Below are 56694 nucleotides of genomic sequence, written 5' to 3'. Positions count from 1 at the left end.
GTTTCGCACACGCCACAGGTGTAGAGCTGCATATTCAGACGACTGATATAGTCCACACGGCCGGTGTAGAGGCCAATATCTTCGCCGCAGTGCTGAGCGGCAAGCTCATACAAGCGATGCATCGCCGACACAGGGTGTCGAGCCTCGGCGTCACTAAGGGCTTCCGGCAGGATACCGACCGATCTCAGCAGCGCTTCACTGTCGCCACCCAGTGCGGCAATCGCCTGGGCAATACTGCGAATACTGGTGCTGTTAACGGTCCAATTGGGGTCGATCGTATTCATCGCCACGTCTTCAAATACATGCTCGCAAAGTGTACGTGAATGCCGACGATGACGGTACCGGCCAGACTCACGGCGGGGCGGCTGCGAGGTCGCGCTTCAGGTGGCGGCTGCTCAGATAAAAGTGCAACGCCGATAAACTCACCATCAATGGCACCAGTGCCAGCATGGCATAGCGCAGCGACTCATCGCCAAATTGCGGTGCCAATAGGTCACTGAGCAGGCCGACAGACCAGGGCCCGGCACCCAAGCCCACCAAATTGAAGATAAAAAACAGGATGGCCGAGGCCATCGCCCGCATACGCAAGCCTACAAGTGAATGACTAACCGCCAGCGTATTTCCTAAAAACACATTGGACTGTATGGCGGGAATAATCATTAACAACAGCGAGGCATAGACATTGTCGACCAAGTAAACCCCGGCGGCAAAAGGCAGTGAAATCACACCGGCCAATGCCGGCAACAACACGTACCAACGCGTGTCTTTAGAGGCGAGTTTATCGGCCAGCAAACCGCCACCGAACACCCCGACCGCACCACCAATACCAATAATGAGCGCCAGCCACGTACCCAGCTCCCCGGTGCTCATGCCGTAACTACGAATAATAAAAGACGCCGACCAATTGGCGACCGAATAACCGGCAAAGGCGCTCAGGGCACCAGCCCAGGCCATATGCCGAAAACTGCGCCGCGACCACAGCAGCGCCACCACTTCTTTAACGGCAACGGGTTCGGGGTTGTCATCGCGATTCTCGGACAAACCGCGACGCGGTTCGCGCAGGGTATAGCGCACCACTACTGCCAGCAGAACACCCGGCACACCCACGACAAAAAACGCTACCCGCCAACCAAAAAATTCATTCAGCCAGCCGCCCATTAAAAAACCGAACAAGATGCCAATGCTGACGCCCGTGGAATAGAAACCCAGCGCCGAAGCGCGGCGCTCCGCCGGGAACATATCAGAAATCATCGAATGCGATGGTGGGCTGCCACCGGCCTCGCCAACGCCAACACCAATTCGCGCCATTAACAATTGCAGGTAATTCTGGACTAAGCCACTGATGGCCGTCATAAAGCTCCAGATAAACACCGCCAGGGCGACAATATTTCTGCGGTTTCCCGCATCGGCCCAGCGGGCAATGGGAATCCCTGCCGTGACATAGAACAGCGCAAAGGCAAAGCCTGTTAACAGCCCCAGCTGGGTATCGCTCAGCAGTAATTCAGCCTTGATCGACTCCTGCAAAATCGCCAGCAGCTGGCGATCAATAAAGTTGAAGCTATAAACAATGGTTAAAATAAATAGGGCGTAATAGGCGCGCCCATCGCTGCGATAGTGCTGAGAGTTCATGCCGCCATCCTTGTTATTTTTTGAGGCTGGTATGAGTGTTTATTTGTCTTCTGTACAGGCAATAAGACGCGAATCGATAAGCGCTGCTGTGCGGTGCTCGGTGATTGCCTGATAGTCCGGGTTGCGCAGCATCGTTACGAAGTGCCCTATGCTGGGGTAACGCACTAGCATTACCTTGTGCCAGTCCTCACCGGGTGGCGCTATGAGCGGCGCATGGGCCGTCGCCAACCACTGGGCTTGTCCGTCGACGGCACTGAGAAAGGGCACAATTAATTCGCTGTAGCGTTGATAAGCCTCCCGGCCGGTAAGTCCTCGGTCGCCATCGGCATACTGCGCGCGATCGTGAAAACGCAGTAAATTAAGCATAACAATCGGCTCGTCACTGGGGATTCGCGCCAGCAGCTCAGCTAATTCAGCCGCCCGTGGATCAATACTGTAACGATTATCTGACACTGGCCTGTCCCCACTGCGTCTCAAATATCTGGAAAGCTTGGTTGCCGCGCTGCTGCGCCTGCAGGTATTCCTCGGCTAAGCGATCGACAAGTTCGGCAACACCGGGGCAATTATCAATGCTGCCCGCCCCTTGCCCGGCGGACCAAATGGCCTTCCACGCTCCGCTGGCTTTTTCTGCACGCTGCTGGTCGCCATCCACCGTCAACTCAGCCCCGAAGTCGATGCCTTTTTTTGGAGCCAAATTATCGGGGTCCAGGCCAGCGGCAACGATACTGGGGCGCATAAAATTCGCGTTCACACCGGAAATATTCGGCGTATACACAATATCTTCTGCACGGCAGTCCATCACCATTTGCTTGTAATCACTGTCGACCTGACACTCCTGTGTGCAAATAAAACGGGTGCCCATATAAGCGAGATCGGCGCCCATCATCTGAGCCGCCGCGATATCCGAGCCCGACGACATGGCGCCCGCAAGCAGTAGCGTCTTATCGAAGAACTGGCGGATTTCAGCCACCAGCGCAAACGGACTCGTACTGCCCGCGTGGCCGCCGGCTCCTGCCGCAACGGCGATCAAGCCGTCGACACCAGCTGCCGCCGCTTTTCGAGCATGACGAGCGTTAATCACATCGTGAAACACCAGACCACCATAGCTGTGAACCGCGTCAATCACTTGCGCGGCAGCCCCCAGTGATGTGATGACAATCGGCACCTGGTACTGCACGCAAAGTGCCAAATCAGCCTCCAGCCGCGGATTACTGGCGTGCACAATTAAGTTCACTGCATAGGGCGCCGCCTCGCGCCCCGAACTGCGCTCGAAATCGGCAAGAGCTGACTGAATTTCTTTAAGCCAAGCCTCTAAGCCCTCGCTGCTGCGTTGGTTCAACGCTGGGAAGGAGCCAACAACCCCGGCCTTGCAGGTTTCGATTACCAGTTCTGGGCCCGAAGCGAGAAACATCGGCGCCGCCACAACGGGCAAGCGCAGGCGGGATACCAAAGAGTCAGGCAGAGACATATCAACCTCGTTTGTTATTGCTTTTAGCAGAGTCAATCAAGCTAGCGCAGCGGGCGCAGGAATACCAGCAGGAACGAAGCCGGAAAAGTCAGGGAGCAAGGCAATGGCGACAAGACAGTGGCGAAGAGGTAGTGACGGGGGATAAAAACGCTTAAGAAGTAACAGCGGGGCATTGCCAGTCGAGCTGGCACACCCCGAATTTAAGCAAAACGCTTACACGCCAATGCTGGCGAGCTTAACCATAATATCTTTTAGTAAGCCTGAGATCGTTGGGTGGTCAACCTCAAAGCTCGACACCATTTCATCAAGGCGCTCTTGCAAGCCAGTGTCTTCCAGCACTAACTCAGGGCCGCTGCCCAGCTCGCGGTCGATATCTTCAACCAGCGCGTGCAATTTAGCCCGTTCGCCGCTCTCTACCGGTAAATCATCAATCTCACTTTGCAGGCGGTTAAGCTGCTCGTGAACATGTTTTGGGTCCATGACCGTACTCCTGTATTTCAGGCTTACAGCATAGCAAGAGCCGAACGTCACGCCTAGCTAGTGGTAACAGCTGCGCAGTAGCCGACGACTCTCCCGCTGACAGTGAGCCAACTCATCCATACGCCCCCCTTCACGGTAAAAGCGTTCAAGCATTTGTAGAGAGATCTCAACATTTTTGTACAGCGGCAGGCGCCGCCCTAAACCGTTGCGCAAGGCTTGCAGCAGACGATGATGGACCGCAAGTAAACAGTGTTGCTGCAGCGAGGGATCGCCACAGCGAGCAAAACACTCCGACAGGTAATGGCCCGACAGCATATGCCGATCGACGTCCTCAAGCGCCAACTCGCGCTCGCCCGACAACATCAATTCACTCAGCTCAAAACAGCACCCCAAATACCGTAGCGCCGGTACCCAGTCTCGCTGCGCGTAGGCCTCTCTGCCGGCTTCCATCCACTCTTCCCAACGCTGGCTGGCCACCGCCTCGCTGCGCTGCAACTGCTGGCGGTGGCTCTCACATAGAAATCGTATGCTCATCATTATCTCCTGGACTAAAGCAAATCTGGCAATACCTACAAACGATAATGATTATCATTTGTAAATTCAAGTCCAAAAATACAAACCGCGGCCTGCCGCGTTTTGCCAGCGCATTGCCCATCAACCGAAGAACAGTAATGCTGTGCATAAATTTCGCCGCTAAGGCCAACAATAATAGGAACTTCAGATGTCTCTCGACGCACTATTTTCTCTTTCAGGACAAGTGGCCATTGTGACTGGCGCAGGCCGGGGTATTGGCCGCGGCATTGCCGAACACTTTGCACAGGCCGGGGCGACCGTTATTTGCGCTGCGCGCACACTGGAGGATTTGGAAAAGACCGTGGCAAGCTGCAAAGCCGCTGGCGGCAACGCCCTTGCTCAGGTATGCGATGTTGCGCAGGAAGAGCAATTACAAGCGCTTGTAAACACCGCCGTTAATGAATTTGGCCGCCTGGATATAGTTGTGAACAATGCCGGCGGCGCCTGGCCGAACGACCCGCTGAAAACCGACGCCAAAACCTTTAATCGTGATTTCGACTTCAACGTCACCAGTGCATTTAACCTCTGCCGGCTCGCCCAGCCCGCGCTTGAAACAAGCCGCGGCAATATCATCAATATCACGTCGGCATCGGCACGCTACGCCCAAAAGGGCTTTAGCAGCTACGGGACAGCAAAAGCGGCATTGACGCAACTCACGCGCTTATTGGCTGCCGATTTCGCGCCGAAAATCAGGGTAAACGGCATTTCCCCCGGCACCATAATGACCGACGCGCTGAAACAATTTCTCGACGAGAATACCCGCGAAAAAATGTCGGCGCTAACGCCAATGCAGTGCCTGGGCGAGCCTCGGGATATTGCTGCCGCTGCCGTTTACCTGGCGTCGCCAGCGGCACGCTGGGTAACAGGAAAGATCATTGAAGTTGACGGTGGCGCGGAATCGACCACCTGGCCTTTTTAGCAGCCACTGATCCAATATTCACTAGAATACGTAGGGGCTTCCCCCACTTGATGGCGGGGAGCACATCGTGTCTATAATCAGCGTTTAATTCTATTCACAACGAGGTTTTCATGGATCCACAAGCATTATTGGAACAGTACGGCCCCGAGGCAATCGATGTGGGCATTCGCGCGGCGGGCGCGCTGGCGATTGTATTGGTCGGCTACTGGATGGCGAAACTGTTCTCTGGCTTCACACGATCCGGATTAGAGAAGCGCAATTTCGACCCAACCTTGAATGCCTTCATCAGCAAATTAGTATTTTTTATCATCTTTGCTGTCGCCCTGATTCCCGCTCTGGCGCACGCTGGCATACAAACCGCATCGGTGATCGCCGCTCTGGGTGCCGCCGGCTTGGCCGTTGGCTTAGCCCTACAGGGCTCGCTGGCAAACTTTGCCGCGGGGGTGTTATTAATCGCTTTCCGCCCCTGCCGGGTGGGAGACTGGGTAGACGCCGGTGGCTGTTCTGGCACTGTGGAAGACATAAGCTTGTTTTCGACGATTTTGGTGACCGGTGATAACAAGCGCATCGTGATCCCCAACTCTCAGGTCATGTCCGGTGCAATCACCAACTACAGTGTGAAGCCCCGTCGCCGTGTCGATCTGCTGGTGGGTATTTCCTATGATGCCGACATTAAGCTCGCTAAGGAAACGCTCGAACGACTGGTCAACGCCGATGAGCGCATACTGAAAGACCCCGCTCCGCGCATCGCAGTTGCTGCCCTTGGGGCGTCGTCCGTTGACCTGATCTGTCGCCCCTGGGTAAAAACCGAGGACTACTGGCCAACATACTGGGACCTCACCGAAAAAATTAAACTCGCTTTCGACGAAGCCGGTATCGGTATTCCCTACCCGCAAATGGATGTTCACTTTCACAAGGAAGACTGAGGCAAACGGTAGGAATACCAGAGAAAGGGCAGCATTAGCTGCCCTTTTTAGTTGACCTGAACGCAGGTCTGATTACCATGCACACGCTAAATTCCCGCACGATAGACACAAGGAAAATCGATGAGAGTTCCCGTAAGCATAGTATTGAGCCTTCTCTGCGCAAATGCTGCCCAGGCAGATGAAACGCCAACATGGGAAGGGGATGTTGAGTTTGGTTACTATCAAACCGATGGCAACAGCAACGAGACCAGCCTGCTGGCCAAAGGCACAGCCAGCCGCAAAAGCGGCCTGTGGACCAATGTGGTGAAAGCCAACGCCCAAAACAGCGAAGTAGAAGGTGTACGTTCGGAAGAGCAGTACTTTATCTCCGACCGCCTGTCTTACGATATCAGTGACTTCAATTACAGCTTCGGCTACGTGTCGGTCGACAAAGATCGCTTTAGCGGCTACGTGTATCAAGCCACTGTCGCCGGTGGCTACGGTCGCCGTCTGTTGAAAAATGACCGCGTGGTATGGGACGCTGAAGTCGGCCCGGGTTTCCGTATTAGCGAATTCGACACCGGCAGTGCCGAAGGCGACGGTAAAACGGAAGAAGCCATTTTGCGCCTGTCTACCGACCTGAAAGCCAAAGTGTCCGAAACCGCGACATTCGAGCAAAGCCTGTCAGTAGAAAGCGGCGACAAAAACACGGTAAGCAAATCCGTTACCGCGCTGAAGACCAAGATTATCGGCGGCTTCGGTTTAAAAATCAGCTACACCATGGAATACAACGAAGTCGTGCCCAACAGCAACGTGCACATGGACAAGCAAACGGCAGTGACCCTGGTCTACAGCTTCTAAAAATCTCTGCGGGGCAATTATTGCCCCGCGCTCTCCGCCTGCGCCTCAGCGCGCAGGCCCTCGCGATCAAGCACTCGCAACTTACCGTAAGACAGGGCAATCAATCCGGCCTTCTCCAGGCGCTTCAATTCCCGGCTCACCGCCTGACGAGACACCGCCAGCATTTTCGCTAAGTCTTCCTGAGGAAGGTGCATATTGATATCGTCCCCCTCCTCGCTGCCGTAGTACTGCTGCAGGTCCAACAGTCGCTGCGCCAACCGGGACGACAGAGAGTACAGCGCCGCAGACTCGACATAGGACAGAGCAAGGCGCAATTTTCGGCACAGCATAAGAAGAAAATAACGGTACAACCTCGGCTGGGCATCCAGCAGCGTATCGAGCTGATGCCTGGCTACCACCAGCACCTGCGTATCGCCCAGGGCATAGGCATCCTGGCTGCGCGGCTCGCCATCAAATAACGATACTTCGCCAATCCAATCGCCGCGTTCCGCCAACATCACCAGCAATTCTCGGCCATCGGGGCTGCTATTACTCAGGCGGATTCGCCCTTCCAGAACGCCGTACATCGCCTCGCCGGCTTCGCCCTGCTCGTACAGAAACTCGCCATCCTTCAGCCGCCGGATCTTGCACTGCGACAGCAGGATTTCCACCAACTCCGCAGGCAAACCGACCATTATCGGGTTACCCCGCAGAATATCGCGCTTGTCGACCACCCTTCCTCCGCTACACTCAGGCTAATGAGAATAATTGGCCAATTGTCAATTTCGTGACAGTTGCCATGCCACCTCGTCGGGCAAACTGAGACTGAATCATAATAGTAAACAGGAGCTCAACCATGACAGCAGAGATTAAATCACAGGTGTCCGCCGAAGAGTGGCAATTGCGTGTCGACCTTGCCGCCGCCTACCGTCTGGTCGCATTATTCGGTTGGGACGACCTGGTTTTCACCCATATTTCCGCCCGCGTGCCCGGTGCCGACAACCACTTTTTGATCAACCCCTACGGCATGATGTTCGAGGAGGTCACCGCGTCCTCGTTGGTGAAAGTCGACCAGAATGGCGAGAAAGTCATGGAGTCGCCCTATCCCGTCAATCCCGCTGGTTTCACCATTCACAGCGCCGTTCACGCCGCCCGCGACGATGCCCACTGCGTGATGCATACCCACTCCATCAACGGCGTCGCCGTCTCTGCCCAAGCTGAAGGTGTGCTGCCCATTTCCCAGCAAGCAACCCTGGTACTGGCATCATTGGGCTACCACGACTACGAGGGTATCGCCTTAAACGAAGAAGAAAAGCCGCGCCTTGTCGCTGACCTCTCCGACAACACCTTTTTAATGCTGCGCAATCACGGGCTACTCACCGTGGGCATGACACCCGCCGATGCGTTTTTAGCCATGTACATCTTCGAAGCAACTTGTATGATCCAGGTACGCGCCTTGGCTGGCAGCCGCGAGCTAACGCCGGTGCAGCCAGAGATTGTCGATGGCGTTAAAGAAGCCGCGCGCATCGTTACCAAAGGCCTGTTCGGCGACCTGGCTTGGCCGGGATTGCTGCGCCGCTTGAATCGCCAAAACCCCGGCTATGACGCCTGAGGAGGACCGCATGGAAAACACCAGTGAAAAACGCCATTTCAGCAGCTTTGCAGAGTTCTATCCCTACTACTTGGCGGAGCATGAGAATCGCACTTGCCGACGCCTGCACTTGATCGGCAGCCTGTTAGTACTGGCACTGCTGGCATTTAGCGTGAGCACCGCGCAATATGCCTTGCTGTGGCTGCTGCCTGTTGTCGGCTACGGCTTTGCCTGGGTGGGGCATTTCTTCTTTGAAAAAAACAAACCGGCCACCTTTCAGCACCCGCTGTATAGCTTTATTGGCGACTGGGTCATGGCAAAAGACCTGTTAACCGGCAAGCTGGCGCTTTAAGCAAGGGAGGCCGCCATGACGCTACTTCAGTTAGAAGCCATCCTCTACTACTGTTGCTTGATCAATGGCGGCCTACTACTGATTAGCAGTGCCGTGGCACTGCAATGTCCCACCGCGATTTTGCGCCTGCAAAGTCGCGTATTGAACATCCCTGCTGCGCGCTTGCAACTGCTGTACGCACAAGGGTTAATGCTATTTAAAGTGTTCTATATCTTTTTTAATCTAAGCCCCTGGCTCGCCCTTATGCTAATGCGTTAGCGCTTCCACACTCGACATTCCTTCACACATTTCTGCTACAGTGCGGCGTTAAATTTTCCAGCGCCTGGTGCGCTGAACATTGAGTAACGCGCAATGAGCAGAATTATTATCCTTGCATCCCCGGGCAGCGGCCACGGGAAAACCCTTGTCACCGCAGGGCTAGCCAAAGCACTTGGCGGCGGTAACCGGCGTATCCGCGTCTATAAAATGGGGCCAGACTACCTGGACCCGCAATTTATCGAGGCCGCCACCGGACTTGAAGTGCGCCAGCTGGACTACTGGATGCTCGGCGAAAGAGAGATTGCCGCAGAACTTTGCCGCGCTCAAAATGAAGTGGACGACATAATTATCGAAGGCGTAATGGGGCTGTTTGATGGTGAACACAGCGTCGCACGCTTGGCGCGGGATTACCGAATTCCGGTGTGTATCGTCGCCGATGCCAGCGCCATGGCGCAGACCTTTGGCGCCCTGATGTATGGTCTGGCAAATTACGATCCTGATGTAAACGTTGCGGCGGTAATCGCCAACAAAGTAGGCAGCGACCGCCACGCCTCACTTCTGGCAGAAAGCGTACGCCCGCCGCTGACTATGCTCGGCAGTATCAAACGCGACAAAGCGCTGGCCGTCCACGAGCGCCATCTGGGCATCGGCGCAGAAGATCGCAGCGCTGCACAACATGCCGCCACAGCAATGGCCGAGCAGTTGACGGAGATCGCGCAATCGCTGCCCTGGGGAAAACTGCGCATTGAAGAAGACAGCCTGACTCAACCGGATGTTCAGCACGAGGGCCCGCGACTGCAAGGTATGCGCATCGCGGTGGCCAAAGATGCGGTATTTAGCTTTATCTACCACGCCAACATGGACTTTTTGCAGCGCGAGGGCGCCACTGTTCACTATTTTTCGCCCCTCTCAGATACCCAGTTACCGGACTGCGACGCCCTCTACCTGCCCGGCGGCTACCCCGAGCTACACCTGGAGACCCTAGCCAACAACCACGCAATGATCAGCGCCATTCGCCAGCACATTGAGGCCGACAAACCCTGTATGGCCGAGTGCGGCGGCATGCTCTATTTGCTCGAAAGTCTCAGCCACGACGAGCGATGCGCGCCACTGTGCGGGATATTTCCACTGCGCGCCAAGGTGAATGAACGGCTGGCTGGTTTAGGCTATCAGTCTCTGCCCGGCACCCGTTTGCGCGGCCACAGCTTTCATTACGCCAGTATTATCGACGAGCCCAGCAATGCTGACGAGCTGCCGCGCAGCGCCTATTCAGACGGTCGCAAAGGCGAATTGATCTTGCGTGAAAAACGCACTATCGCCAGTTTTGTACACTGGTATTTTTCCTCTGAGCCACAAAAAATTTGTGACTGGTTGTCCGGTAAGCCCGAGCTCTGATCGCACATCACTCTGATCGCACAACACATTGCCGCCCCAAAATGGGACTCGGCTTTGTGGCGCAAATGCTATAAAGTGTGCTATGCGAATTGCCCCGACGTTTAATAATTATTAGGGGGACAAATGAAACGGACAATTCCCGCAGTGCTTACCCACCTTGGACTGCTGAGCCTGTTGCTCTCGCCGCTGTGTGCGTCGGCGAGCACGGAGGGCTTTCGGAAGCGCTATAGTTCAGACGTCGACGGACAAACCTGGATGCTCCACATCGATTCGGGGCGTAGCTTCCCGTCAATGATCAGCGCCAAGTTGCAGATGGGCGATGCCCTCAACCGCTATATCCTGTTGGGCAGCGTAAACGGCACGGTCATTACCGGTAGCTATAAACCGCTGCGCGCCAGCGCGATGGCAGAAGAAAAACCCTTCAGCCTAACCCGCATCGGCCAGGACAGTGTGGCACTCACACTGGACGGCGAGCGCTATACCCTGTCGGCCAATGACCAACTGGCCGCCGTGGACGACGCGCTTATTGGTACCTGGAGCAGTGACACGAAGCTCGGCGGCAGCATCGACAACCCCTACATGGGCGAGCAGTGGAGCATTCACTTTCGCGCCGACGGCACCGCCTGTGAGGCGACGAGAATGATAGATAGCCGACGCGCCTCCAGCTACCAAGACCCTTGCAGCCACGCCGAGAGTCACCGCTGGAAGGCGGAAAATGGCAAGATTCTATTTGCCGATGACCGCGGCGAATGGCGAGAGCAGTTTACCTACCGCATTATGGGTGGGCGCATGGTAGTGAGCTACCCCGGCGGTCAACGCCGCGTAACGTCACCGGTCGAACCAACTCGAATCAGCGCGCAGTAGTGGTGGGCCGACAACTTAATCGCTGAGTAAAGCCCACAATTCCTCACCACTGTAGTCTCGGCGCCCCCCCTGCTCTGCTTTTTTTACCAAGTCGAGTACCCGGCTATTGGCCGACGCCTGCGTGCCCTGCTGCGCAGCCAGTCTCACAACCTCACCGTTGAGCCAATCAATTTCTGTGCGCCGCCCGCGCTCCAAATCTTCCCACATCGACGAGCGAGCCAGCGGGTCCATCGCCAGCATCGGCTGGGCAATTTTGGTAAACAGCCAATCGGGGGTATCCAAAACGCGTGGCAGCCAGCGCGGCGGCACCGCCGTCAGGCGTTGCATAGGAATATCTGCCTGGCGAATTGCGGCCAGCGCCTCGCGCTGCAAGCGCGCCAAACAGCGCCGGTAATGCCGCTGAGACAACTCTTCTTTTAGTGGCAAGCCCGACAGCGCATTAATCGGGTTATTGAGGTTCAGCAACAGCTTTGACCACTGCACCGAGCGCATATCGCTATGCCACTCAAAGGGGGTGGCACTGGCGGCAAACAGCGTATCGATAGGGCCAATACGCGCGCTGCGCTCAACCATAATTGCGCCATCGGTTCCCGCGTGAAAGACTCCCTGCCCGCGCTGCAGCACATTAAACGCGATCATGCCGGGCAATACCCAGCACTGGGGCAGAGCAGCTGACAAGCGCGGCGCATTATCGATGCCATTTTGCAGGCTAATCACCACCGTATCGGCGCCCACGTGGGGTGCCAGCTGCGCGGCCACGGTATCGGTATCCGCCGACTTCACCGTCACAATCAAACAGTCCAATCCCGCCATCGCCGCCACATCGGTATGCACATGCAAGCTCTGTGGGGGGCAGTGATGATGCAGGCCTCTGAAGTCGCTAATCGTTAATCCGTGCTCCTTCAGCTCATCCACCATGCGCGGGCGCGCTAACAGGTGAACCTCTGCGCCGCCCATCTGCAGCGCACCACCGACGTAACAACCGATACTGCCCGCTCCAACAATCCCGACTGTAACTGTCACAACCTCTCCCTTCGCGCCTGCATTATCCACAGTATTCATTGAGTAAAGCCCGTATTGGCACTCAACCAGGCTCTCGCCAGACTATAGCCTAGAATGACCCAATGTCATCTGTTTGTAACTGTCATTGCTTCCTGGCATTGGGTACACTGATCCGCTGAAAAAAACGCCCGTGCCATTTTGTCTTTACTTTCGTTTAACGGTGACCGCATGCCTGAAGAAATCTCCCAGACACAGCAGAACGATAGCAAACCGCCCCTGCTCTGGCTGCAAACCATTTTATTCAGCGTGACATTCCTGATCGCTGCGATCGGCGTGCCCTGGTACGGCCTGACTCACGGCTTCACGGCAGCGGGCTGGATCGGCTTTGTATTGGTATTGGGCGCGAACGGCATGTCTATTACTGCTGGCTATCACCGTCTGTGGGCGCACAACGCTTACAAAGCCCACTGGAGCCTGAAGCTGTTCTTCGCACTATTTGGCGCTGCCGCCACACAAAACAGCATTCTTATTTGGGCGAGCGGCCACCGCCGCCACCACCGCCATGTTGACGATGTAGAGCACGACCCCTACTCGGCCAAGCGCGGCCTGTGGTTCTCGCATATCGGCTGGATGCTGCGCGACTACCCCGCCAGCGCAGAAGATTTTTCCAATGCCCGCGATTTGCAGCGCGACAAAATTGTCATGTGGCAGCACCGTAACTATCTGGCGCTGGTGATCATTATGAACTTCCTGCCAGCACTGGCGCTGGGCGTTATCACAGGCAATATGCTCGAGCACATCCTGCTGGCCGGCGTGCTGCGTTTGGTGGTTAGCCATCACACTACCTTCTTCATCAACTCCCTGGCCCACTACTGGGGCCGACGCCCCTACACCGATGAAAACACCGCCCGCGACAATGACCTGCTGGCGCTCTTTACCTACGGCGAGGGCTACCACAACTACCACCACATTTTTCAGAACGACTACCGCAATGGCATTCGCTGGTGGCAGTACGACCCCACAAAGTGGCTGATCAAGTCGGCGTCGTGGGTGGGCCTGACCTGGGACCTGAGAAAAGTACCCGACTTTAAAATTCAGCGCGCCGTGCTGACTATGCAGTTCAAGCGCACCGAGCAGGCCCTGCTTAACCGCACTGCCGATGCCCCCCACCTGCGCGAATTTCTCGAGCAGGAGTATCAGCAATTCCGCAAGACACTGGCCGATTGGAATACCGTTAGCCAGCAGTGGATGGATGCCAAGCGCGCTTCACTTGCCGCGCAAAAATCAGCGCTGCAGCAAAACCTTACTGAGCACAAGGAACAGCTTCAGCACAATCTGGCGGAGGCCTGGGAGCACGCAACATTGCGCAGCCGATTTAAAGAGTTGGAATACACATTGAAAATGCAGCGCAAGCGCCTGCAAATGCTCAACACACAGATGGCATAATCGCCTCACTACTGTTGATGTAAAAAAAGCGCCTTAGGGCGCTTTTTTTATTCCTGCCCGGAGCCAGATGAGCGCGGCAAGTTAAACGGCTGCGACCAAAGCTGCGCCTGCCCGACGTCAGCATCGCTATGCCGCGCTTGGTATACCAGGCGCAGACTCGGCAGCGGCCTCTGGTGCCAGAGCGGCCGTGCCACTCCGTCATTCCCCAACACGGTCCAGCGCTCAGCCGACAAATCAATGCGCAGCAGAGCCTCTTGTCCCGCCGCAATTGCCTGTCGCGACGACACTTCCAAGGCGTCGCAAAGTGAAGGGGCAAACGCTAATGACTGCGGCTGGGGGTCGCTATACACAATATCAAAAGCACAGTGCTGAGCGTCACTGGAGAGATACGCGGTGTCGTCTGCATAGTTGCGAATACGTACCTCTAGCACTGGCGTATCGCCATTAACCACCGTAACGGCCACGCCCAAGTCGGCCCAGCGATACCCGCGAATTAGTGCTCGGCCGCGGTCGTCGACAGCTAGTTCAATATCAAGACTGCGAGGCACACCCTCCTCGCCGCCTTGCATTAGCTCCATCTCCAGAGCGCGGCCTTGCTGACGATAAAGCTGCCCCAGGCCATAGGCTATACCGAGTCTTTCACCCTGCGGCGACCACGTCAGACGTCCCTTGATGAACAGGCCTGACGACGGCGGCGCGCTATTTACCGATGTTACCGCCGCCACGCCGCCCACCGATTCCAAGGCCGTGTAAACACTGTCGCCGCGCTTCAGGCTAGACAAGGGCGCAGGCCCGCGATACAGATGACTGGGTAGATTATTCGCGGCGTAATTCAAGCGCAGATAATCGCCGCGCATCGGGTCGCGCGGGTCGACCGGCATGCTGCGAAGAAAGACGCCCTTGCCGTTTTGCAAAAGGTTTTCCCAGCCATAGGTCTGCCACGCCAACAGCGCGAATTGCGCGAGAATCGCAATGCCTAACCAACTAGCGCGCATGGCTCACCCCCAACTTCTGACGCTCTTGCTGGCGGGAGAATCGTAGCCCAGCCAAAATAAGCAGGGTGCCGAGCAGTAAAAAGAGCGAAGCCCTGGCGAGCAAGCTGTGAAACAAGTCGTTGAAACGCAGCAGCAGTAATAGCGTTAACAGCCCGCCACCTGCCGACAGGCTGCCTTTCATCAGGTATTCGCTGCCGCGATAGATAAACAATAGGGCATATGCCAGCAAGGCGATATTGGCCGAGAACTGCACCGCCACAGGCATTGGGTAAACATTATAGCTCGCGCACAGCACCAGCAGCGGCAACGCCAGGCACGCCAACTCAAGCCATTGTGGCCCGCTGCGCGGGCGCAGCGACGAACGGCCAAAGCAAAGCCCCGCAAAGACCACAATCACCAGTAGCATGCTGGCGCTGATCAACTGCGCCGGGGCGAGCCCCAACAGCGCATCGCCGCTGCGATGGCCGACCGAAAAGGCCCAGCTAACGTCTTGAATGCTCAGCAATAACAGGCAAGCCCACCACAACAACAGGCCTGTCTGATGCAGCGCGGGAACGCTCTCTCGCCATTGAAGTACCGGGGCCAAACGCTCTGCCCATAAGTAGATCGCGGCAATGAATACTGCGTGTAACAGGACGATATCGCTGTCGAAAATCCAACTATTGAACAACAGGCTAACGGGTAGCAAAACCAACACCACACGCAACAGCAATGTAGAGCGCTGCCACCAAGCCAGCGGCAACAGCCCCAGCAACAGGGCTGCCGTGCCCGGCAGGTGTGGCCGCTCAAAGGCAAACACTTGCATCGCCGTCCAGCCACAAATCAATAGGCAGGCAAGTATTCCGTGCGCCGTAGAGGGCAATACCCAAGCCATTGCCACCGCGGCAGCAGACCACAGCATAAAGCCCTCAGGGTAGTTTACGTCGACGTGGTAAATCTGAGCGATCAGCCACAATGCGCCGCCAAACAGCATGGTGCCCAACAAATGAAACACCTCTGCCAGACGAGGGTCTTGGCGCCACCACCATGCCAGCAGATGACTGATGGCAAAGCCGCCGGCCACCGCAGACAGTTTGGTATGGCGGTGCATGGCCTCCCAGTTATAGGCAAACAGCAAAATCACGCCCAAGCCAAACACCACCGCGCCAATTGCTGCAAAGATCAGCTTACCCCACGCCCGCGGCGCCTGCTGAGGCGCTAGCGGATAGCGAGCGTATAGCTGCGCTGCCTGTTGGTCGTCGATGAGGCCATCGCGCAACCACTGCGCAATTTCAGCACGCAACCAAGGTTTGTGACTGTCCATCCGTTGAAATTCGCTCCCTGCTCACTCGCCGCCGCGTGTTAGCGCGTGGCAATCTCTAACTCTTCCAATACCCGCTCGGCAAAGCCATAACCCGCCTCGGCATACAAATTGAAGCTAATGCAGCCCATCGCTTGCAGCTCCCGCTGCTGATCCGGGAAGCGAGAAATCGCCGCAATTCTCCCGGTATAGCCAAGGCTTTGCAGCATTTTCACAACCTGAACGTTTTCACTGTGGTTGCTCAAACACACTAAAATTACCTGGCGGCGCGCCAATGCGGATCGCTCCAAAAAGTCGCGATCGCTGGCATCTCCCGCGACACAGCGCAGGCCCTCACCACGCATTTGCTGGGCTTTGTCGGCACTTTCTTCCACACCCACGATCCGCCCCGGATAGTGGCGTCCCAGATAATCGTAGGCGCCGCTGCCGATACGCCCCATGCCCAGAATCAATATATCGGCGTCGCCCAAGTCAGCCGGACGCTCAGACGGCAACAAGCAGCGGCGCTCATAACGTTGCAACAATTCGCCAAAGCGGCTGTATAGGTCACCGGCGCGACGGTTTAACGACGAGGCAATAAAGAGAGACAGCGCCATCGCCATTGCCAAAATCGTCAACCACTGCGGCTCCAGCATATTCTCCTGTACCGCCAAGGCAGCAACAATCAGGCCAAACTCGCTATAGCTACTCAGCGACAGGCCGGCCAACAAGCCCGTGCGGGCTCTAAGCCGAAACAACAGTAGCAAGCCGAAATAGAGAAAGGGGCGGATCAACACCAGCGCCGCCAGCAGCATCGCGATCAGTGCCATGTCCCAAGACGGTAGCCCGTAATAGCCGATGCTGAGGAAAAACGCCGTGAGGAAAATGTCTTTAAGACTTACCAGGCTCTTATACAGCTCAACACTCTTGTCGCTATTCGCCAGCAGTATGCCAAACAGCAGCGCGCCCAAACCGGCCTTTAAATGCAGCGTCTCAAACAACCACGCCCCTGCCAGTGCCATCGACAAACCGTAGAGCACCAGCAGCTCACCGTGCCCCGCCCAGTTCAACAAACTCAGCAGAGGCCGGCGCAACAGCGGCAATGCCAGCAGCGCAAGCGCCCAAATACTGGGCGGATGGTCGGCAGAAAATAACAGGAACGCCACCGCCATCAGATCCTGAACGATCAGGATGCCCACTGCGATCTGCGCATGCAGGGCCGCGCCCTCACCGCGCTGTTCAAAAATCTTTACTGCAAAGACCGTGCTCGAAAACGACAGTGCGAAAGCAAGAATCCATGCCGTTTGACTCGGCAGTGCTGAATAATGGGGCAGCAAGTAATGCAGGCTGAGCAGCACCACAGTGGTTAACGGAACCACTAGCAGAGCGTGCAAACTGGCGCTCGCCCATATTTGCGGGGCCAATAGTTCGCGCAATTTCAGTTTCAGGCCAATGGTGAACAGCAGCAGCACCACCCCGATATCGGCCATCAGCTTTACGACATCCGGGTCTCCCAGCTCCAATGCCCCGGCGAGAAAGCCCGCAACCAGAAAGCCCAGCAACGGCGGCATATCCATCCGGCGAAAAACCAAACCAGCCAAAAATGCCAGCGCCAGTAGTAGGGGCTCAATCATTCCATCGTTCCATTGTTTACAACTCGGTGGTGCGACCCGTGCGCGGCAGCGATACGTCGCAAGACACTATCATACCGTGGTAAATCACTCCGCTCCTACCGTCCATTCTATGTCGGCTGACGTATACTCAATATGAAAGTGTGGCAATTTCGCCTCACGAGGACGACAGGAAGCGCAATATGTCCGACAAACACCGCCTGCACGATGCCAATTTTCCTTCAGCACGGGAAGAGCTTGATTACAGCGAAACGGACCATCCGCCGGCCTATAAGCTCGCGTTCACCGACCAGGATTTTCTACTCAGTGAAGAGCTGCGCGGCGTGCGCTTTCATCTCGAACTGCAAAAACCGGAAATGATTCTGCGCCAACACGGCATCGAATCCACCATTGCGGTATTTGGCAGTGCGCGCTTCCCTTCACCCGAAGACGCCAAGCAAAACCTTGCAGCCGCCGAAGCCAGTGGCGACCCCGCAGCCATTCGCGCCGCCAAGCGCAACCAACGCAACAGCCGCTATTACGAACAGGCGCAGCGCTTTGCCAAACTGGTTACCGAACATTCGCTGAATTGCCCGAGCGCGGAACAGCTGCATATCGTCACCGGTGGCGGCCCCGGCATTATGGAAGCCAGTAATCGCGGCGCCAGTGACGCTGGCGGTCGATCGCTAGGGCTGAATATCGTCCTTCCCCACGAACAGCATCCCAACGCCTACATCAGCCCCGAGTTTTGTTTCCGCTTCCACTACTTCGGCATACGCAAAATGCACTTTATGATGCGCGCCAAAGCCGTGGTGGTATTTCCCGGTGGCTTCGGTACCCTCGACGAGCTGTTCGAAGCGCTGACATTAATACAAACCGGCAAGTCCAGAGATGTACCCATTATTCTGGTGGGACACGAGTTTTGGCAGCACGCGATTAATCTGGAGTTTCTCCGCGACGAGGGGGTGATCAGCCCCGACGACGTCAATATGATCAGCGTTGTCGACAACGCCGACCAAGCCTGGCAAACCATTATTGATTTTTACGACCTCAGCCCCGGAAAATGCCCGAGCTGCTAGCGCCTTGCCGGACAGCGACTATGGTATAGTCGCTGTCCGCTGTCTGTAGTCTGAAAGTCGCTTGCTGCCCATGTCTGACAACCTTGTTTGCCTCAACAACGTCCGCTTTGCTCACCAACTCGAGCCAGTTCTGGATGACTTCAACTGGTGCTGGCCCAAGGGAAAACACCTCGCCATTCTCGGCAGCAATGGCTCTGGCAAAACCACCCTCGCGCAGCTTATTACCGATACGCTGCGCCCCAACCGCGGCCAATGCAGCTACGGCGAGCATATAGGGCCAGGGGATATTGCACATATCTCCTTCGACCAACACCGCCAGCTGATGGAGCACGACCGCCGCTTTGACGATAGTGAAACCCGCGCAGATGCCTTTGATGTTGGCACCCGCGTGCGCGACGCCATTTTGCAGGGCGGGGTTGCCGACGAGAACTTTGATCAGCTGTGCCAACGCCTGCGCATCGAGCACATCCTCGACCGGGGAATACGTTTTATTTCCACCGGCGAGAGCAGAAAAACCTTACTTGCCCGCGCCTTGCTGGCAAAGCCCGCCGCGCTGATTATCGACAACCCGCTAGAAGGGCTGGACGCTCAGGCGCAGGCGGATATTCGCCAGTTACTTGACGAGCTGGTCGCCTCACCGACCCCGGTACTGCTGCTCACCAAAAGCGCCACAGACATTCCCGACGGCATCGACGAGGTACAGACCATGTCTCAGGGCAGCATTACCGGCCACTGCTCACCCGCTGAGGCGAGAAGCAGGTTTGCACCGCGCCAACATTTCAGCCGCGCGCTGCCACTGGCAGAGATTGCGCCCTGGCCCGAAGATGAAGCGCTTTTCGAGCTGCAACATGTCGATGTGAATTTTCGCGGTACGCCGGTGCTAAGCGACATCAACTGGCGCTTTATGCCACACCACCATTGCTGGATAAGCGGCCCCAACGGCGCGGGAAAGTCGACCCTACTCGGGTTGCTCTGCGGTGAAAACGACAAGGCCTATGGCCAGAATATTCGCCTGTTTGGCAAGACCCGCGGCAGCGGCGAAAGCCTATGGGATATTAAGGCGCAATTTGGCCTGCTCAATACCAGCATGCAATTGAACTCCCTCAAACGGGTAAAGGCCAGCGATGTTATCGCTTCCGGCTTCTTCGACTCTGTCGGTCTTTACGACCAACCCAGTCCCTCGCAGCAGCAATGCTTGCGCGAGTGGCTCGCCGCACTAGAACTCAGCGACTTTGCCGAGCAGCGCTTTGAACGCCTTTCCTTTGGCCAGCAGCGCATGATTCTTTTGGCCCGGGCAATGGTTAAATCGCCCCGCATCTTGATTTTGGACGAACCCTGCATCGGCTTAGACGAAGAACAAAAAGCCCGCCTGCTTGGCGCCGTCGATTACATCGCCGAGCACAGCCAGACTCGCATCTTGTTTGTCAGCCACCGGGAAGAGGAGATTCCGGCCTGCATCAATCAACACTTGATGTTGCAAGCCGCCGAGGTGGGTGGCTACACCGCGGTTATTCGCGAACGCTGAATATCAATCAAAGATACCCTTAAACCAATTCCACATCTTCTCGCCGTCGGGTGCGCAGCCGCCACTTTGCCGTGGCTCACTGCCTTTGATGAACGGCACATAGCGGGCGTTCTCGCACCACGATTGCGTGCGCAGGCCCGACTCGGCATCCACCCATAGGTACTCCATATTGCTACGCTGAGCGAAGGGCATTTGCTCCGTGCTGGCCTCGGCCATAAATTGCCGCCACACACGCAGGGCGCCACTGGCGCCGGTCAGCCCGGTTGACGCATTGTTATCCAGCCCCATCCACACAACCGCCAGATAGTCACCGGCAAATCCGGCAAACCAGCTGTCGCGCGTGTCGTTACTCGTGCCGGTTTTGCCGGCCACGCGGTAGTCTTTGGGAAGAACCCGGTAAACCGACTTACCAGTTCCCTCTCGCACCGTTTCCAGCATGGCGTATTGCAGCAAGTGCACCGGCGCGGCGTCGATCACCTGTTGGGGCTGCTGAGGGTAGCGCGCCAGCGGTTTGCCCTTGGCATCGGACACGGCGTAGATCGTACGTAACGGCGTATAGCGTCCATCGGCGGCAATGGTTTGATACATCGCGGCCACCTCAATCGGAGCCAACTCAGCCGCGCCCAGCAGCATGGACGGCACCTCCAGCAGTGGCCGGTGTACACCCAGGCGCTGAAACATATCCATAACATCACTCAAACCCAGGTCCAGGCCCAAGTTTGCTGTTGCCAGATTGTAAGAGTGCGACAAGGCCTTGTGTAAGGGCACCATGCCGTGCGCTTTGCGACCGTAATTCGACGGTCGCCACAGCGTGCCATCGGCATTGGGAACACTCAGTGGCTCGTCGCGTAACTTGGTTAACAAGGTATATTTATCAGGCTGGTTTAACGCGGTTAAGTAGACCGCCGGCTTCGCTAGCGAGCCTATCGGTCGCAGTGCATCAAGAGCGCGATTAAACCCGGCATAGCGAGGTTGTCGGCCGCCGATCACTGCCACCACATCACCACTATCAACAGCGGTCACCACCATCGCGACTTGCAGATCTTTCTTGCGTTCAGCCAATTGCGAGAGCGCCTTGGCGGTTGCCGCTTCAGCGCGGCGCTGCAACAGCGGGTCGAAGGGCGTAAAGATCCGCAGGCCATTTTTCTGTAAATCCTGACGCGCGTAGTCACGGCTCAGCTGACGCCGAACCAAGTCGACATAGGCGGGGTACACACCGGCCAGCGCTGAACTTTTAGAGAGACTCAGCGGTTCTTTTTTCCACGCTTCAAGTTGCTCGGCGTTCAGCCAACCCTCTTCGGCCAGCTCGGCCAATACGGTGTTACGGCGCGACGTGGCGCGCTGCGGATGACGCCAGGGGTCGTAATAGGAAGGGCCTTTCACCAGCCCTACCAGCATCGAGACCTGGGCGAGATCCAGCTCTTGCAGGGGGCGGTTAAAATAATGCCTGGCCGCGAGGCCAAAACCATGAATCGCGCGATTGCCCTCTTGCCCGAGATAGACCTCATTGATGTAGGCTTCAAGAATGCGGTCCTTGCTGTAGTGCAGCTCGGTGAGCAATGACATCGCCGCTTCTTTGAATTTACGCCACAGGCTTCGCTCATTGGTGAGCAGGGTGTTTTTCACCAGCTGCTGCGTCAGGGTGCTGCCGCCCTGTACCGTGCGCCCGGCTTTAATATTCACAACCAGGGCGCGGGCAATACTGCGCGGCGACAAGCCAAAGTGGGAATAGAAATGCCGGTCTTCCACCTGTAACAGGGTTTCCACCAACATCTCCGGCACCTCGTCCAGAGACAGCATCAGGCGGTCTTCGTGACGCCCGGGATAGACGCCACCGATAACCGTTGGGTCCAGCTGTTCTTCAGCAATACGCTCGCCCAGCGCGTTGCGCACGACGCGTACCGTAGTCGCCGCCATTTCCACGGTGATTTTTTTCGCTTTGCGATGACCATCGGCAAAATCGAAAGGCCGCAGGTAAATCGTAAACATGTCGCCTTGACGCAAATAGCTGCCGGGCTCATTCACCAGGCGCAGCTGGCGGTAGCCTAAATTTCGCAGCTCTTCTTCCAGCTCGTAACTGGTAAGCACCGCGCCGGATGCCAACACCAGGGGCCGGGCATATACCTTTGCCGGCTGGTCATAGCGCTGAGGGTCGAAGGCGCCGCGCACCTTGGCGTCGCAATAGGCAAAGAAGACAAGCAGCGGAACCAGTCCGGCGATTGCCAGTTTGACAAACAGCCCTCGCCAGCTGGTGGGGCGAGGTAGCCGAAAGCGGCGCCGATGGTTATTTTTCTTGGGCATGAAAACTCTCGTTGAATTGCAAATCCCACGTGGGCGCGGATAATAGCTCGCACTTTACTGCAAGTTATTGGCAAATAAGATGAAAAAATATCACGTTTACGGCATCGGCGCGGCATTGGTCGACACGGAAATTCAAGTCCAAGACAGTGAACTCACTGAAATGGGCGTTGAAAAAGGCTTGATGACACTGGTCGATGAGGCCCGCCAACAGGAATTGTTGGACAAGCTTGAAGGCCACCTGGTTCACTCTCGCCAGGCCAGCGGTGGCTCGGGCTGCAACTCGGTTGTTGCCGCTGCCTACTTTGGTGCCAAGGGCTACTATTCCTGCAAGGTCGCCGCCGACAGTCACGGCGACTTCTTCCTAAACGATATACGCGACGCCGGCGTTGATTCAGGTTTCGACGCCGAGCGCGATGGCGGTATTACCGGAAAATGCCTGGTATTGATCAGCCCGGATGCCGAGCGCAGCATGAATACCCACTTGGGCATTAGCGCTGAGCTCTCGGTCAAAGAGCTCAACGAAGCCGCCCTTGCCGACTCTGCCTACTACTACATGGAAGGCTACCTGGTTACCTCTGACTCAGGGCGCGCGGCGGCAATTCGCGGCCGTCAGGTTGCAGAACAAAACGGCGTTAAAACGGCGCTGAGTTTCTCTGACCCGGGCATGGTGGAGTTTTTCCGCGACGGCCTCAGCGACATGCTCGGCGACGGCGTCGACCTGCTTTTCTGTAACGAAGCCGAGGCCTTGCAGTGGGCCGGTAGCGAATCACTGGATGACGCGGTCAGCGCAATCAAGCAGGTTGCCAAACAATTTGCCATCACCCTGGGTGCCAAGGGTGCATTGGTTTTTGATGGCGAGCAGCTGCACTCCATCGCGCCCTGCAAGGTCAACGCGGTAGATACCAACGGCGCCGGTGATATGTTCGCAGGCGCCTTCCTCTACGCTATCAGCCACGGCCACAGCGCTGAAGCGGCCGGTAAACTTGCCAGTCGCGCCGCAGCGGAGGTGGTGTCTGACTACGGCCCTCGCCTGCCTGGCCCCAAGCACGTTGAGCTGCGCCAAGAAGTACTTGGCCAGTAACAAAAAAGGCGCCTCGCGGCGCCTTTTTTTATTGTTTCCCGGCAATCATTTGCCAAGCAGAAAACTCTGCAACTGCGGGTCGGCAAGCATGCTTTCCAGCACATCAACCACCAGGCTGTTCACCAGTTCTTCATTGTGGGGCTCGCTGGGAGCATTGAAAAACTTCTCCTTGCGTTTTACCCGGTAACGCCCCTCGTAACGGCTGTCACTGCGCGTTGCCTCGGCCTTTACCACCGCCAACATATCCATGTCGTGCCCAACCCCTTCCTGCTCTGGGTGGTTGTAAACCAGCGACTCAAACACAATATGCAGGTCGACGGTGTCGGCACTCAGGCTATCGACTTCAAAACCCAGCGCCTTCATTCGCGCCTTTAACACCGGCTGCACAGCCAGCGACAGGCTGTTTTCCAGGGTGATCAACGCCGTCTCCCGGTAGGCACCGCCGCGGCTGCCAAGAACCTTATTGCTGCGTCCATCGCTCACGCGTACATGTACTGGCTGGCCCTGGGCAAGCTGCTGCTCCGGCGCCTGCTCAAAGCTGGGCGCAACGGTAATTTTTTGCGGACTTTGCGCACACGCGGCCAATACCAAAACGGCGAGCACCGTCGATGCGTTTACTACTGCACGAGAAAGAACCATGACTTATCCTTGAGCTAACAGATCGCGTAAATCAATAATGGCAGCGTTGGCGCGAGAAATGTACGACGCCATTACCAAAGAGTGATTCGCCAATAGGCCGAAACCACTGCCATTCAACACCATTGGGCTGAACAACAATTGTTGAGTTCCCTCCAGCTCACGAATAATTTGTCGCAAGCTGACGGTCGCATTTTTATTTTCCAGCACATCGGCAAAGTCTTGTTCGGCCGCTTTCAAAAAATGAATCAGCGCCCATGCACTGCCCCGCGACTCAAAGAACACATTGTCGATCTGCAGCCACGGCGTTTTCACCCGCTGCTCAGAGGCCGACGGCGTAGACTGGCGCGCGCTGGGATCATTTGCCAGGTCGGTGTTAACCCGCGGACGCCCGACGCTGGCGCTGAGTCGCTGTGAGAGGCTGCCCAAGCGCGACTCAACCACGGCAAGCCAGTAACGCAGGTTATCGGCGCGCGCATAGAATTGTGCCTGGGGCTGGTCGACATCACTGAGGCGGCTGCGGTAGGCCTTGAGGTAGCGAATGCCCTGGCGGTACTCCGATTCGGAAGCCGGTACCGCCCAACTGTTCGAGGAAAAATTAAAACGCGGCTCCGCCTTCGCAAGATCGGGGTCTTCCTGAGACTGGGACTGCGAACGGCTGTAACTTTCTCGCATGGCTCGACTCAGGTCGCGCACCTGCATCAACACGCCGTATTCCCATGCGGGCATATTGTCCATCAGCACGCCCGGGGGAGTAATGTCGTTGCTGAGGAAACCGCCGGGCTTGTCGAGCAATATTTCAGCAACGTCAATCAGCGCAGAGGTGGTCGCGGTGCCAACCACCGCGCGACTGCCATTGTCACGGTCGTATTGCAGGGGCGGATGATCCGGCGTCAGGCTCCAATACATACCGAAACCGGTTACCAAAAGAACATAAACGAGGCCGACAATACCGGCCAAACGCGCGACATTGCGGTTGCCAAGCCAGTCCTGCAGCGCCTCCTTGGCAGCAAAATAACCGTCGCTTAAACGCTGTTTTAACATTAGTGCGCTCCTCCATGATGATGGTGATGCCCCGATGCAGGCTCGTTCAGTACGCTGCGCACCGGCGCTTCCACCTGCACGACATCGCCATCAATCAGTAAACTGAAATGCACCCGCTCGCCATGGCGCAGCGGCTGCTTCAAATTAATCAACATTAAATGGTAACCACCGGGCACAAAGTCCAGTGTTTGCCCCGGCGCAATCGCCACACTGTCTTCTTTGCGCATCGCCATCATACCGTTACGCTGCGAGTTGCTGTGAATTTCCACGCGGCCGGCAACGTCACTGGTTCCGGCCCGCAGCGTCACTGTTTGCGACGACGGATTGGTAACCGAAAAAAACGCCGCGGTGTTTTTTTGCCCCGGTGGCAAGCCGCGCACCACCGGATCGCGCAGCTCAACAGCCGCTGCACTAAAGGGCAAAATTGCGGTGAGTAAAAGCAGCCATTTGCGGGTCATAACGTTCTCCAGGTTTCGCGGTGCAAGACAGCACCCTCGATCTGACTTACCATGGGCGCCGTCGGAGGCTTACGCCGAGAGGCAACGCCGCGTATTGCGCCCTATGATAACGCCACTTTGCAGCGATAGTATTTATGAACCGGTTTTTATTACTGTTTTGTATAGTCAGTGCCAGCTTCTTTAGCTACGCCAGCGATCCCTTCAGCCCCGCCAGCAATACCGACTTTAGTGCGAACGGCTTTGCTCAAGGCGCGCAGTTTTTACCGGTAGAACAAGCCTACAAAGCCAGTGTTAGCAGTGACGGCGGGCTTCGCATCGATTGGCGAATCGCCGAGGGCTACTATCTTTACCGCGAGCGTTTTTCCGTAAGCCTCAGTCGCCAGGGCCAGCCCGTCGATGCCACGGTAGAGTTTTCACCAGGCAAGGTCAAAGACGATCCGTATTTTGGTAAAACCGAAGTCTACTATCACGGCACAACACTGCAGCTGGACGTCGCCGACACCGCCAACCTCCAACTCACGGTGGTCTCTCAGGGCTGCGCTGACGCAGGCCTGTGCTACCCACCCCGCAGCCAAACCTTCAGCAGCGATGCCCAGGGCGTGTTCACTGAAGTTGATACAGCGGCGTCTACGCCCGCCGCCCTCACTGCACCTGCCGAGAACCGCGGCCTGCTGATCACCCTGATCCTTGCCGCTATTGGCGGCGCGATCCTCAACCTGATGCCCTGTGTATTCCCAGTACTCGGATTAAAGGTGCTCAGTTTCAGTAATGCTCACCAGGGCAGCCCGGCCAGTCACGGCCTCATCTACAGCGCCGGTGTGGTACTGAGTTTTGTACTGGTCGCCGCACTATTAATCACACTTCAAAACGCCGGACAAGCAATTGGCTGGGGCTTTCAACTGCAGTCCCCGCTATTTGTTTCGCTGCTGGCCAGCCTCTTTTTTGTGCTGTCACTCAACCTGCTCGGACTCTTTGAATTGGGCGGCAAATGGATGAATGTCGGCGCCGACATCAGCCGCGAACCCGGCTATCGCGGCAGCTTCTTCACCGGCGTGCTCGCCACACTGGTTGCCAGCCCCTGTACCGCGCCCTTTATGGGCAGCGCTATCGGCTACGCCGCCAGCCAACCACCCGGCGTCGCGCTGCTGGTGTTCGCGAGCCTGGGGGCCGGTATGGCAGCGCCAGTATTGCTATTAACCCTCTTTCCGCAATGGCTAAAGCTGCTACCCAAGCCCGGCGACTGGATGTTACATCTGCGCCAGTTCATGGCCTTTCCCTTGCTGGCCACAGCCATTTGGCTGGCGTGGGTGGTAGGCCGTCAGAACGGCGCCGATGCCATGGCAGCCACGCTGATTACCTGGCTACTGCTGGGCTTTGGTATCTGGCTGTGGCCCCTGGGTAAACGCGGGAAAGCGCTGGCAGCCATCACCGCACTGGCCATCCCACTGCTGCTTCACAGCGGCCTGCAACGCCCAGCCCCCGCAAGCAGCCAAACCGGTTTCGACCGCAGCCAAATCCAAAGCCTGCGTGAATCAGGCCGCAATGTTTTCCTCGATGTTACCGCCGACTGGTGTATCACTTGCGCGGCCAATGAGGCGTTGGTTCTCAATACCGATGACATCCGCGACGCATTCGAGCGCGCCAACGTGAGCTATGTGGTTGCCGACTGGACCCGCTACGACCCTGTGATTACCGAGCTGTTGGCCGATTTCCAACGCAATGGCATCCCGCTGTACATCTACTACCCCGCCGATCTCAGCCAGCCGCCGCAGGTCTTGCCACAGATTCTCAACAAAGACACAGTAATGGCCATTTTGCGTCCTTAAAGGCGTGTTTTCAGTGTTAGCACTGAAAACACTTACTTCGGGGAAAAACCTGCCATTGTCTGCAATCTTGCGGGAAACTTGCGGCCATCTTAAAAAATTCATCAAATTCGTTGGACTCGCATTTTCAATTGCGGCAAACTACGCGAAATTTCTCTAGCAAACCCCGGTGAAACATGGCATCGATACTCGTGCTGCACGGCCCTAACCTCAATTTACTTGGCACCAGAGAGCCCGAGGTCTACGGCCACCACAGCCTCGAGGACATCAATCAGCAGCTGCAAGACGCTGCCAGCGCCGCGGGCCATCACCTCCAATGCTTACAGAGCAATGCCGAAGTAGAGCTGATCGACCGAATTCACCAGGCTCGGCCCGAAGGCATTAATTTTATTATTTTCAATCCGGCAGCCTTCACCCACAGCAGCGTGGCCCTGCGCGACGCACTGTTAGGTGTCGACATTCCGTTTATCGAAGTGCACCTGTCGAACGTTCACGCCCGTGAACCCTTTCGCCAGCACTCCTATTTTTCAGATATTGCCCGCGGGGTGATTTGCGGTCTGGGGCCACAGGGTTACCTGCTGGCACTGCAGGCCGCACTGTCACAACTGCAGGACTAGCCCTTCACAACACATTAAAAAAAGAGAGTGACTATGGACATCAGGAAAGTAAAAAAGCTGATTGAACTGCTCGAAGAATCCAACATCGACGAGCTGGAAATCAAGGAAGGCGAAGAATCGGTACGCATCAGCCGCAACAGTGGTAGCGTGCAGATGGCGGCGCCGCAGTACGTGAGCCAGGCGGTACCGGCAGCGGCGCCTGCCGCACCAGCCCCCGCTCCCGCAGCAGCGCCTGCACCGGCCGCCGAGGCCGAGCCAAAAATTAACGGCCACGTTATTAAGTCGCCCATGGTCGGCACTTTTTACCGCTCGCCGTCACCGGGCTCTCCCGCTTTTGTTGAAGTCGGTCAGCACGTTAAAGCCGGCGATGTCGTTTGCATTGTCGAAGCAATGAAAATGATGAACCAAATCGAAGCCGACAAATCCGGTGTGGTAGAAGCTATTTTGCTGGACGACGCGCAACCCGTGGAGTTTGACCAGCCTCTGATCACCATCGTGTAAGCACACCATTCACGCACACACGATCACTGCACAGAGGACAGCACATGCTTAAAAAAGTCGTTATCGCCAACCGTGGCGAAATCGCGCTGCGCATTTTGCGCGCCTGCAAGGAGCTGGGAATAAAAACCGTGGCCGTGCACTCCATCGCCGACCGCGACCTGATGCACGTTCGCCTCGCCGACGAGTCGGTTTGCATTGGACCAGCCCCCTCACCCGCCAGCTACTTGAATATTCCTGCCATTATCAGCGCAGCAGAAATCACCGACGCCGTCGCCATTCACCCCGGCTACGGCTTCCTTGCTGAAAATGCCGACTTTGCCGAACAGGTTGAGAACAGCGGCTTTACCTTTATCGGCCCGACTGCCGACGTCATTCGCATGATGGGCGACAAAGTGTCGGCCATTCAGGCCATGAAAAAAGCCGGCGTGCCCACGGTGCCGGGCTCCGACGGCCCCATTACGCAGGACAATGACCGCACCCTGAGCATCGCCCGCAAAATTGGCTACCCGGTAATTATCAAAGCGGCTGCCGGTGGTGGCGGGCGCGGCATGCGAGTGGTGCACAGTGAAGCCGCTCTGCTTAACGCGGTATATGTTACTCAGTCGGAAGCCAAGGCGGCCTTTGGTGACGATACCGTATACATCGAGAAATTCCTGGAGAATCCACGGCACGTGGAGATTCAGGTACTCGCCGATGGCCAGGGCAATGCCATTCACCTCGGGGATCGCGACTGCTCTTTGCAGCGCCGCCACCAGAAGGTGCTGGAAGAAGCTCCCGCCCCGGGTATTCCCGATGACGTGCGCAACGAAGTGGCAATGTCTTGTGTTGAGGCCTGCAAAACCCTCAACTATCGCGGCGCAGGCACCTTTGAGTTTCTCTACGAAGACGGCCAGTTCTTCTTCATTGAAATGAACACCCGTATTCAGGTTGAGCACCCGGTTAGCGAAATGGTCACCGGCGTCGATCTGATCAAGGAGCAACTCAAGATCGCCGGCGGTGAGCCCCTGAGCCTTCGCCAGGAAGACATCGTGGTTAGCGGCCATGCTTTCGAGTGCCGAATCAACGCCGAAGATCCAAAAACCTTTATGCCCTGCCCGGGTAACATCAAGCACTTCCACGCACCCGGCGGTCTTGGTGTGCGCGTCGACTCCCATCTCTACAGCGGCTATACCGTGCCTCCCCACTACGATTCGATGATCGCCAAGATCATCACCTGGGGCGACGACCGCGAGTCGGCGTTAAGCCGCATGCGCACCGCGCTGGACGAGCTGGTCGTAGACGGCATTCGCACCAACACCGAATTGCACCGCGATTTGGTGCGCGACAATGCCTTTGCCAAGGGCGGCGTCAGCATCCACTATCTCGAAAAGAAACTGAAAATCTGATTTACTCCGGTTTTCATTGACACCGACAAGGGGCCAACAGGCCCCTTTTTTTATTTTTTGCTACCGAGACCTGACATGAGCTGGCTACAGATTCGCCTCGACGCCAACCCCGACTCCGCCTCTGCCCTTGAGGATGCCCTACTGGACTGCGGCGCCGCATCGGTGACCCTTGAAGACAATGCCGATCAACCGCTTTTTGAGCCCCCCATCGGTCACACCCCAATCTGGCAGCACACCCGCGTCACCGGCATGTTCCAGGCCGACACAGACATGGTCACGGTCCTCGCACAGTTGAACGCTCTGGTGGGCGAGCTACCCAAGCATCGCATCGAGATTCTTGAAGACCGAGACTGGATTCGCGAGTGGATGGACAGCTACCAACCACTGCAATGCGGCAAGCAGCTTTGGATTTGCCCAAGTTGGCGCGAGCCCGTTGACCCAACGGCAGTAAATCTGCTGCTGGACCCCGGCCTGGCTTTCGGAACCGGCACCCACCCGACGACCTGGCTGTGCCTAAACTGGCTAGACAGCCAACCGCTGACCGGCAAGACCGTCATCGACTACGGCTGTGGCTCGGGCATTCTCGGGATTGCGGCCTTGCTATTGGGCGCAGAAAAACTGATTGCCGTCGACACCGACCCACAAGCGCTGCAGGCCACCAGCGAAAATGCCAAGCGCAATAATATCGACAGCGACAAGCTGGCTTGTTACCTCCCCGAGGAGGTTCCACCTGGCCTTCACGGCGACGTGTTGCTCGCCAACATTCTAGCCGGACCGCTGATGGAGTTGGCGCCGACCCTCTCCGCCTGCCTGGATCCAGGCGCGCCTATTTGCCTGTCGGGCATACTGGACAGCCAAGGCGACACGATTAAGCAGTGCTACCAACGTTGGTTTGTCGGCCTGGCTAGCGAGCAGCGGGAAGAATGGCTGCGTATCAGCGGCCAGCGCAACAGCGAGTCGGCCAAGTAGCATCGACTAAAGACAGCCCCTATACTCTGCTCCACGAATTGCAGTGAGGACTGCCCAGCCCCGGCACAACCGACATGCCAGACGCCCATAACGCAAACAACAACTTGCTCGACAGCGTGTGTTGCCCAGCCTGCGACACCCGCTTTCGCTGTCAATTTTCCGACCTTGCCATCGCCGATGGCCTGCTTCGCTGCGGCGTCTGCCAGCACGTGTTCAATGCCACCGAGCAGCTCACCCCCGCTCAGCGCGAGGCCTTTGACGCGCTAGTGGCGCCGACGACCAACACAACACCCGCACAGGATTCACCGGAACCGGACTCAAACGATTCGGAGGAAACCGGCGCCGCTGGCTGCGATAAAAAGCTCGGCCCCGAGCTGCTAGAAGGCTTGTCCACCAACGACCACGGCTTTGAATTTCATCAACCGCGAGCGCGACGTCGCTGGCCCTGGCTACTGGTAAATAGCCTGGCGCTGATAGCCCTACTGGCTCAGTGGGCGTACTGGCAGAGGGGCGACTTACTCAGCCACCCAAACCTGCCGCCAGAGATTAAAGCGTTTGCGTTATCCCAGTGCGCGCAGCTGTCGCTGACCTGCCTGCCGAATCAAGCTCCACCGGGGCCACAACCAAGTAGCGACATTATTAGCCAGAAGCTCCTAGTTCGCCCCCATCCCGACGTTGCCGATGCCCTCAAGGTAGATGCCATTTTGCTCAACAAGGCCGATGGCGCGCGCGACTTCCCCCTGCTACAACTGCGTTTCAGTAATATTCACGGTATTGAGTTAGCCAGCCGCCTGTTCTATCCAAGCGAGTACCTGGCCGGTGAGCTAAACGCCCTGTCCCAACTCGATAGCGGCCAGCCTGTGCATATCGCCTTGGAAATCGCCGCCCCGGCGGCCGATGCGGTCAACTACGAACTCCGCCTTTTCAGTCGACCTTAGCGGGGTCGTTACACTGGTTATTTTCTGAGCGCAAGACTACCGAAAGCAAAATCTAGCGAGTAGAATAGCGGCCCTGTTTTCCCACGGTCTCTCCTTTAACGGGGCATGGCGATGATCCGGATTGGTCCTCACAAGCTCCCCGCCCGCGCTGTTTTGGCGCCGATGGCGGGCATTACCGACCTCCCCTTCCGGCAACTGTGTCTGCAGTTTGGCGCTGGCTTGACCGTATCGGAAATGCTGATTAGCAATAGCGACTTGTGGCACACACGCAAAAGCCACCTGCGCCTCGCTAAGGACGACGATGCTCTGCGCTCGGTACAAATTGCCGGCGCCGAGCCGGCCATGATGGCCGACGCCGCACGTCGCTGTGCAGACGATGGCGCCCATATTATCGATATCAATATGGGTTGCCCGGCAAAGAAAGTTTGCAAACGCGCGGCGGGGTCCGCCCTGCTACGTGAACCCGAACTTGTCGAGGCGATTCTTCGCCAGGTCACCGCCGCCGTCTCGGTGCCGGTAACGTTGAAGATTCGCACTGGCTGGTCACCCGAGCAACGCAACGGCGTTGATATAGCCCGCCTGGCAGAAGACTGCGGCATTGCTGCACTGGCCGTACACGGCCGCACGCGCGCCTGCCGCTTCAATGGCAGTGCCGAGTACGACACGATAGCGGCGATCAAGCAGGCCGTATCAATGCCAGTACTGGCCAATGGCGATATCGACAGCCCTGAAAAGGCACTCGCGGTCCTGCAGCACACCGGCGCCGACGGTGTCATGCTGGGGCGCGCTGTTCAGGGTAAACCCTGGCTGTTCCGGGAGATCAATGCAGCATTGGAAGGGGGCGAATACACCCCCGTTCAAACTGCAGAAATGCGCGAGGTCATGCTCTCGCATATCAAAGCATTACATCACTTTTACGGTGAACATCAGGGCCTGCGCATCGCACGCAAACACTGCGCGTGGTATTTGCAGGACTTTAATAACGTGGATTTCAGGCGCCACTTCAACCGCTTGGAAGACGCGAGTGCACAACTAGATGCTGTACAGAGCTTTTTTGAACAGCACAGCGACAAATTACAGGATGCAGCAGCATGAACCTCAGCCCATTAAGCGCTGCCGAGAGCAGCCCAGTCAGCACCGCTCCGGCCGATGATATTTCGCAAGCCAAAACTCTGCGCGACAGTGTCGCTATCGCCCTGAACAATTACTTCTCAAACCTCGACGGCCAGGATGTCAGCGACGTCTACAACATGGTGTTGTCTGAGATTGAAGCGCCACTGCTCGAAGAGGTGATGAAGTACACCCGCAACAATCAAACCCGCGCTTCGCAAATGCTCGGTCTCAACCGCGGTACGCTGCGCAAAAAACTGAAACAATACGACCTGCTATAAACCCGCCATCGCACCCAGAGGAACACCGCCCGGATGACTACCGAGACGACTTCACGCCCCGTTAAACGCGCGCTAATCAGCGTATCCGACAAATCTGGCATCGTCGATTTTGGCCGCCAGCTTACCGAGATGGGGGTAGAACTCCTGTCCACCGGAGGCACCTACCGCCTACTGCAAGACAACGGCATTAGCGTGACGGAAGTTGCGGACTACACGGGCTTTCCTGAAATGATGGATGGCCGGGTGAAAACCCTCCACCCGAAAGTTCACGGCGGTATTCTCGGCCGCCGCGGCACCGATGATGCTGTCATGAGCGAGCACGGCATTGACGCTATCGATATGGTAGTTGTTAACCTCTACCCCTTTGAGGCCACCGTTGCCAAGCCAGATTGCAGCTTGGAAGATGCGATCGAGAATATCGATATCGGCGGCCCGACCATGGTTCGCGCAGCGGCCAAGAACCACCGCGACGTTGCCATTGTGGTAAACGCCGGCGACTACGACGCCATTATCGAGGAAATGCGTGCCAACGACGGTGCAACCCTGCACAGCACCCGTTTCGACCTCGCCATCAAAGCCTACGAGCACACGGCATCGTACGACGGCGCCATCGCCAATTACTTCGGCAGACTCGTTCCCGGCGGCAGCGACAAATTCCCGCGTACCTTTAACAGCCAATTCGTTAAAGCCCAGGAAATGCGCTACGGCGAAAACCCCCATCAAGACTCAGCGTTTTATGTTGAGCGCCACCCCAGCGAAGCCTGCATTGCCACCGCAACGCAGCTGCAGGGCAAGGAGCTGTCATACAACAATATTGCCGACACCGATGCAGCACTTGAGTGTGTGAAGAGCTTTACCAAGCCCGCCTGCGTGATTGTTAAACACGCCAATCCCTGTGGTGTCTCGGTGTCGCTCAACGGGATCGGTGAAGCCTATGACCTGGCCTTCGCCACCGACCCTGAATCGGCCTTTGGCGGTATTATCGCCTTCAACCGCGAGCTCGATGCCGCAACGGCGCAAGCCATTTGCGACCGCCAGTTTGTGGAAGTGATTATCGCCCCAAGCGTCAGCGAAGACGCGCGCGCCGTTGTAGCCGCCAAGAAAAACGTGCGCCTGCTGAGCTGCGGAGAGTGGGATAGCCCACAAGCTGCCTTTGACTATAAACGCGTCAACGGCGGCCTGCTGGTGCAAGACCGCGACCTCGGCATGATTACTGCCGGTGAGCTGAAAGTAGTGAGCAAGCGCCAGCCCAGTGAAGACGAGATCAACGATTTGATCTTCGCCTGGAAAGTCGCCAAATTCGTTAAGTCGAACGCGATTGTCTACGCCAAAAATCGCCAGACGATCGGTGTCGGCGCCGGGCAGATGAGCCGCGTGAACTCCGCGCGCATCGCCGCTATTAAGGCCGAGCACGCGGGCCTGCAAGTTGAGGGAGCCGTGATGGCATCCGACGCCTTCTTCCCCTTCCGCGATGGCATCGACAATGCGGCGAAAGTTGGCATTAGCTGCATCATTCAGCCAGGCGGTTCAATTCGTGACGAAGAAGTCATTGCCGCCGCCGACGAGCACAACATGGCAATGGTATTCACTGGCATGCGCCATTTCCGCCACTAACGCCGAAACGTCGCCGGCAGCTATCTGCCGGCGACGCCAGCACCGAATCGATAGAAAAAAGATAATTTCTTCGGCCTTGAAGCAACATGAGTCAAGGCCGTTTAGCTAAATCACGCAGCCGTGATGGCCGTAGAAATAGGACGCAGTTGAAATGAACGTATTGATTATTGGCTCCGGTGGCCGTGAGCACGCTCTGGCTTGGAAGGCGGCCCAGTCTGCCAATGTTGAAACCGTTTATGTCGCACCAGGCAACGCCGGCACTGCGCTGGATACGGGCATAGAAAATGTTGAGATAGGCGCAGGCGATTTCGAGGCACTGGCAAACTTTGCCGAGAGCAACGATATCGCGCTGACCATCGTTGGCCCCGAAGCGCCACTGGTAGACGGCGTGGTGGATTTCTTCGCCAAACGCGGCCTGCCCTGCTTTGGCCCCAGCCAGGGCGCGGCACAACTGGAAGGCTCCAAAGCCTTTACCAAGGACTTCCTTGCCCGACACAACATCCCCACTGCGGCCTATGGCAACTTCACCGAACTCGAGCCAGCGCTTGCCTACCTTCGAGAACAGGGCGCACCGATTGTCGTCAAGGCCGACGGTCTGGCAGCGGGCAAAGGCGTTATTGTTGCAGAAACACTGGAACAAGCTGAAGACGCCGTGCGCGACATGCTGTCCGGCAATGCATTCGGCGACGCCGGCTGCCGCGTAGTGATTGAAGAGTTCTTAGTCGGCGAAGAAGCCAGCTTCATCGTGATGGTCGACGGTGAAGACGTTTTGCCGATGGCAACCAGTCAGGATCACAAGCGTGTTGGCGATGGCGACACCGGCCCCAACACCGGTGGCATGGGCGCTTACTCACCCGCGCCAGTGGTAACGCCAGACGTTCATCAGCGCATTATGGAACAGGTTATTATGCCAACCGTTCGCGGCATGGCAGAAGAAGGCAACCGCTACACGGGCTTTCTGTATGCCGGCTTGATGATCAGCCCCGAGGGTGAACCAAAAGTTATTGAATACAACTGCCGCTTTGGCGACCCGGAAACACAACCCATTATGCTGCGCTTGCAGTCTGACCTAGTCGCTCTGTGTCAGGCGGCGCTTGCTGGCACGCTGGCCAACGCTGAGGCGCAATGGGACCCACGCCCTGCGGTTGGTGTTGTACTCGCCGCCGGCGGCTACCCCGGCAGCTACAACAAGGGCGATGAAATTACCGGTATCCCCGCAGAAACCGCCAGCACCAAGGTCTTCCACGCCGGCACGCAATTAGACGGCGACAAGCTGACAACCAACGGTGGGCGAGTACTGTGCGCTACCGCCATGGGCAATAGCGTAAGCGAAGCCCAGGCACTGGCCTACGACGTCGCCAAACAGATCGACTGGCAAGGTGTTTTCTTCCGCAGTGATATCGCCTATCGCGCCATCGCTAGGGAATAGCGGTCACTTGACTATGTGCAGGATGCCCATCGCGATACGCCTTGATTTGAGGCTGCTGCTCAGCAGCCTGCTACTGTTTCTTGCCACAAGCCACATTGGCCACGCCGCCGTCATCCTGGATCCGGCCGTGGCGCGGGTCGACATCAGTCAATCCGGCGAAATATACGAGGATCGCAGCGGTCAGTTGTCTATCGACGACCTGCTTCAGCCGACCTTTCAGCGCAGCTTTCGGCCACTTGAAAATGGCGATTTAATGCTCGATGGCAGCACCCAAACCTACTGGCTGCTGTTTCGCTTTCGCAACACCCACAACGAAACCCTGCGCCGCATACTGGAATTGCGCCCGGCGCATTTGGGCGAGGTAACCGTCTACGCCCATCGCAGCGGCACGCCCGCCGAAGAGCGAGCCACGGTTTTCCCTCCGCAAGATATGCTGCGACCCCAGCGAATCTACCGCTTAAACCTGCCCGCCGGCAGCGCTACCAATATTTATGTGCGCATCGACAAGCACGCCGATATCCGAGTGTCTGCCAAACTCTTTAGCGATATCGCGTTTATTTCAGAAAGCAGCCAACGCGATATTGGAAATTTCTTTCTGCTTGGCGTACTCAGTACCGTCAGCATCTACTGTCTGGTTGCCTTCCTGATATACCGGGAACCGCTATTTGCCAATCTGTGCATATTTGGCGTCTTGGTGATGGGCTCACAGCTGATGGCCTGGGGCTACCTTGGCCAACCCCGCGGTATGCTGCCCCCCTGGGACAGCCCAATTATGATCATTTCAGCGATCGGCATCTTGCTGACCGAAGTGATCTTTGCGCTAGGATTCCCCGTGTACCCCAAGCAGCGCCCAGGCCATTGGCCAAACATCTTGCGCGGAATCCTTTTCCTGCTCGTCGCAGCGCTGCCGTTCAGTATTATCACCGACGCCCATTACAGCGGCACTCTGTTGAGCATTTTGGTGCCACTCACCGCCGCGTCTACGCTGTTTGCGGGCTTGAATGGCTACTTTGTCAGCTACAGCCGGCTCCTGTTGTTTTACCTTCTGGGTAAAAGCCTCACCCTGGTCATTTATCTGTTGGCCCAGCTCAGCTACTTGCTTGGCGTTCTCGATATCTACGACATGAATGCCTTACTCTCGCTGGCCGCTGTGATCGTTGCTCTCGCTCACGCCACACTGCTGATTACCCGCAGCCGCAAGCGCTGGCGTATGCAGCACGAGGATGCTCAGCGCATCGCCGTGGTCGATGAGGTAAACCGCGCGAAAAGCGAAGTGCTGGCGCGCATCACTCACGATATCCGCACCCCCATCAGCGCAATGCTGGGCGTGACAGAACTGCTTCAAGAGACCCAACTGACCGCCAGCCAGGAAGACTATTTGCGCAGCCTGCAACGCTCCAGCCATGAGTTACTGCAGCTGCTCGAAGAGGCGGGGCAAGCCGCGCGATTTAGCGACAGCGATATCGACCTCAACAGCCAGCTCATCGCACTGCCTGAATTGGTCAGCGACGCCCTGTCCAGTTTCCGAAACATGGCTGCAGAACGCGACCTGGAGTTGATCAGCGATTTATCAAACACCCTGCCAATGCAGCTGCTTGGGGACCTGTCGCGACTGCGCCAATTGCTTATTCACAGCCTAAACAGCGCCTTCGAACACGCCGAGGGCGGCTTTATCCTGTTAAAAATTAGCCCGGCCTCCCCTCGCCCCGGCCACCTTCAGGTGGAAGTGTCCCACCGTGGCAGCAATTTCACCGGCGATGAACGGCAGGCGCTTCAACGCCCCAAGGTTGATAAAAAAGACAGCGCAATGAGCACGCGATTTGCCATTATCGCTCGTCTCGTCAGCCTCATGGGCGGGCAAATTAGCTTGCGTAGTAGCGCCAGTCGCGACGTACACACCCTGTGTATGACACTGCAACTGGGAGTGATCAGCAATAAGCTGCCAAGCCCCGAAGCAACCGACCTGCTGAACAATAAACGCCTTCTGGTGGTGGACAGCAACCGCACCTTTTGCGAGGTGGTCAATAAACAATGCTCGCCCTGGGGGATGGGTGTCTTCTCCGCCACCAATGAGCAGGCCGCGCTGGCCATCATGCGCAACCAACGCCTGATCAATGCCCCCGTCGATTTTGTATTGATCGACCACCGACAAAGCGATAACGGCCTGCTGCTGGCACGCCGGGTAAAAGAAGAATTTGCCAACGCCGACCATCAACCCAGCGTGCTGCTACTTGCCCACGCGAATATTTCGTATCGCCGGGAAGAGCTGCAAGCGGCAGGGGTGCAACGGGTACTGAGTAAACCGCTGGGCAATATTGCCCTGCGCAGCGCACTATTGGGCGAATCGCGTGTTGCCGAGCGCGGTCACGACATAGATCAATACAGCAGCGACGCCTTGAATTATCATTCTCTGCGCTGCCTGATCGCCGAGGACAACCCCAGTAACGCGCTGGTGCTGTCGCGCATGCTCAAAAGCCTGGGTATCACCGTTCAACATGCGGAAAACGGCCAGCAAGCCCTGAACTTTTTTATTCGCGACCACTACGACTTAGTTATACTCGATGTCGAAATGCCGGTGATGGACGGCATTGAAGCGGCGCGCCAAATTCGGCAATTTGAACAGGAAGAGGAGCGCGAGCGCACACCGATTTTCGGGCTGACGGCAAACGCCCTGGACGAGCAGCGCGACAGCTACCTCAACGCCGGCATGGATCTTCACTTGGTGAAACCGATCCGCCTGTGGGAGCTGGCCGAGTCGATACAGCGCTGGACGGGCTACCAGCATCAGAAAGACTGAGTTTGCCGTACAATAAGGCGAGATTGGAGGATACGATGACCAGAAGCTTTTCCGCCTTGGATCGACTGCTGATTGGCGCAGACCGCAGCCTAAAAACCCTGGTTCGCGGCAGTGCCACACCGCAACGCGAAAACCCCGCCAGCGGCCGCCGCGACAGCCAGCATCAGGACGCCCGGCACACAGCGGGCCTCATGCGCATCAACCACACCGGCGAAGTGTGCGCCCAGGCCTTGTACCAGGGGCAGGCGCTGACGGCCAAGCGCCCCGATATTAAACAAGCCATGAGCCACGCCGCCGACGAGGAAATTGATCATCTGGTGTGGTGTGAGCAACGCCTAAAGGAGCTGGGTAGCCACACCAGCCTGCTCAACCCCCTGTTCTATGCCGGCTCCTTTGCCATCGGCGCGACGGCGGGGGCGATCAGCGACAAAATCAGCCTGGGGTTTGTTGCTGCCACTGAAGATCAGGTATGCGAGCACCTGCGCAGCCACCTGGACTCCCTGCCCAACGACGATGAAAAATCGCGAGCCATTTTGGAACAAATGCTGGAGGACGAAGCGGCCCACTCCACCGCAGCGATAGAAGCCGGCGGCGCCGTTTTTCCAAAGCCGGTTAAGAAGGCCATGACCCTTCTCTCAAAAGTCATGACCCGAACGACTTACTACGTGTAGAGGCGTGCCAGCCAGCGACTAGACAGCGCTGGCGATAGGTGGGTGGTGAATGATCTGTACAAGATTGCCATCTGGATCGAGGCAATAGAAGCTACGCGCACCATCGCGGTGGGTTCTTGGTGCGGCTTTAATGCTAACGCCATTCGCAACAAGGAACTCGTGCCAGGCATCGACATCGTCGGCTTCCCTAACGATAAAACCCAAGTGGTCTAAACGCTGGCCCGCGGCCGGCCGCTCAGCACCGTGATAACGGTGAATGGCCAGGTTGTCGCAACCCGAGCAAAGGTAGTAATTATCCTCGTCGGGCTGCCACTCGACCGCCATACCCAGCAGGTCAGTATAAAACTGTACGGTCTCTTCCAGCTTTTCTACAAATAACGCCAGGTGGCGCATGCCCGCATGGGGATTGGGGCGCTGCATATATCCTACTCCGCTTCAATAATCTCGTGACTATGCTCGATCACCACGCCGGCCTTTTCCATCATAATGGACGCCGAACAGTATTTTTCAGCCGACAGCTCAACCGCGCGCTTCACGTGGCTCTCCTTCAAGGCAGTGCCGGTAACAACAAAGTGAAGGCGTATTGTTTCAAAGACGGCGGGGACCGCATCAACACGTTCGGCCACCAGCTCGCACCGGCAATCTTTCACCTGCTGGCGTGACTTCTTCAGCATACTCATCACATCGAATGAGGCGCAGCCACCCATGCCCAACAGCAACATTTCCATAGGCCGAACGCCCATATTACGGCCGCCGTGGTCTTCCGGACCATCCATAACCACGCTGTGGCCGCTTCCGGATTCACCTAAAAACATTGCACCGTCAACCCACTTTACCGTTGCTTTCATCATTACCCCGATAGAATTTGTCAATCCGCTAAGCTTATCACAGCACCTGCATCCAGGCTCGCCATTGCCGGCAAAGCGCGGCATACTAATACACACGAATGAAACAGCGCTTTGCCCATAACCAAACTAAAAAAGAGAGTGGCCCGTGTTCCAGGCACCGAAACCCGACATCCCAAATCTCGACGACTTCCTCGCGCACTGCCATCGGCGCCGACACCCTAGCAAGAGCACGCTAATCTACGCTGGAGACGACAGCGACGCGCTCTACTATATTATCGACGGCTCGGTGACGGTGATTATCGAAGACGACGACGGCCGTGAAATGATTGTCGCCTACTTAAACAAGGGCGACTTCTTTGGTGAAATGGGCGTATTCGACGAAGACATCCCGCCGACTCGTAGCGCCTGGGTAAAAAGCCGAACCGACTGTGAGATTGCCGAGATTAGCTACAGCAAGTTTCGCGAACTCCAGGACCAATACCCGGATATCCTGCTGGCCCTCGGCAAGCAAATGGCAAAACGCTTACGCCTCACCACGCGCAAAGTTGGCGACCTGGCCTTTTTAGATGTTACCGGCCGCGTCGCGCGAACACTTCTCGACCTATGCAAACAGCCAGACGCTATGACCCACCCGGATGGTATGCAGATCAAAATTACCCGTCAGGAAATCGGCAGGATTGTTGGCTGCTCCCGCGAGATGGTTGGTCGCGTACTCAAAACCCTGGAAGAACAGGGTCTGGTCCACGTAAAAGGCAAAACGATGGTGGTGTACGGCACCCGCTGAGCAGCGGCTGCCAGCACCCCGACCCGTAGCACCCTATTTAGCAAACAGCTCTGCTAATTTTTCCCCGGGCTCTGCCGCGCGCATAAAGGCCTCGCCAACGAGAAAGGCATCGACGTTGTGCTGGCGCATTGCCGCAACGTCGTCAGCGCTGTGAATACCGCTCTCGGTAACCACAATACGGTTCTCGTCAATTTGTGCCAGCAGCGAGAAGGTACTGTCCAAGCTGGTCTCAAAATTGTGTAGGTTGCGGTTATTGATGCCGACCAAGCGATTGCCGAGCGGCAAAATACGCTGAAGCTCCTCGGCGTTGTGTACCTCAATCAACACATCCATTCCCAACTCGTGGGCCAGGGCATTGAGCTGCGCTAGCTGCGCATCGTCCAATGCGGCTGCTATTAACAAAATACAATCAGCTGCAATCGCCCGCGCTTCGTAAACCTGATAAGGGTCGACAATAAAATCCTTACGGATCACCGGCAGCGAACAAGCCTCACGCGCCTGCTGTAAATATGCCTCGCTACCTTGAAAAAAATCGGCATCGGTCAGCACCGACAAACAGGCAGCGCCGCCTTGTTCATAGCTTCGAGCAATCTCCGCGGGATGGAAGTCTTCGCGGATCACGCCTTTGGAGGGCGACGCTTTTTTGATCTCTGCGATAACCGCCGATTGACCCGCCGCTAACTTAGCCTCCATGGCGGCAACAAAACCTCGTGGCTGCGATGCACTGGCTATCTCCGCTTGCAGCTGGGCGATGGGGCGCCGCGCACTGCGCTCGGCCACTTCTTCAAATTTTCGATCAATGATACGGTTCAAAACCGTTGGTGTTGTCATTGCGTCATACCCTGTGTGAAGGCCGCTAGCTCTTGCATTTTTTCCAGCGCACGACCGCCGTGAATCACATCTTCAGCGAGGGCCACTCCCGCCTTCAAATCGCCGGTAACACCGGCGACATACAGCGCCGCCCCCGCATTTAGCGCGATCATATCCGCGGCTTTTTCTGCAGCGGCAGAATCCCGCTTGCCCAGCGCATTGCGGATCAATGCCAACGACGCTTCACTGTCGTCCACATCAAGACCAATCAAGCTCTGGCTTTCAATACCCGCATCTTCCGGCTGTAGACGGTATTCGCGAATCTCACCGTTTTTCAGCTCCGCCACCTGCGTTGATGTTGCCAAACTGATCTCATCCAAGCCGTCGCCTGAGTGCACCACCATTACGTGCTCAGCACCCAAGCGCCCCATCACCTCGGCTAGCGGGCGACACAAGTCGGCACTAAACACACCCAGCAGCAGGCGCTTAACCCCAGCCGGGTTGGTCAGTGGGCCAAGAATATTAAAAATCGTGCGCTGGGCCAGTTCCTTGCGCGGGCCAATGGCGTGTCGCATCGCGCTGTGGTGGTTCACGGCAAACATAAAGCCAACACCCACCTCGCGTATGCAGCGCGCGACCTGTTCGGGTGTCAGATCAAGCACAATACCCGCTTTCTCCAGCAGGTCGGCACTGCCACTGTTTGACGACACAGAGCGGTTACCGTGCTTAGCCACATGCGCCCCGGCAGCAGCTACCACAAAACTACTGGCTGACGACACGTTGAACAAGTTGGCGCCGTCACCGCCGGTGCCAACAATATCGACCGCGTGCTCGACTCCCTCGATATCGACTGGCGTCGCCAGTTCGCGCATCACCCGCGCAGCACCTTCTATTTCGTCGAGGCTTTCGCTTTTCATTCGCAAGCCCATCAGGAAGGCGCCAATCTGCGCATCGCTGCACTGCCCGGTCATCACGGCGCGCATCACATCGGCCATCTCATCTGTGGTCAAATCAAGCTGTTTAACCACTCTCGCCAGTGCCGCCTTAATGTCCATTTTCTCACTCATGCCTTGCGCTCCAAAAAATTGTTCAAAAGTTCACGCCCCTGTGCACTCAGGATGGCCTCCGGGTGAAACTGCACCCCTTCAACATCCATACTGCGGTGCCGCAAACCCATAATTTCGTCGACATTCCCCTGCCCGTCCTCGGTCCACGCGGTCATCTCCAGACAACTGGGCAAGCTGTGCTTTTCGACCACCAAAGAGTGATATCGCGTCGCAACTAACGGCATGTTCAGGCCTGCGAAAACCCCTTCACTGCGGTGGTAAACCGCAGAGGTTTTGCCGTGCATGACTTGTCGCGCACGCACCACCTTGGCACCAAATACCTGGGCGATGCTCTGGTGCCCAAGGCAGACACCCAACACCGGACACCTGCCGGAAAAGTGTTTGATCGCCGCCATCGAAATGCCCGCCTCATTCGGCGTACACGGCCCGGGAGAAATCACCAGATGACTCGGCGACATTTCCGCCAGGCGTTCAATGCTCAACTCATCATTGCGATACACTGCCACCTCAGCTCCCAACTCGCTGAGATATTGCACCAAGTTGTAGGTGAAGGAATCGTAGTTGTCGATCATTAACACCACAACAGCAGCGCACCTCAAACAGTTCGTGATTGGCAATAGGCAGGGCCCACCGAGCAGGGCATTGTACGCAAGGCCGCTATCTAAAACACCTAGGCCGAATGCTTTGACCCACCAGCATTTTGTGATAGTGTACTAGTACATGAATACGACGCGCAAGACACAAGATGACCGTCATCGGCAGGAACTGCTGGAACACCTCTTTGCCGCAACATCCGAAAGTGAGTTAGATCAGCGCTTAAACGATCTGCTCACACCGTCGGAGTTCAGCGAGGTAAGCAAGCGGCTACAAATTTTCAAGCTGCTCGATGCCGGAATACCTCAGCGCCAAATCGCCGAGCAACTGGGTGTTGGCATTGCCACCGTCACCCGTGGCTCACGCGCCCGCAAACGACACTCCCGAGGCTAAGCACCGACATCCTATGAGCCAACTACCCCCTCGACTGCGCCTGCCCCGCAAGCCGCATTACATTACCATTAGCGCCGACTGCGATTTTTTTAAACTGTTTAAGAAAATCGAGAAGCGCTACGACAACTGCTTCTATCTGGAGTCGCTCGGCGAGGACAGCCATATGGCCCGCCACTCCATTATCGGCTTCGACCCCGAGCAGCTGCTCTACGCCAACGGCAACACGCTCACTATTGAGGAGCGCGACGGCAGCAAGGCCGATTACCACAGCGACAATCCCTATTCCCTGCTCCGGGAAATCGTCCCGCAGGACATTATTTCTCGAAAATACGCCGGAGGCCTCACTGGCTATCTCGGCTACGACGCGATGAATTACTTCGAGCCCAGCCTCAGCATCCAGAGTAGTGAGCTGTTTGATGCCTTTCGATTTGGGCTCTTTAAAGATGGCTTGATCCTCGACAAGATGACCGGGGAACTCATTTATTTTTACTACCACGACAGCCGCCTGGACGATGTTGAAGCCCTGCTCGCCGAAGACGATGTCGCAAACGGCCCCTTAAAAATATATTCCTGCGGCGAAACCATGAGCCGCGACGATCACCGCGCCGCCGTCATGAAAGTGAAGCAGGACATTATCGACGGCAAAATTTTCCAGACGGAAGTCGGTTTTAAAAAGCGCTTTCGCCTCGAAGGTGACACCATCAATATCTACGAGGAAATGCGTGAGATTAACCCCTCGCCGCAGATGTACTACGTAAAATTTGGCGAGCAAAAACTGATCGGTGCCAGTCCCGAGTTGTTGTTTAGATTGCGCCAAGGCGAGATGGAAACCTTCCCGCTGGCGGGCACCACCCGGCGCGGCGCCGACCCACAAGAAGATACCGCACTGGCCCGCGCACTGCTCAACGACCCCAAAGAAATCGCCGAGCACAATATGATTGTCGACCTGCATCGCAATGATATTGGTCGTGTGGCCCAGTTTGGCACGGTGAAGGTGCGCAGCCTGATGGACATTAAACGCTTCAGCCATGTGCAGCATATTTCCAGCGAAATTGTCGGCATTATCGCCGAGGGCGAAGACATGTTCTCGGCCCTGCCCAGCAACTTCCCGGCGGGAACGCTAACCGGCGCCCCCAAAATTGAGGCCATGCGGATCATCAACGAACTGGAAGGCGACGGACGCGGCCCCTATGGCGGCGCGGTCGGCCACTTTTCATTCAACGGGGACTGCACCTTTGCCATCCCCATTCGAACGGTATTCGCCAATGGCGAAGAAGCCTATGTGCAAACCTGCGGCGGCAATGTGTACGACTCCAACCCCGACGATGAATACGAGGAAATTCGGCGCAAGTTCGCCGGCACCAAAAAGGTCCTGGATAAGTTTATGGTCGATGACCGCGAAGGAGGCGAATCGTGAAAGTCCTCATCATTGATAACTACGACTCCTTCACCTACAACCTCTACCAATATATTGGCGAGATATTGAGCAGCGAAAAAAGCCGCGGGCGGCTCGACGACTTTCGTATTGTCGTTAAACGCAACGACGAATTAAGTTTGGATGAGATCCACCAGCTCAACGCCGACCGCATTATCGTTTCACCCGGCCCGGGCTCGCCGGATGACGAACACTACTTTGGCGTGTGTTCACAGGTGATCGCCGAGCTCGGCAAGCACACTCCGCTACTCGGCGTCTGCTTAGGCATGCAGGGCATCGTCCACGTATTCGGCGGCAATGTGGTCAAGGCGCCACTGCCCATGCATGGCAAAATCAGCCCGATCACCCACAATGACCAAGGCATGTTTGCCAATGTCCCGGACCAGCTGGAAGTCATGCGCTACCACTCGCTGATCGCCGAGGCAGAATCTCTACCCGATTGCCTGCAAGTCACTGCGCTAGCCGGCGACATCCCGCCCAATGCCTTTAGCGACCCCAGCCAGGTGCGGCGCGGCGGTGAGTTCGAAATTATGGGGGTTCAGCACCGCGAACACCCTATCCATGGCATCCAGTTTCACCCCGAATCCTTTGCGACCGAGGGCGGCAAAGAGCTGATTCGCAATTTTCTGTTTGGCGACCACTAGTCCAAGCGAGCACGGCGGCTGCAGGGTGGTATTGGCCCTTCAGCCGCCCCGTCGATAGCCCCACCCTGTCACGCCTTCTGCAAAGTACCTACGCCGTTATCTGCGACACAAACGCGCCCTCCGTGTCATTAAACTGCCACAGTTTTGCTCTACCTTTCGCGGCCTAGTGAATCTTTGCCTAAGGCCTGCTGCCCCCACGCAGACGGGCCAGTAAAAGGAGTAGACAGGTGACACAGCCACCCCTTATCAAGAGCCGCCGCGACGTGCTGCGCGCAATGTTTCTCGGTGCCGCCGCCGCTGGCCTCGCCGCATGTGGTGGCGGCTCGAGTCGCAGCACAAGCAACACCACGCCAGATAACGGCGACACACCCCAGCCACCACAACCGCCCGTTCCCCCGGCAACCGAGCTGCCGCTGTCACCCGGCCCGCTAGCCAATATCGGCGACTTATTCACCTCTGACGTTGACGGCATATTGATTCCCGAAGGCTTCTCCATACGCCGCGTGGCCCGCGCCGGCTTCTCGCCATCACTCAACTTCACGCTCTGGCACAGCAACCCCGATGGCGGGGCGGTGTTCCAAAGCGACGACGGCGGCTGGGTTTACGTATCCAACAGTGAATCCACACCTGGCGGAGTGGGTGCTCTGCGTTTTGATGCCAACGGCAGCATTACCGACAACTACCGCATTCTTAAAGATACCCGCAACAACTGCGCAGGCGGCGCTACCCCCTGGCAAACCTGGTTGTCCTGCGAGGAAGTCCGGGATGGCCTGGTGTACGAATGCGACCCCTTTGGCGATGCAGACAGCGCCGTGGCTCGGCCAGCGCTGGGAATTTTCAACCATGAGGCAGTGGCCGTAGACATGCCCACTCGCACCGTGTATCTCACCGAGGATGCCGGCGATGGTCGGCTCTACCGCTACACCGCCTTGGGAGATGCCCCATCGATGAATGGGCGGCAGGGACTCAACTTGAATAACGGCCTGCTGGAAGTGCTGGAAATCGAGGGCTTCGAAAATGGCGGTTATCAGGACGCACTCAGCGAGGCGCGACAGCTGCACAAAGTGAAATGGGTGGAAGTCCAATCGCCCGAACGCCCCCAGGCTGACGTTCGCGCCGACATTGCATCAACCGGCGCCGGTGCACCGGGAACCGTCTTCAAAGGCGGAGAGGGAATATGGATACAAAGCTTTACCGACGGCCGCACCGTCGCGGGCAGTAGCCACCCCCTGCGGGCGGTGGTGTTCTTTGCCTGTAAAGGCGACAACCGGGTATATGCCTTGGATATCGACAACGATCTTATCGAAGTGGTATTCGACAACGAACAGCTCACCGCCGTTGACGAAACCCCCTATGACGATGTCGACAACCTGGTTGTCAGCCCCGCCGGCGACGTTATCGTCGCCGAAGATGGCGATGCGATGCGCTTGATGGTAATGGTCCCCAATGCCAATGCGAAGATCTTGCTTCAAGTCCCCGGCGGTAAAAGCGAGCTGACGGGCCCGGCATTTACCGCCGACGGCAGCCGGCTGTACTTCAGCTCTCAGCGCGGCCCGGTAAATTTCGGCATACCGTGGTTTGGCACAACCTACGAGCTAACCATTCCGGAAAACTTCCGCTAGAGCCAAGCCCAAGTGGGCGTGTAAACTGGTGGCTTTGAGCACGCTATGCACGCCCTCTACTCCATTGGCTACGCAACAAAACCGCTAGAGGAATTTTTGCGCCAACTGCAGCAACACCGCATTGATGCCATTGCCGATGTTCGCTCTGTTCCCTACAGCCGCGCCTTCCATGACTACCACCGCGAACCACTGGCAAAGCGTTTGCGAGAGGCAGGCATTGCCTATGTCTATTTGGGCGAGGAGCTGGGGCCGCGCTCAAAAGACCCCGCGCACTACAACGAGCACGGTCAAGTGCAATTCAGCCGCCTGCAAACAGCGGCGCTTTTCCAGCGCGGTATCGAGCGAGTATTTAACGGCCTGAACAAGCCTATGCGCATTGCACTGATGTGTGCAGAAAAAGACCCGGCAAGCTGCCATCGCAGCCTGTTAATTGGCCATCACCTTCTCCATCAACACACTGTGGACACCCTGCACATTGGCCACGACGGCGAACTGGAGAGCGAGGATGAGTTGGAAAACAGGCTGATAGAACTCAACGGCATTCAGGCTGACATGCTCACTCCAGCGTGTGAATGCCGATCATTGGCGTGGCAGGCTCAGTGCCGACGCTATGCCTATATCAAGCCGCAGGATTAACGCAGCGACCCAAAATCATCCACCAGTAGATCGGCTCCAGCCTCGGCAATCGGGGCGCCGTGGTTATAGCCGTAGCTAACACAGGCAGCAGGCATGCCAGCGGCGTGGGCAGCGTCTATATCGTTAGAGGAATCGCCCACCATTACAGTATTGCCCGCGGCTACGCCCAACCGCTCACAGGCGTGCAGCAAAGGCGCGGGGTCGGGTTTTCGCTGGGCAAGTGTATCGCCCCCCACCACCACTGGCAGTAACGACTGCAGGCCAAATTCCGCAAGAATTGGGTGCGTAAAACGCTCGGGCTTATTCGTGACGCACGCCAGTTTGATACCGGCTTGCTGCCAGTATTCCAGCGCCGCGATTACGCCCGGAAACAGCTGACTGCGAGAGCTGCTGTCCTCGGCGTAGGCCAGATAAAATGCATCTAACAAAACACCGTGCGGCACTGGCGGCCCCGAGCGCTGGGATGTACTCTCCGCCCAATCGAGCGCGCGTTCGACCAGTTTGGCAGCGCCGTTGCCGACCCATGTTCGCACCCGCTCCTCCCCCGCGCCGGGATAGCCACAGTGAATCAAGGAGGCATCCATTGCGGCAGCGAGATCGGGCACCGAGTCCACCAAGGTGCCATCGAGGTCGAATAAAATAGCCTTCAGCGGCGCCTCGCCGAGCAACTGCTGGAGCTTCATACGCTGGCCAGCTCGCTGCGCATATTGTCGATCACTGCGGTGTAGTCGTCTGCATTAAAGATCGCCGAGCCCGCAACGAATGTATCGGCACCTGCGGCGGCAATCTCGGCAATATTCTTAGCGGAAATTCCACCGTCTACCTCAAGGCGAATGTCGCGACCACTGGCGTCGATCAGCGCCCGCACTTCGCGGACTTTATCCAGCGTAGAGCGAATAAATTTCTGCCCGCCGAACCCTGGGTTCACCGACATCAACAACACCATGTCGAGCTTGTCCATGACGTATTTCAATACGTCTGGGCCGACCGCTGGGTTCAACACCAAGCCGGCTTTACAGCCCGCATCGCGAATCATTTGCAGCGATCGGTCAACGTGGGTGGAAGCATCCGGATGGAAGGTGATAATACTGGCGCCCGCCTCGGCAAAATCACCGATCAAGCGATCCACTGGAGACACCATCAGGTGCACATCAATCGGCGCCTTAATGCCGTGATTACGCAGGGCCTTGCAGACCATCGGGCCGATAGTCAGATTGGGGACGTAGTGGTTATCCATGACATCGAAATGCACGACGTCTGCGCCAGCCTCGAGTACCGTGTCGACCTCTTCGCCCAGGCGGGCAAAATCAGCAGAGAGAATTGAAGGAGCTATCCAGTAATCGGCCATAAAAATTCCATTAGCTATAGGGAAATAACGTGTCCTAGTTTACGCAGAGCGCAGGTAGGCATCCAGTTCAGCGAGCCGTTGCGGCGTTCCAATATCCCACCAGCGCCCGCTATGCAGCCTAGCTCGCAGGCTGCCCTGTGACATAAGATTTTGCATAATCGGCTTTAGCGGCCGTCGACCCGCCGCGAGCCCGGCAAAACACGCAGGCTGCCAGACACTGATTCCCGCAAAGGTATAGCGCGGCGAGCCCGATTCACTCAGTTTGCCATCGGCACTCAGGGAAAAGTCGCCGTCGGGATGATGGGGCGGATTCTCGACCATTAGCAGCTCCGCACTCTGTGGCCGGCATGACAAAAAATCCCCAAAGTCGACATCACAGAACACGTCACCATTGATCAGCAAGAAAGGCTCCGAGCCCAACAGCGGTAAAGCGTTAATGATACCCCCGGCGGTCTCCAGCGGCTCACTTTCCACTGAGTGGCTGATCTGCAAACCGTAGCGCTCGCCGCGCCCGAGGTAGTCGCATAGTTGTTCAGACAGCCAGGCACTATTCACCACAACATCGGCAAAGCCGGCGGCGGCCAGTTTCTCTAAGTGATAGTCGATCAGCGGTTTGTCGGCGGCGGTCAGCAAGGGCTTGGGGCAGTGGTCCGTCAACGGCCGCATTCGCTCCCCCAGCCCCGCGGCCAGGATCATTGCCTTCATAAGCTAACCTCGCGGAACCACGATTGCTGGCGCGCCAGAGGCAACAGGGTGTCGCTAAACCACGCCACAAATTCGCGGCAGTCCTCGTATTGCTCCGCCACGCTAAGGGTATAAGCCATCACCAGGGGAAGATCATCCAGGTACGCCGACTTGCCGTCCCGTAATTTGAGGCGAGCAAAGATGCCCAACACCTTGATGTGGCGTTGCAAACCCATCCAGTCGGCGTCCCACAAAAAGGCGTCTTCGTCAGGCACCTCGATCCCCGCCGCCACCAATTGTTGGCGGTACGCCAGCAACCAGGTTTTTACAGAAGCCGGCGGCCAGTGCACGTAGCAGTCGCGCAGCAAGGACATGACGTCATAGGTGAGTGGACCGCGCACCGCATCTTGAAAATCAATCAGCCCTAACTCGCCATCGTTTAACAGCATAATATTGCGGCTGTGAAAGTCGCGATGGACAAAGCCCTGCGGCTGCGCCTCGGCGCGCGCGGCAAGGCGATCAAACAAGCGCGCCAGCATCTGCCATTCGGCATCGCTCAGTGAGTGGCCCAGCAATTGCTCGACAAACCAGTGGGGAAACAGTGCCATCTCTTCCAGAAGGCGCGCGCGATCGTAGTCCGGCAGATCGCCGTCGGCCAGTGGCATCAACTGCATATTTAGCAGGCAGGTAAAGGCCTCGCGATAGTAGCGATCGGCAGCATCTATGGAGTCCAGGCACGGCAACAATAGCTGGTCGCCAAAGTCTTCCTGCAAGAGAAAACCGCGCTCCAAATCCCAGCCCAGCATTCCGGGAACCCGCAAGTTGGCAGCCATCATACGTTGCTGAACCGCGATAAATGCCGGATTGTCTTCTTTCTCTGGCGGCGCGTGCACGGCAATAAAATGCATGTCGCCAGGCAAGCTCAGGCGGTAGTAACAGCGGAAGCTCGCATCCCCCGACACCACCGACAGCGTCGCGGGCTCTTCAGGGGGTAGGCCTAGCTGCTGCAGGCTCCAACGTTTCAGCTCGTCAGCTATCTGTGTCTTATCTGCTGTCATCAAGGGCGAGAATTTTCGTCAATATCGCTGTGAAACGGGCATCCTAGCAGAGAATGCTTTATTATTCGCCTTCGCCAATTCAGGCCTACAGCAATAAATATTAAAGCCAGTATCGCATGCCCGTGTTCCGCACTCTCATACTGCTGATGATCAGCAGCTACGGCGCCGCCAGCCTCGCGCAAGGCACGGCAGAACAGCGCTGTGGGCCGATCAGTAGCGAGCAACTGGACGCTGACATCTCCCAGCTGCCCGCCTACTACCAGCACTGGAACTGGCTACCTCAGGAATACCTGCCCGAATCGGTGCGCTGCAATATGGCGCCGGGCTGCGCCGGTCGCTTTGTGGAACCCGCTCGCGACTGGAGCGGTTCGCAGTTAAGCCCCACTGAGGCGCCATTAGTCGTCTCTGCCGATACCATCGAGTCGGTGGGTGACCGCGCCACCATGTCCGGCGACGTACAACTGCGCAAAGGCAATCTCAGCCTGGACGCCGGCTATGCCCGCTACCGACGCAGCGACAGCAGCGTGATGCTGCGAGACAGCGTAGTGCTGCGACAGCCCGGCTTTATGCTGCGCGGCCAAAGTGCCGAGCTAGATACCAACCAGGGCCTGGGCGAACTGCTCGAAGCAGAAATTCTCAGCTATCAAACCGGCGCACGAGGCAGCGCCGGGCGCATAGCACGTCCCGCCTTCGACCGCTTTGAACTGGAAGCGGCCAGCTATACCCAGTGCACACCCGACAACGAGACCTGGTCACTGCACGCCAAAAGCATTGAGCTGGACTACGACAGCGGCCGGGGGGTAGCGCGCGGCGCAACCGTACGCATCTATGATGTACCGGTGTTCTACACCCCGTATTTAAACTTTCCTGTTGACGACCGCCGCAGCACCGGATTTTTGTTTCCGACGCTGGGCTTCTCCAACAATAGCCTGGATATCTCGACCCCCTACTACCTCAACCTCGCGCCAAATTATGACCTCACCCTGGCACCTCGCTATATCGAGACCCGCGGCGAAGCCTTAGAGGGTGAGTTTCGCTACCTGAATAAATACTCCGAGTGGTCCATCAATGGTAGCTATTTGCCAGACGACCAAACCAAGAAAGATGATCGCTGGCTACTCGGTATTGCCGAGCAGGGCTTTATGGGTGAGAGCTGGTATAGCAAGGTCGATTACACACGGGTAAGTGACGACAGCTATTTCGACGATCTCGGGCTCGCTAACCTCGCCGTTAAGCGCAGCACCCACCTCAACCAAAAAGCGGAACTGGGCTATCTCGGTGACAACTGGAGCGGGCATTTGGAAGTGCAGCGCTACCAAACCATCGCCGCCGTTGACGACCCCTACCAAAAACTTCCACAGCTGACCCTCAACTATCAATCACCGGCGCGAAACTTCCAGCTAGAGCCCTCGCTGGAATTTGAATATTCGCGCTTTGACCACCGAGATGCCGTGAGCGATGGCGGAAATAAAATTACCGGCCAGCGCGTATACGGTGCGGCTGGGGTCAGCCTCCCCATGCGTTGGCGCTGGGGCTTTATCGAGCCGGCGCTGAAAAGCCGCCATGTCGCCTACGAACTGGAAGACGCCGACAAGATCGGCGTCAACGACAACCCCAGCGCCAGCTCTAATCAGTTGAGTGTCGACGCCGGCTTATTTTTTGAGCGCGAACTCCAGCTAGCGGACAAAGCGCTTACCCAAACGCTAGAGCCGCGCATTTACTACCGCAATGCAGAATACGAAGACCAGAGCGATCAGCCGGACTTTGACAGCGCCGCGTTAACCTTTACCTACCAGCAACTGTTTCGCGATACCCGCTTTACCGGCCGCGACCGCCTTGGTGATGCCGATCAATTGGCGATTGGCGTGAGCAGCCGCTTTATCGATAACAATCTCGGCAGAGAATTTCTCAGTTTTAGCCTCGGCCAGCTCTACTATTTTGAAGAAGGCCGCGTTCAGCTACCCGGCGACCCCGAACGCAAAAGCAGTAACTCCGACATTGCCAGCCAGTTGCGCTGGTCGCCGAGCAATCGCCATAGCGTCAATGCCGACCTGCTTTACGACGCCCGCCAAGGCACACTCAATCAAAGCAACCTGCGCTACCATCGACGCAATGACGACGGCAGCGTCATCAACCTCGGCTACAGCATTCGCCGCGAAGGCAACCAGTTTGGCGGCCTGGAAAATGATGTACGGCAGGTAGACGCCTCAATCGCCATGCCACTGAACAATCAGTGGAAGCTGTTTGCAAAAACCCAATACGATTTGGAAGATAACCGCTCTGTCGAGAACCTGATTGGCGCGGAGTATCAAAACTGCTGCTGGCTGACGCGCATTGTCTATCAGCAGGCACTGGAACCCGATGACAATAGCAGGTCTAATACCAGTGACACTGAAACAAATTCTGCCATCTTAGTTGAATTTCAGCTCAAAGGGCTGGGTGGTCTGGGCACGGCCGTTACCAGCGTACTTAAAGAAAGCATCCTTGGTTACCAATCGAATGAATAAACTGAAAACACCCCTGCTCGCTTCCCTGTGCATGCTGCTGTTTAGCGTGGCTAGCCATGCCGAAACCCAGTGGCTGGACCGCATTGTCGCTATTGTCGACGAGGATATTATTCTCGCCAGCGAAGTGGATGAGCGGCTTACCAGCGTCCAGCAAAACATTGCCCGCTCCGGCCAGCAAGGGCCACCGGAAGATCAGCTGCGCCGTGAAATTCTCGACCTGCTGATCCTGGAGAATATCCAGCTACAAATGGCCGACCGCGTCGGTCTGCGCATTGACGACGAGCAACTCACCGCTGCCGTTGGCCGCGTGGCCGCCAAAAACAATATGACGCTTGAGCAGTTCCGTCAGGCCCTGCTCGACAGCGGCGCATCGTACCGCGATGTGCGCGAGCAAATACGCCGCGAAATGCTTTTGCAACGCGTGCAGATGGGCAACGTTAACCAGCGTATTCAAATTACCGACCAGGAAGTCACCAACTACTTAAACTCAGAAGAAGGCCGCGCCCGCACCTCTCCCGAGTATCGCCTGGCACACTTATTGGTGCCGGTGGCATCTGATGCCAGCGACGCCGATCGCGAGCGCGCACGTCAACAGGCCCAGCAACTAGCGGCCAAACTGCGCAAGGGCGCTGACTACACCAGCCTCGCCCAAGGCAGTGTCAACGCCAGTGACCTCGGCTGGCGGCGTGAGACCGACCTGCCCTCGCTGTTTGCCAGCGTGGCACCCAATATGAGCGACGGCGGCGTGTCAGAGCCCCTGCAAAGTGCCAGCGGCTACCACGTCATTCAGCTGCTGGAGAGCCGTGGCCTTAACGAGACCGTCGCACAAACTCGCGCCAGCCACATCTTGTTAAAACCATCGGCGATCCGCAGCGAGGCGCAGACCCTCAGCCTGGCGAAAGAGCTGCGCCAGCGCGTGCTCAATGGCGACTCCTTCCGCGACCTCGCCAAGGAGTACTCCGAAGACATCGGCTCTGCCCAGGAAGGCGGTGACTTGGGCTGGACATCACCGGGGCAATTGGTTCCCGAGTTTCAGCAAGCCATGGAAGACACCGCCATCGGCGATATCAGTGCGCCAGTGAAAAGTGACTTTGGCTGGCACATTATTAAAGTGGTGGACAGACGCCAGCAAAACGTCAGCCAAGACCTGCGCAAGCGCATGGCTCGCAATGTCTTGCACGAGCGCAAATACCAAGACGAACTGGATATCTGGCTGCGTAAAATCCGCGCTGAAGCTTACGTCGATATCAAGCTCTAATGTTGCCGCGTATTGCCATCACGCCGGGCGAGCCTGCAGGGGTTGGCCCGGAGCTACTTATTCAAATTGCTCAGCAAGAGTGGCCAGCAGAGTTGGTGGCCTACGCCGACCCAGCGCTGCTCACTGAGCGCGCCTCGGCGCTGGGCTTGCCCATCTCGCTCAGTCCCTTCGACACCGCATCACCCCGCCCCCATCAGCCGGGACACATCAGCATTGCCCCCGTTGCGTTAGCGGCACCGGCGCAACTGGGGGTATTGAATACTGCCAACGCCGACTATGTTTTAGCCTGTCTGCGCGCGGCAACCGATGCCTGTTTGCACGGCGAGTGTCAGGCCATGATGACGGGGCCGGTGCAAAAATCGGTCATTAACGACGCCGGCATCGCCTTCAGCGGCCACACAGAGTTTCTCGCCGAACGCTGCCAGGTAGAAAAAGTGGTGATGATGCTGGCCAGCACTGCAATGCGCGTGGCACTGGTGACAACCCATCTGCCGCTGAGCGCCGTGCCAGCGGCGGTCACCCCCCGTGAACTGGAGCGCACCCTGGATATTCTTCACCGCGAGTTGCGCGAACGCTTCGGCTGCCAACAACCGAGAGTATTAGTGCTGGGCTTAAACCCCCACGCTGGCGAAGGCGGCCACATGGGACGGGAAGAAATAGAGACGATAGAGCCGGTATTGGCGAGCTATCGCGCCAAAGGCTGGCAATTGATTGGCCCGCTTCCCGCCGACACGGCCTTCACACCGCGCCACCTGGAACAGTGTGATGCGGTATTGGCGATGTATCACGACCAAGGGCTGCCGGTACTGAAATATCAGAGTTTCGGCCAAGCCGTTAATATCACCCTGGGCCTGCCCATTATTCGTACCTCTGTCGACCACGGCACGGCACTGGACCTTGCCGGCAGCGGTCGCGCAGACCCGGGCAGCATGGCAACAGCCATGCGCTATGCTATTGACATGGCCGGCCACGCAGCGAGCAACACACTATGAGCACTCATCGCGCCCGCAAGCGCTTTGGCCAAAACTTCCTGCACGACCGCGGTATTATTCAAGGGATCGTGCGTGCGGTTACACCGCGAGAAAATCAGCGCTTACTGGAGATCGGCCCCGGCCAGGGCGCCATCACCGCCGAGTTGCTC

The 56694-nt window shown here is 57.0% G+C and carries 58 protein-coding genes (2 of these 58 only partly in view); 34 read left to right on the top strand and 24 right to left on the bottom strand.

The genetic code is table 11. The features are described 5' to 3' along the window. The 6 genes from HNR64_RS12200 to HNR64_RS12175 all read right to left on the bottom strand — a co-directional run. Positions 1 to 284: the beginning of an AraC family transcriptional regulator gene (locus HNR64_RS12200; protein WP_204996720.1), read on the bottom strand. Its footprint begins 724 nt before the window's first position; 284 of the gene's 1008 nt are visible here — the first part of the coding sequence; it begins with the start codon at positions 282 to 284; its stop codon lies off the left edge, out of view. 67 nt (positions 285 to 351) lie between these two features. Then, on the bottom strand, positions 352 to 1629 hold the full coding sequence (locus HNR64_RS12195; protein WP_204996719.1) for a spinster family MFS transporter: 1278 nt from the start codon (positions 1627 to 1629) through the stop codon (positions 352 to 354). A 39-nt stretch (positions 1630 to 1668) separates the two neighbouring features. Next, positions 1669 to 2082 carry a DUF1330 domain-containing protein gene (locus HNR64_RS12190; protein ID WP_204996718.1) on the bottom strand — a complete coding sequence of 138 codons (414 nt, stop codon included), beginning with the start codon at positions 2080 to 2082 and terminating at the stop codon, positions 1669 to 1671. Continuing rightward, complete coding sequence (locus tag HNR64_RS12185) at positions 2072 to 3097, bottom strand: NAD(P)H-dependent flavin oxidoreductase (protein WP_204996717.1); 1026 nt, start codon at positions 3095 to 3097, stop codon at positions 2072 to 2074. The genes HNR64_RS12190 and HNR64_RS12185 overlap by 11 nt, the downstream gene beginning before the upstream one ends. A 213-nt stretch (positions 3098 to 3310) precedes the next feature. Further along, positions 3311 to 3577, bottom strand: coding sequence for a DUF4404 family protein (locus HNR64_RS12180; RefSeq protein ID WP_027874305.1), 267 nt, complete (start codon positions 3575 to 3577; stop codon positions 3311 to 3313). Between the two features lie 57 nt (positions 3578 to 3634). Then, positions 3635 to 4111, bottom strand: coding sequence for a hypothetical protein (locus tag HNR64_RS12175; protein ID WP_204996716.1), 477 nt, complete (start codon positions 4109 to 4111; stop codon positions 3635 to 3637). Between the two features lie 187 nt (positions 4112 to 4298). On the opposite strand from HNR64_RS12175, the gene HNR64_RS12170 reads away from it, so the two are divergent. From HNR64_RS12170 to HNR64_RS12160, 3 genes are all read left to right on the top strand, one after another. Next, positions 4299 to 5069: a glucose 1-dehydrogenase gene (locus HNR64_RS12170; RefSeq protein ID WP_204996715.1), complete on the top strand. Its 771-nt coding sequence runs from the start codon at positions 4299 to 4301 to the stop codon at positions 5067 to 5069. A gap of 110 nt (positions 5070 to 5179) precedes the next feature. Then, on the top strand, positions 5180 to 5995 hold the full coding sequence (locus HNR64_RS12165; RefSeq protein WP_204996714.1) for a mechanosensitive ion channel family protein: 816 nt from the start codon (positions 5180 to 5182) through the stop codon (positions 5993 to 5995). A 120-nt stretch (positions 5996 to 6115) separates the two neighbouring features. Further along, entirely contained in the window at positions 6116 to 6835 is a 720-nt protein-coding gene (locus HNR64_RS12160) for a DUF481 domain-containing protein (protein WP_204996713.1), read from the top strand. A gap of 17 nt (positions 6836 to 6852) precedes the next feature. Here the strand turns inward: HNR64_RS12160 and HNR64_RS12155 are convergent, their stop codons facing one another. After that, positions 6853 to 7548: a Crp/Fnr family transcriptional regulator gene (locus tag HNR64_RS12155; RefSeq protein WP_051171211.1), complete on the bottom strand. Its 696-nt coding sequence runs from the start codon at positions 7546 to 7548 to the stop codon at positions 6853 to 6855. Between the two features lie 122 nt (positions 7549 to 7670). On the opposite strand from HNR64_RS12155, the gene HNR64_RS12150 reads away from it, so the two are divergent. The 5 genes from HNR64_RS12150 (at position 7671) to HNR64_RS12130 (ending at position 11274) form a co-directional block, all read left to right on the top strand. Continuing rightward, positions 7671 to 8426 carry a class II aldolase/adducin family protein gene (locus HNR64_RS12150; RefSeq protein WP_204996712.1) on the top strand — a complete coding sequence of 252 codons (756 nt, stop codon included), beginning with the start codon at positions 7671 to 7673 and terminating at the stop codon, positions 8424 to 8426. 10 nt (positions 8427 to 8436) lie between these two features. Further along, on the top strand, positions 8437 to 8757 hold the full coding sequence (locus HNR64_RS12145; RefSeq protein ID WP_027874298.1) for an Mpo1-like protein: 321 nt from the start codon (positions 8437 to 8439) through the stop codon (positions 8755 to 8757). A gap of 15 nt (positions 8758 to 8772) precedes the next feature. Then, positions 8773 to 9015: a DUF6868 family protein gene (locus HNR64_RS12140; protein ID WP_027874297.1), complete on the top strand. Its 243-nt coding sequence runs from the start codon at positions 8773 to 8775 to the stop codon at positions 9013 to 9015. Between the two features lie 93 nt (positions 9016 to 9108). Further along, the gene (locus tag HNR64_RS12135; protein ID WP_204996711.1) at positions 9109 to 10410 is read left to right on the top strand and encodes a cobyrinic acid a,c-diamide synthase CobB; all 1302 of its coding nucleotides are present in this window, start codon (positions 9109 to 9111) and stop codon (positions 10408 to 10410) included. A gap of 123 nt (positions 10411 to 10533) precedes the next feature. Continuing rightward, complete coding sequence (locus HNR64_RS12130) at positions 10534 to 11274, top strand: hypothetical protein (RefSeq protein WP_204996710.1); 741 nt, start codon at positions 10534 to 10536, stop codon at positions 11272 to 11274. A gap of 15 nt (positions 11275 to 11289) precedes the next feature. Here the strand turns inward: HNR64_RS12130 and HNR64_RS12125 are convergent, their stop codons facing one another. Further along, complete coding sequence (locus HNR64_RS12125) at positions 11290 to 12297, bottom strand: 2-dehydropantoate 2-reductase (protein ID WP_204996709.1); 1008 nt, start codon at positions 12295 to 12297, stop codon at positions 11290 to 11292. 207 nt (positions 12298 to 12504) lie between these two features. Here HNR64_RS12125 and HNR64_RS12120 point away from each other — a divergent pair, with 207 nt between their 5' ends. Next, positions 12505 to 13722: an acyl-CoA desaturase gene (locus HNR64_RS12120; RefSeq protein WP_204996708.1), complete on the top strand. Its 1218-nt coding sequence runs from the start codon at positions 12505 to 12507 to the stop codon at positions 13720 to 13722. 47 nt (positions 13723 to 13769) lie between these two features. Here the strand turns inward: HNR64_RS12120 and HNR64_RS12115 are convergent, their stop codons facing one another. From HNR64_RS12115 to HNR64_RS12105, 3 genes are read right to left on the bottom strand one after another with little or no spacing between them, the layout of a single operon-like run. Then, positions 13770 to 14717 (bottom strand): GDYXXLXY domain-containing protein, encoded by a 948-nt coding sequence (locus HNR64_RS12115; protein WP_204996707.1) that lies wholly within the window; start codon positions 14715 to 14717, stop codon positions 13770 to 13772. After that, on the bottom strand, positions 14707 to 16020 hold the full coding sequence (locus HNR64_RS12110; protein WP_204996706.1) for a DUF2157 domain-containing protein: 1314 nt from the start codon (positions 16018 to 16020) through the stop codon (positions 14707 to 14709). Before HNR64_RS12110 ends, HNR64_RS12115 begins: the two co-directional genes overlap by 11 nt. Before the next feature lie 38 nt (positions 16021 to 16058). After that, positions 16059 to 17630: a cation:proton antiporter family protein gene (locus HNR64_RS12105; protein WP_204996705.1), complete on the bottom strand. Its 1572-nt coding sequence runs from the start codon at positions 17628 to 17630 to the stop codon at positions 16059 to 16061. Positions 17631 to 17809: 179 nt separating this feature from the next. Between HNR64_RS12105 and HNR64_RS12100 the strand changes: the two genes are divergently transcribed. Together HNR64_RS12100 and HNR64_RS12095 are read left to right on the top strand one after the other, a co-directional pair. Further along, positions 17810 to 18685: an LOG family protein gene (locus HNR64_RS12100; RefSeq protein WP_204996704.1), complete on the top strand. Its 876-nt coding sequence runs from the start codon at positions 17810 to 17812 to the stop codon at positions 18683 to 18685. 70 nt (positions 18686 to 18755) lie between these two features. Further along, positions 18756 to 20210: an ATP-binding cassette domain-containing protein gene (locus tag HNR64_RS12095; protein WP_204996703.1), complete on the top strand. Its 1455-nt coding sequence runs from the start codon at positions 18756 to 18758 to the stop codon at positions 20208 to 20210. A 3-nt stretch (positions 20211 to 20213) separates the two neighbouring features. On the opposite strand, the gene mrcB is transcribed toward HNR64_RS12095, so the two are convergent. After that, on the bottom strand, positions 20214 to 22511 hold the full coding sequence (mrcB, locus tag HNR64_RS12090; RefSeq protein ID WP_204996702.1) for a penicillin-binding protein 1B: 2298 nt from the start codon (positions 22509 to 22511) through the stop codon (positions 20214 to 20216). Between the two features lie 79 nt (positions 22512 to 22590). On the opposite strand from mrcB, the gene HNR64_RS12085 reads away from it, so the two are divergent. Continuing rightward, the gene (locus HNR64_RS12085; RefSeq protein ID WP_204996701.1) at positions 22591 to 23592 is read left to right on the top strand and encodes an adenosine kinase; all 1002 of its coding nucleotides are present in this window, start codon (positions 22591 to 22593) and stop codon (positions 23590 to 23592) included. Positions 23593 to 23637: 45 nt separating this feature from the next. Here the strand turns inward: HNR64_RS12085 and HNR64_RS12080 are convergent, their stop codons facing one another. The 3 genes from HNR64_RS12080 to HNR64_RS12070 are packed head-to-tail and all read right to left on the bottom strand — an operon-like array spanning position 23638 to position 25730. Then, positions 23638 to 24231, bottom strand: coding sequence for a YajG family lipoprotein (locus HNR64_RS12080; RefSeq protein WP_204996700.1), 594 nt, complete (start codon positions 24229 to 24231; stop codon positions 23638 to 23640). Between the two features lie 3 nt (positions 24232 to 24234). Next, the gene (locus HNR64_RS12075) at positions 24235 to 25272 is read right to left on the bottom strand and encodes a DUF2333 family protein (RefSeq protein WP_204996699.1); all 1038 of its coding nucleotides are present in this window, start codon (positions 25270 to 25272) and stop codon (positions 24235 to 24237) included. After that, positions 25272 to 25730, bottom strand: a complete 459-nt coding sequence (locus HNR64_RS12070; protein WP_204996698.1) for a copper chaperone PCu(A)C — start codon at positions 25728 to 25730, stop codon at positions 25272 to 25274. The genes HNR64_RS12075 and HNR64_RS12070 overlap by 1 nt, the downstream gene beginning before the upstream one ends. A gap of 134 nt (positions 25731 to 25864) precedes the next feature. On the opposite strand from HNR64_RS12070, the gene HNR64_RS12065 reads away from it, so the two are divergent. The 12 genes from HNR64_RS12065 (at position 25865) to coq7 (ending at position 39865) form a co-directional block, all read left to right on the top strand. Next, positions 25865 to 27556: a protein-disulfide reductase DsbD family protein gene (locus tag HNR64_RS12065; protein ID WP_204996697.1), complete on the top strand. Its 1692-nt coding sequence runs from the start codon at positions 25865 to 25867 to the stop codon at positions 27554 to 27556. Between the two features lie 173 nt (positions 27557 to 27729). Beyond that, positions 27730 to 28170, top strand: a complete 441-nt coding sequence (aroQ, locus tag HNR64_RS12060; RefSeq protein ID WP_204996696.1) for a type II 3-dehydroquinate dehydratase — start codon at positions 27730 to 27732, stop codon at positions 28168 to 28170. Positions 28171 to 28203: 33 nt separating this feature from the next. Continuing rightward, positions 28204 to 28671: an acetyl-CoA carboxylase biotin carboxyl carrier protein gene (accB, locus tag HNR64_RS12055; protein WP_204996695.1), complete on the top strand. Its 468-nt coding sequence runs from the start codon at positions 28204 to 28206 to the stop codon at positions 28669 to 28671. A gap of 44 nt (positions 28672 to 28715) precedes the next feature. Beyond that, on the top strand, positions 28716 to 30056 hold the full coding sequence (gene accC, locus HNR64_RS12050) for an acetyl-CoA carboxylase biotin carboxylase subunit (RefSeq protein WP_027874281.1): 1341 nt from the start codon (positions 28716 to 28718) through the stop codon (positions 30054 to 30056). Between the two features lie 75 nt (positions 30057 to 30131). Then, positions 30132 to 31025: a 50S ribosomal protein L11 methyltransferase gene (gene prmA / locus HNR64_RS12045; RefSeq protein ID WP_204996694.1), complete on the top strand. Its 894-nt coding sequence runs from the start codon at positions 30132 to 30134 to the stop codon at positions 31023 to 31025. 74 nt (positions 31026 to 31099) lie between these two features. Further along, positions 31100 to 31963, top strand: a complete 864-nt coding sequence (locus tag HNR64_RS12040) for a zinc-ribbon and DUF3426 domain-containing protein (protein ID WP_204996693.1) — start codon at positions 31100 to 31102, stop codon at positions 31961 to 31963. Between the two features lie 111 nt (positions 31964 to 32074). Further along, positions 32075 to 33058 (top strand): tRNA dihydrouridine synthase DusB, encoded by a 984-nt coding sequence (dusB, locus tag HNR64_RS12035; protein WP_239547815.1) that lies wholly within the window; start codon positions 32075 to 32077, stop codon positions 33056 to 33058. Further along, the gene (gene fis, locus HNR64_RS12030) at positions 33055 to 33354 is read left to right on the top strand and encodes a DNA-binding transcriptional regulator Fis (RefSeq protein WP_027874278.1); all 300 of its coding nucleotides are present in this window, start codon (positions 33055 to 33057) and stop codon (positions 33352 to 33354) included. Before dusB ends, fis begins: the two co-directional genes overlap by 4 nt. 33 nt (positions 33355 to 33387) lie before the next feature. After that, on the top strand, positions 33388 to 34968 hold the full coding sequence (gene purH, locus HNR64_RS12025; RefSeq protein ID WP_204996692.1) for a bifunctional phosphoribosylaminoimidazolecarboxamide formyltransferase/IMP cyclohydrolase: 1581 nt from the start codon (positions 33388 to 33390) through the stop codon (positions 34966 to 34968). A gap of 151 nt (positions 34969 to 35119) precedes the next feature. Next, positions 35120 to 36397, top strand: a complete 1278-nt coding sequence (gene purD / locus HNR64_RS12020; RefSeq protein WP_204996691.1) for a phosphoribosylamine--glycine ligase — start codon at positions 35120 to 35122, stop codon at positions 36395 to 36397. A 13-nt stretch (positions 36398 to 36410) separates the two neighbouring features. Continuing rightward, a complete protein-coding gene (locus HNR64_RS12015) occupies positions 36411 to 39194 on the top strand; it encodes a hybrid sensor histidine kinase/response regulator (protein WP_239547833.1) in 2784 nt (927 codons plus the stop codon). Between the two features lie 35 nt (positions 39195 to 39229). Next, positions 39230 to 39865, top strand: a complete 636-nt coding sequence (gene coq7 / locus HNR64_RS12010; protein ID WP_204996689.1) for a 2-polyprenyl-3-methyl-6-methoxy-1,4-benzoquinone monooxygenase — start codon at positions 39230 to 39232, stop codon at positions 39863 to 39865. An 18-nt stretch (positions 39866 to 39883) separates the two neighbouring features. Here the strand turns inward: coq7 and HNR64_RS12005 are convergent, their stop codons facing one another. Together HNR64_RS12005 and HNR64_RS12000 are read right to left on the bottom strand one after the other, a co-directional pair. Next, positions 39884 to 40285, bottom strand: a complete 402-nt coding sequence (locus HNR64_RS12005) for a VOC family protein (protein WP_239547814.1) — start codon at positions 40283 to 40285, stop codon at positions 39884 to 39886. Positions 40286 to 40290: 5 nt separating this feature from the next. After that, on the bottom strand, positions 40291 to 40713 hold the full coding sequence (locus tag HNR64_RS12000; protein WP_204996815.1) for an OsmC family protein: 423 nt from the start codon (positions 40711 to 40713) through the stop codon (positions 40291 to 40293). Positions 40714 to 40858: 145 nt separating this feature from the next. Between HNR64_RS12000 and crp the strand changes: the two genes are divergently transcribed. Beyond that, on the top strand, positions 40859 to 41497 hold the full coding sequence (crp, locus tag HNR64_RS11995; RefSeq protein ID WP_027874271.1) for a cAMP-activated global transcriptional regulator CRP: 639 nt from the start codon (positions 40859 to 40861) through the stop codon (positions 41495 to 41497). Between the two features lie 33 nt (positions 41498 to 41530). On the opposite strand, the gene trpC is transcribed toward crp, so the two are convergent. Genes trpC through HNR64_RS11980 form a run of 3 tightly spaced genes read right to left on the bottom strand, consistent with a single transcriptional unit; the run spans position 41531 to position 43955 of the window. Beyond that, the gene (trpC, locus tag HNR64_RS11990) at positions 41531 to 42328 is read right to left on the bottom strand and encodes an indole-3-glycerol phosphate synthase TrpC (protein WP_204996688.1); all 798 of its coding nucleotides are present in this window, start codon (positions 42326 to 42328) and stop codon (positions 41531 to 41533) included. Further along, on the bottom strand, positions 42325 to 43362 hold the full coding sequence (trpD, locus tag HNR64_RS11985) for an anthranilate phosphoribosyltransferase (RefSeq protein ID WP_204996814.1): 1038 nt from the start codon (positions 43360 to 43362) through the stop codon (positions 42325 to 42327). The genes trpC and trpD overlap by 4 nt, the downstream gene beginning before the upstream one ends. 8 nt (positions 43363 to 43370) lie before the next feature. Then, entirely contained in the window at positions 43371 to 43955 is a 585-nt protein-coding gene (locus HNR64_RS11980; protein ID WP_204996687.1) for an anthranilate synthase component II, read from the bottom strand. A 139-nt stretch (positions 43956 to 44094) separates the two neighbouring features. Here HNR64_RS11980 and HNR64_RS11975 point away from each other — a divergent pair, with 139 nt between their 5' ends. The 5 genes from HNR64_RS11975 (at position 44095) to HNR64_RS11955 (ending at position 48698) form a co-directional block, all read left to right on the top strand. After that, positions 44095 to 44361: a Trp family transcriptional regulator gene (locus tag HNR64_RS11975; protein WP_204996686.1), complete on the top strand. Its 267-nt coding sequence runs from the start codon at positions 44095 to 44097 to the stop codon at positions 44359 to 44361. Positions 44362 to 44374: 13 nt separating this feature from the next. Further along, complete coding sequence (locus HNR64_RS11970; RefSeq protein ID WP_204996685.1) at positions 44375 to 45778, top strand: anthranilate synthase component I family protein; 1404 nt, start codon at positions 44375 to 44377, stop codon at positions 45776 to 45778. Further along, positions 45775 to 46440: a glutamine amidotransferase-related protein gene (locus HNR64_RS11965; RefSeq protein ID WP_204996684.1), complete on the top strand. Its 666-nt coding sequence runs from the start codon at positions 45775 to 45777 to the stop codon at positions 46438 to 46440. The genes HNR64_RS11970 and HNR64_RS11965 overlap by 4 nt, the downstream gene beginning before the upstream one ends. A gap of 227 nt (positions 46441 to 46667) precedes the next feature. Next, complete coding sequence (locus HNR64_RS11960) at positions 46668 to 48062, top strand: alkaline phosphatase PhoX (RefSeq protein WP_204996683.1); 1395 nt, start codon at positions 46668 to 46670, stop codon at positions 48060 to 48062. 45 nt (positions 48063 to 48107) lie between these two features. Next, a complete protein-coding gene (locus tag HNR64_RS11955) occupies positions 48108 to 48698 on the top strand; it encodes a DUF488 domain-containing protein (RefSeq protein WP_204996682.1) in 591 nt (196 codons plus the stop codon). Here HNR64_RS11955 and HNR64_RS11950 read toward each other — a convergent pair. Genes HNR64_RS11950 through HNR64_RS11935 form a run of 4 tightly spaced genes read right to left on the bottom strand, consistent with a single transcriptional unit; the run spans position 48695 to position 51788 of the window. Then, positions 48695 to 49381 (bottom strand): phosphoglycolate phosphatase, encoded by a 687-nt coding sequence (locus tag HNR64_RS11950; RefSeq protein WP_204996681.1) that lies wholly within the window; start codon positions 49379 to 49381, stop codon positions 48695 to 48697. The genes HNR64_RS11955 and HNR64_RS11950 overlap by 4 nt on opposite strands. After that, complete coding sequence (rpe, locus tag HNR64_RS11945; protein WP_204996680.1) at positions 49378 to 50046, bottom strand: ribulose-phosphate 3-epimerase; 669 nt, start codon at positions 50044 to 50046, stop codon at positions 49378 to 49380. Before rpe ends, HNR64_RS11950 begins: the two co-directional genes overlap by 4 nt. A 39-nt stretch (positions 50047 to 50085) precedes the next feature. After that, entirely contained in the window at positions 50086 to 50751 is a 666-nt protein-coding gene (gene murU / locus HNR64_RS11940) for an N-acetylmuramate alpha-1-phosphate uridylyltransferase MurU (RefSeq protein WP_204996679.1), read from the bottom strand. After that, positions 50748 to 51788, bottom strand: coding sequence for an aminoglycoside phosphotransferase family protein (locus HNR64_RS11935; protein WP_204996678.1), 1041 nt, complete (start codon positions 51786 to 51788; stop codon positions 50748 to 50750). Before HNR64_RS11935 ends, murU begins: the two co-directional genes overlap by 4 nt. A 116-nt stretch (positions 51789 to 51904) precedes the next feature. Between HNR64_RS11935 and HNR64_RS11930 the strand changes: the two genes are divergently transcribed. The 4 genes in view from HNR64_RS11930 to rsmA are tightly spaced (each overlapping or abutting the next) and all read left to right on the top strand, a layout consistent with a single transcriptional unit that may run on beyond the window. Next, the gene (locus HNR64_RS11930; RefSeq protein ID WP_204996677.1) at positions 51905 to 54295 is read left to right on the top strand and encodes an LPS-assembly protein LptD; all 2391 of its coding nucleotides are present in this window, start codon (positions 51905 to 51907) and stop codon (positions 54293 to 54295) included. Next, the gene (locus tag HNR64_RS11925) at positions 54288 to 55553 is read left to right on the top strand and encodes a peptidylprolyl isomerase (protein ID WP_204996676.1); all 1266 of its coding nucleotides are present in this window, start codon (positions 54288 to 54290) and stop codon (positions 55551 to 55553) included. The genes HNR64_RS11930 and HNR64_RS11925 overlap by 8 nt, the downstream gene beginning before the upstream one ends. After that, complete coding sequence (gene pdxA / locus HNR64_RS11920) at positions 55553 to 56545, top strand: 4-hydroxythreonine-4-phosphate dehydrogenase PdxA (RefSeq protein WP_204996675.1); 993 nt, start codon at positions 55553 to 55555, stop codon at positions 56543 to 56545. Before HNR64_RS11925 ends, pdxA begins: the two co-directional genes overlap by 1 nt. Then, positions 56542 to 56694, top strand: partial view of a 16S rRNA (adenine(1518)-N(6)/adenine(1519)-N(6))-dimethyltransferase RsmA gene (gene rsmA, locus HNR64_RS11915; protein ID WP_204996674.1) — the beginning only. Its footprint extends 636 nt past the window's final position; the window shows 153 of its 789 coding nt (coding positions 1–153); it begins with the start codon at positions 56542 to 56544; its stop codon lies beyond the right edge, outside the window. The genes pdxA and rsmA overlap by 4 nt, the downstream gene beginning before the upstream one ends.

It is taken from the genome of Spongiibacter marinus (assembly GCF_016906995.1).
GTDB lineage: Bacteria > Pseudomonadota > Gammaproteobacteria > Pseudomonadales > Spongiibacteraceae > Spongiibacter > Spongiibacter marinus.
The sequence above is the reverse complement of the archived record's forward strand: the minus strand, read 5'-3'. Positions and strand labels throughout refer to the sequence as shown.

Coding starts and splice junctions, on each gene's coding strand:
- HNR64_RS11970 (WP_204996685.1), top strand. CDS start 44,375: ATGAGCCAACTACCCCCTCGACTGCGCCTGCCCCGCAAGCCGCATTAC.
- HNR64_RS12005 (WP_239547814.1), bottom strand. CDS start 40,285: ATGCAGCGCCCCAATCCCCATGCGGGCATGCGCCACCTGGCGTTATTT.
- purH (WP_204996692.1), top strand. CDS start 33,388: ATGACTACCGAGACGACTTCACGCCCCGTTAAACGCGCGCTAATCAGC.
- HNR64_RS12195 (WP_204996719.1), bottom strand. CDS start 1,629: ATGAACTCTCAGCACTATCGCAGCGATGGGCGCGCCTATTACGCCCTA.
- HNR64_RS12170 (WP_204996715.1), top strand. CDS start 4,299: ATGTCTCTCGACGCACTATTTTCTCTTTCAGGACAAGTGGCCATTGTG.
- HNR64_RS12135 (WP_204996711.1), top strand. CDS start 9,109: ATGAGCAGAATTATTATCCTTGCATCCCCGGGCAGCGGCCACGGGAAA.
- HNR64_RS12085 (WP_204996701.1), top strand. CDS start 22,591: ATGAAAAAATATCACGTTTACGGCATCGGCGCGGCATTGGTCGACACG.
- pdxA (WP_204996675.1), top strand. CDS start 55,553: ATGTTGCCGCGTATTGCCATCACGCCGGGCGAGCCTGCAGGGGTTGGC.
- coq7 (WP_204996689.1), top strand. CDS start 39,230: ATGACCAGAAGCTTTTCCGCCTTGGATCGACTGCTGATTGGCGCAGAC.
- HNR64_RS12110 (WP_204996706.1), bottom strand. CDS start 16,020: ATGGACAGTCACAAACCTTGGTTGCGTGCTGAAATTGCGCAGTGGTTG.
- fis (WP_027874278.1), top strand. CDS start 33,055: ATGAACCTCAGCCCATTAAGCGCTGCCGAGAGCAGCCCAGTCAGCACC.
- HNR64_RS12070 (WP_204996698.1), bottom strand. CDS start 25,730: ATGACCCGCAAATGGCTGCTTTTACTCACCGCAATTTTGCCCTTTAGT.
- aroQ (WP_204996696.1), top strand. CDS start 27,730: ATGGCATCGATACTCGTGCTGCACGGCCCTAACCTCAATTTACTTGGC.
- HNR64_RS11950 (WP_204996681.1), bottom strand. CDS start 49,381: ATGAAGCTCCAGCAGTTGCTCGGCGAGGCGCCGCTGAAGGCTATTTTA.
- dusB (WP_239547815.1), top strand. CDS start 32,075: ATGATCCGGATTGGTCCTCACAAGCTCCCCGCCCGCGCTGTTTTGGCG.
- HNR64_RS12175 (WP_204996716.1), bottom strand. CDS start 4,111: ATGAGCATACGATTTCTATGTGAGAGCCACCGCCAGCAGTTGCAGCGC.
- HNR64_RS12105 (WP_204996705.1), bottom strand. CDS start 17,630: ATGATTGAGCCCCTACTACTGGCGCTGGCATTTTTGGCTGGTTTGGTT.
- HNR64_RS11955 (WP_204996682.1), top strand. CDS start 48,108: ATGCACGCCCTCTACTCCATTGGCTACGCAACAAAACCGCTAGAGGAA.
- HNR64_RS12075 (WP_204996699.1), bottom strand. CDS start 25,272: ATGTTAAAACAGCGTTTAAGCGACGGTTATTTTGCTGCCAAGGAGGCG.
- HNR64_RS11925 (WP_204996676.1), top strand. CDS start 54,288: ATGAATAAACTGAAAACACCCCTGCTCGCTTCCCTGTGCATGCTGCTG.
- murU (WP_204996679.1), bottom strand. CDS start 50,751: ATGAAGGCAATGATCCTGGCCGCGGGGCTGGGGGAGCGAATGCGGCCG.
- trpC (WP_204996688.1), bottom strand. CDS start 42,328: ATGACAACACCAACGGTTTTGAACCGTATCATTGATCGAAAATTTGAA.
- prmA (WP_204996694.1), top strand. CDS start 30,132: ATGAGCTGGCTACAGATTCGCCTCGACGCCAACCCCGACTCCGCCTCT.
- purD (WP_204996691.1), top strand. CDS start 35,120: ATGAACGTATTGATTATTGGCTCCGGTGGCCGTGAGCACGCTCTGGCT.
- HNR64_RS11975 (WP_204996686.1), top strand. CDS start 44,095: ATGAATACGACGCGCAAGACACAAGATGACCGTCATCGGCAGGAACTG.
- HNR64_RS12015 (WP_239547833.1), top strand. CDS start 36,411: ATGTGCAGGATGCCCATCGCGATACGCCTTGATTTGAGGCTGCTGCTC.
- HNR64_RS12165 (WP_204996714.1), top strand. CDS start 5,180: ATGGATCCACAAGCATTATTGGAACAGTACGGCCCCGAGGCAATCGAT.
- trpD (WP_204996814.1), bottom strand. CDS start 43,362: ATGGACATTAAGGCGGCACTGGCGAGAGTGGTTAAACAGCTTGATTTG.
- HNR64_RS11930 (WP_204996677.1), top strand. CDS start 51,905: ATGCCCGTGTTCCGCACTCTCATACTGCTGATGATCAGCAGCTACGGC.
- accB (WP_204996695.1), top strand. CDS start 28,204: ATGGACATCAGGAAAGTAAAAAAGCTGATTGAACTGCTCGAAGAATCC.
- HNR64_RS12065 (WP_204996697.1), top strand. CDS start 25,865: ATGAACCGGTTTTTATTACTGTTTTGTATAGTCAGTGCCAGCTTCTTT.
- HNR64_RS12145 (WP_027874298.1), top strand. CDS start 8,437: ATGGAAAACACCAGTGAAAAACGCCATTTCAGCAGCTTTGCAGAGTTC.
- mrcB (WP_204996702.1), bottom strand. CDS start 22,511: ATGCCCAAGAAAAATAACCATCGGCGCCGCTTTCGGCTACCTCGCCCC.
- HNR64_RS12185 (WP_204996717.1), bottom strand. CDS start 3,097: ATGTCTCTGCCTGACTCTTTGGTATCCCGCCTGCGCTTGCCCGTTGTG.
- rpe (WP_204996680.1), bottom strand. CDS start 50,046: ATGGCCGATTACTGGATAGCTCCTTCAATTCTCTCTGCTGATTTTGCC.
- HNR64_RS12160 (WP_204996713.1), top strand. CDS start 6,116: ATGAGAGTTCCCGTAAGCATAGTATTGAGCCTTCTCTGCGCAAATGCT.
- HNR64_RS11935 (WP_204996678.1), bottom strand. CDS start 51,788: ATGACAGCAGATAAGACACAGATAGCTGACGAGCTGAAACGTTGGAGC.
- HNR64_RS12130 (WP_204996710.1), top strand. CDS start 10,534: ATGAAACGGACAATTCCCGCAGTGCTTACCCACCTTGGACTGCTGAGC.
- HNR64_RS12095 (WP_204996703.1), top strand. CDS start 18,756: ATGTCTGACAACCTTGTTTGCCTCAACAACGTCCGCTTTGCTCACCAA.
- HNR64_RS12140 (WP_027874297.1), top strand. CDS start 8,773: ATGACGCTACTTCAGTTAGAAGCCATCCTCTACTACTGTTGCTTGATC.
- HNR64_RS12080 (WP_204996700.1), bottom strand. CDS start 24,231: ATGGTTCTTTCTCGTGCAGTAGTAAACGCATCGACGGTGCTCGCCGTT.
- HNR64_RS12100 (WP_204996704.1), top strand. CDS start 17,810: ATGTCCGACAAACACCGCCTGCACGATGCCAATTTTCCTTCAGCACGG.
- HNR64_RS12150 (WP_204996712.1), top strand. CDS start 7,671: ATGACAGCAGAGATTAAATCACAGGTGTCCGCCGAAGAGTGGCAATTG.
- HNR64_RS12120 (WP_204996708.1), top strand. CDS start 12,505: ATGCCTGAAGAAATCTCCCAGACACAGCAGAACGATAGCAAACCGCCC.
- HNR64_RS12115 (WP_204996707.1), bottom strand. CDS start 14,717: ATGCGCGCTAGTTGGTTAGGCATTGCGATTCTCGCGCAATTCGCGCTG.
- accC (WP_027874281.1), top strand. CDS start 28,716: ATGCTTAAAAAAGTCGTTATCGCCAACCGTGGCGAAATCGCGCTGCGC.
- HNR64_RS12180 (WP_027874305.1), bottom strand. CDS start 3,577: ATGGACCCAAAACATGTTCACGAGCAGCTTAACCGCCTGCAAAGTGAG.
- HNR64_RS12040 (WP_204996693.1), top strand. CDS start 31,100: ATGCCAGACGCCCATAACGCAAACAACAACTTGCTCGACAGCGTGTGT.
- HNR64_RS12000 (WP_204996815.1), bottom strand. CDS start 40,713: ATGAAAGCAACGGTAAAGTGGGTTGACGGTGCAATGTTTTTAGGTGAA.